49 protein-coding genes and 1 riboswitch (2 of these 50 only partly in view) are annotated in these 57,671 nt (G+C 36.9%); of the genes, 23 read left to right on the top strand and 26 right to left on the bottom strand.

The window, feature by feature from the left end:
* From thrA to ACZ1GR_RS13865, 7 genes are all read right to left on the bottom strand, one after another.
* A protein-coding gene (gene thrA / locus ACZ1GR_RS13895) for a bifunctional aspartate kinase/homoserine dehydrogenase I (RefSeq protein WP_472609523.1) crosses the window boundary here: on the bottom strand, positions 1-2,940 show its 5' portion. The gene continues 447 nt to the left of window position 1, outside the view; only the first 2,940 of its 3,387 coding nucleotides appear in the window; it begins with the start codon at positions 2,938-2,940; its stop codon lies off the left edge, out of view.
* A gap of 89 nt (positions 2,941-3,029) precedes the next feature.
* Complete coding sequence (locus ACZ1GR_RS13890; RefSeq protein WP_472609522.1) at positions 3,030-4,322, bottom strand: O-acetylhomoserine aminocarboxypropyltransferase/cysteine synthase family protein; 1,293 nt, start codon at positions 4,320-4,322, stop codon at positions 3,030-3,032.
* Positions 4,323-4,522: 200 nt separating this feature from the next.
* A riboswitch (SAM riboswitch) is annotated at positions 4,523-4,657 on the bottom strand.
* 368 nt (positions 4,658-5,025) lie between these two features.
* Complete coding sequence (locus ACZ1GR_RS13885) at positions 5,026-5,655, bottom strand: DUF2306 domain-containing protein (protein WP_472609521.1); 630 nt, start codon at positions 5,653-5,655, stop codon at positions 5,026-5,028.
* A gap of 169 nt (positions 5,656-5,824) precedes the next feature.
* Complete coding sequence (locus ACZ1GR_RS13880; RefSeq protein ID WP_472609520.1) at positions 5,825-6,982, bottom strand: serine hydrolase domain-containing protein; 1,158 nt, start codon at positions 6,980-6,982, stop codon at positions 5,825-5,827.
* 352 nt (positions 6,983-7,334) lie between these two features.
* The gene (locus tag ACZ1GR_RS13875; RefSeq protein WP_472609519.1) at positions 7,335-7,949 is read right to left on the bottom strand and encodes a DUF6882 domain-containing protein; all 615 of its coding nucleotides are present in this window, start codon (positions 7,947-7,949) and stop codon (positions 7,335-7,337) included.
* A gap of 196 nt (positions 7,950-8,145) precedes the next feature.
* Complete coding sequence (locus tag ACZ1GR_RS13870; RefSeq protein WP_472609518.1) at positions 8,146-8,385, bottom strand: hypothetical protein; 240 nt, start codon at positions 8,383-8,385, stop codon at positions 8,146-8,148.
* A 55-nt stretch (positions 8,386-8,440) separates the two neighbouring features.
* Positions 8,441-10,375 (bottom strand): CocE/NonD family hydrolase, encoded by a 1,935-nt coding sequence (locus ACZ1GR_RS13865; protein WP_472609517.1) that lies wholly within the window; start codon positions 10,373-10,375, stop codon positions 8,441-8,443.
* A 248-nt stretch (positions 10,376-10,623) separates the two neighbouring features.
* Here ACZ1GR_RS13865 and ACZ1GR_RS13860 point away from each other — a divergent pair, with 248 nt between their 5' ends.
* Positions 10,624-11,001 carry an endonuclease domain-containing protein gene (locus ACZ1GR_RS13860; RefSeq protein WP_472609516.1) on the top strand — a complete coding sequence of 126 codons (378 nt, stop codon included), beginning with the start codon at positions 10,624-10,626 and terminating at the stop codon, positions 10,999-11,001.
* A 61-nt stretch (positions 11,002-11,062) separates the two neighbouring features.
* On the opposite strand, the gene metK is transcribed toward ACZ1GR_RS13860, so the two are convergent.
* The 4 genes from metK to ACZ1GR_RS13840 form a co-directional block, all read right to left on the bottom strand.
* Positions 11,063-12,316 (bottom strand): methionine adenosyltransferase, encoded by a 1,254-nt coding sequence (metK, locus tag ACZ1GR_RS13855; RefSeq protein ID WP_472609515.1) that lies wholly within the window; start codon positions 12,314-12,316, stop codon positions 11,063-11,065.
* A 219-nt stretch (positions 12,317-12,535) separates the two neighbouring features.
* Positions 12,536-15,220 carry a carboxypeptidase-like regulatory domain-containing protein gene (locus tag ACZ1GR_RS13850; protein WP_472609514.1) on the bottom strand — a complete coding sequence of 895 codons (2,685 nt, stop codon included), beginning with the start codon at positions 15,218-15,220 and terminating at the stop codon, positions 12,536-12,538.
* Between the two features lie 44 nt (positions 15,221-15,264).
* Positions 15,265-16,101: a GLPGLI family protein gene (locus ACZ1GR_RS13845; protein WP_472609513.1), complete on the bottom strand. Its 837-nt coding sequence runs from the start codon at positions 16,099-16,101 to the stop codon at positions 15,265-15,267.
* Positions 16,102-16,136: 35 nt separating this feature from the next.
* Positions 16,137-16,502 (bottom strand): hypothetical protein, encoded by a 366-nt coding sequence (locus tag ACZ1GR_RS13840; protein ID WP_472609512.1) that lies wholly within the window; start codon positions 16,500-16,502, stop codon positions 16,137-16,139.
* A 122-nt stretch (positions 16,503-16,624) separates the two neighbouring features.
* Between ACZ1GR_RS13840 and ACZ1GR_RS13835 the strand changes: the two genes are divergently transcribed.
* From ACZ1GR_RS13835 to ACZ1GR_RS13815, 5 genes are all read left to right on the top strand, one after another.
* Complete coding sequence (locus ACZ1GR_RS13835) at positions 16,625-18,145, top strand: sensor histidine kinase (protein ID WP_472609511.1); 1,521 nt, start codon at positions 16,625-16,627, stop codon at positions 18,143-18,145.
* On the top strand, positions 18,142-18,822 hold the full coding sequence (locus ACZ1GR_RS13830) for a response regulator transcription factor (RefSeq protein WP_377767325.1): 681 nt from the start codon (positions 18,142-18,144) through the stop codon (positions 18,820-18,822). The genes ACZ1GR_RS13835 and ACZ1GR_RS13830 overlap by 4 nt, the downstream gene beginning before the upstream one ends.
* Before the next feature lie 99 nt (positions 18,823-18,921).
* Positions 18,922-19,536: a deoxynucleoside kinase gene (locus ACZ1GR_RS13825; RefSeq protein ID WP_377767326.1), complete on the top strand. Its 615-nt coding sequence runs from the start codon at positions 18,922-18,924 to the stop codon at positions 19,534-19,536.
* Positions 19,537-19,730: 194 nt separating this feature from the next.
* A complete protein-coding gene (locus ACZ1GR_RS13820; protein WP_472609510.1) occupies positions 19,731-20,165 on the top strand; it encodes a hypothetical protein in 435 nt (144 codons plus the stop codon).
* A gap of 135 nt (positions 20,166-20,300) precedes the next feature.
* On the top strand, positions 20,301-21,002 hold the full coding sequence (locus tag ACZ1GR_RS13815) for an energy transducer TonB (RefSeq protein ID WP_472609509.1): 702 nt from the start codon (positions 20,301-20,303) through the stop codon (positions 21,000-21,002).
* Between the two features lie 248 nt (positions 21,003-21,250).
* Here the strand turns inward: ACZ1GR_RS13815 and ACZ1GR_RS13810 are convergent, their stop codons facing one another.
* The 4 genes from ACZ1GR_RS13810 to ACZ1GR_RS13795 all read right to left on the bottom strand — a co-directional run bounded on the left by ACZ1GR_RS13810 (position 21,251) and on the right by ACZ1GR_RS13795 (position 28,030).
* Entirely contained in the window at positions 21,251-23,653 is a 2,403-nt protein-coding gene (locus ACZ1GR_RS13810) for a sodium-translocating pyrophosphatase (protein ID WP_472609508.1), read from the bottom strand.
* Between the two features lie 125 nt (positions 23,654-23,778).
* Entirely contained in the window at positions 23,779-24,312 is a 534-nt protein-coding gene (locus ACZ1GR_RS13805) for an inorganic diphosphatase (RefSeq protein WP_377767331.1), read from the bottom strand.
* Between the two features lie 87 nt (positions 24,313-24,399).
* On the bottom strand, positions 24,400-26,895 hold the full coding sequence (locus ACZ1GR_RS13800) for a DUF5686 family protein (protein ID WP_472609507.1): 2,496 nt from the start codon (positions 26,893-26,895) through the stop codon (positions 24,400-24,402).
* A gap of 157 nt (positions 26,896-27,052) precedes the next feature.
* On the bottom strand, positions 27,053-28,030 hold the full coding sequence (locus ACZ1GR_RS13795) for a pyruvate dehydrogenase complex E1 component subunit beta (protein WP_377767334.1): 978 nt from the start codon (positions 28,028-28,030) through the stop codon (positions 27,053-27,055).
* A gap of 169 nt (positions 28,031-28,199) precedes the next feature.
* Here ACZ1GR_RS13795 and ACZ1GR_RS13790 point away from each other — a divergent pair, with 169 nt between their 5' ends.
* From ACZ1GR_RS13790 to ACZ1GR_RS13765, 6 genes are all read left to right on the top strand, one after another.
* Positions 28,200-28,946: an electron transfer flavoprotein subunit beta/FixA family protein gene (locus tag ACZ1GR_RS13790; protein WP_377767336.1), complete on the top strand. Its 747-nt coding sequence runs from the start codon at positions 28,200-28,202 to the stop codon at positions 28,944-28,946.
* Between the two features lie 43 nt (positions 28,947-28,989).
* The gene (locus ACZ1GR_RS13785; RefSeq protein ID WP_472609506.1) at positions 28,990-29,958 is read left to right on the top strand and encodes an electron transfer flavoprotein subunit alpha/FixB family protein; all 969 of its coding nucleotides are present in this window, start codon (positions 28,990-28,992) and stop codon (positions 29,956-29,958) included.
* Between the two features lie 91 nt (positions 29,959-30,049).
* On the top strand, positions 30,050-30,676 hold the full coding sequence (locus ACZ1GR_RS13780) for a bifunctional nuclease family protein (RefSeq protein ID WP_472609505.1): 627 nt from the start codon (positions 30,050-30,052) through the stop codon (positions 30,674-30,676).
* A gap of 14 nt (positions 30,677-30,690) precedes the next feature.
* On the top strand, positions 30,691-32,145 hold the full coding sequence (locus ACZ1GR_RS13775) for a NupC/NupG family nucleoside CNT transporter (RefSeq protein WP_472609504.1): 1,455 nt from the start codon (positions 30,691-30,693) through the stop codon (positions 32,143-32,145).
* A 151-nt stretch (positions 32,146-32,296) separates the two neighbouring features.
* Positions 32,297-33,121, top strand: a complete 825-nt coding sequence (locus tag ACZ1GR_RS13770; protein ID WP_472609503.1) for a thymidylate synthase — start codon at positions 32,297-32,299, stop codon at positions 33,119-33,121.
* 186 nt (positions 33,122-33,307) lie between these two features.
* Complete coding sequence (locus ACZ1GR_RS13765; RefSeq protein WP_472609502.1) at positions 33,308-34,300, top strand: HNH endonuclease; 993 nt, start codon at positions 33,308-33,310, stop codon at positions 34,298-34,300.
* Positions 34,301-34,401: 101 nt separating this feature from the next.
* Here the strand turns inward: ACZ1GR_RS13765 and ACZ1GR_RS13760 are convergent, their stop codons facing one another.
* Positions 34,402-36,813: a hypothetical protein gene (locus ACZ1GR_RS13760; RefSeq protein ID WP_472609501.1), complete on the bottom strand. Its 2,412-nt coding sequence runs from the start codon at positions 36,811-36,813 to the stop codon at positions 34,402-34,404.
* 225 nt (positions 36,814-37,038) lie between these two features.
* Here ACZ1GR_RS13760 and ACZ1GR_RS13755 point away from each other — a divergent pair, with 225 nt between their 5' ends.
* From ACZ1GR_RS13755 to ACZ1GR_RS13735, 5 genes are all read left to right on the top strand, one after another.
* On the top strand, positions 37,039-37,743 hold the full coding sequence (locus ACZ1GR_RS13755; protein WP_377767345.1) for a response regulator transcription factor: 705 nt from the start codon (positions 37,039-37,041) through the stop codon (positions 37,741-37,743).
* Complete coding sequence (locus ACZ1GR_RS13750; RefSeq protein WP_472609500.1) at positions 37,740-39,233, top strand: sensor histidine kinase; 1,494 nt, start codon at positions 37,740-37,742, stop codon at positions 39,231-39,233. Before ACZ1GR_RS13755 ends, ACZ1GR_RS13750 begins: the two co-directional genes overlap by 4 nt.
* 62 nt (positions 39,234-39,295) lie before the next feature.
* Positions 39,296-40,456 (top strand): ergothioneine biosynthesis protein EgtB, encoded by a 1,161-nt coding sequence (gene egtB, locus ACZ1GR_RS13745; protein ID WP_472611821.1) that lies wholly within the window; start codon positions 39,296-39,298, stop codon positions 40,454-40,456.
* 16 nt (positions 40,457-40,472) lie between these two features.
* Positions 40,473-41,447 carry an L-histidine N(alpha)-methyltransferase gene (gene egtD, locus ACZ1GR_RS13740; RefSeq protein WP_472609499.1) on the top strand — a complete coding sequence of 325 codons (975 nt, stop codon included), beginning with the start codon at positions 40,473-40,475 and terminating at the stop codon, positions 41,445-41,447.
* Complete coding sequence (locus tag ACZ1GR_RS13735; protein ID WP_472609498.1) at positions 41,444-41,725, top strand: DUF427 domain-containing protein; 282 nt, start codon at positions 41,444-41,446, stop codon at positions 41,723-41,725. Before egtD ends, ACZ1GR_RS13735 begins: the two co-directional genes overlap by 4 nt.
* A gap of 66 nt (positions 41,726-41,791) precedes the next feature.
* Here the strand turns inward: ACZ1GR_RS13735 and ACZ1GR_RS13730 are convergent, their stop codons facing one another.
* Positions 41,792-42,088 (bottom strand): isoamylase early set domain-containing protein, encoded by a 297-nt coding sequence (locus ACZ1GR_RS13730; RefSeq protein WP_377767351.1) that lies wholly within the window; start codon positions 42,086-42,088, stop codon positions 41,792-41,794.
* Positions 42,089-42,250: 162 nt separating this feature from the next.
* Positions 42,251-43,330 (bottom strand): aminotransferase class V-fold PLP-dependent enzyme, encoded by a 1,080-nt coding sequence (locus ACZ1GR_RS13725; RefSeq protein WP_472609497.1) that lies wholly within the window; start codon positions 43,328-43,330, stop codon positions 42,251-42,253.
* 54 nt (positions 43,331-43,384) lie between these two features.
* On the opposite strand from ACZ1GR_RS13725, the gene ACZ1GR_RS13720 reads away from it, so the two are divergent.
* Both ACZ1GR_RS13720 and ACZ1GR_RS13715 read left to right on the top strand, forming a co-directional pair.
* Positions 43,385-43,774 carry a 2TM domain-containing protein gene (locus tag ACZ1GR_RS13720; protein ID WP_472609496.1) on the top strand — a complete coding sequence of 130 codons (390 nt, stop codon included), beginning with the start codon at positions 43,385-43,387 and terminating at the stop codon, positions 43,772-43,774.
* Positions 43,771-44,265, top strand: a complete 495-nt coding sequence (locus ACZ1GR_RS13715) for a dihydrofolate reductase (RefSeq protein ID WP_472609495.1) — start codon at positions 43,771-43,773, stop codon at positions 44,263-44,265. The genes ACZ1GR_RS13720 and ACZ1GR_RS13715 overlap by 4 nt, the downstream gene beginning before the upstream one ends.
* On the opposite strand, the gene murI is transcribed toward ACZ1GR_RS13715, so the two are convergent.
* The 8 genes from murI to ACZ1GR_RS13675 all read right to left on the bottom strand — a co-directional run bounded on the left by murI (position 44,262) and on the right by ACZ1GR_RS13675 (position 52,336).
* Positions 44,262-45,047 (bottom strand): glutamate racemase, encoded by a 786-nt coding sequence (murI, locus tag ACZ1GR_RS13710; RefSeq protein WP_472611820.1) that lies wholly within the window; start codon positions 45,045-45,047, stop codon positions 44,262-44,264. The two genes, ACZ1GR_RS13715 and murI, sit on opposite strands and share 4 nt — an antisense overlap.
* Before the next feature lie 67 nt (positions 45,048-45,114).
* A complete protein-coding gene (locus ACZ1GR_RS13705; protein ID WP_377767356.1) occupies positions 45,115-45,624 on the bottom strand; it encodes an OmpH/Skp family outer membrane protein in 510 nt (169 codons plus the stop codon).
* A gap of 46 nt (positions 45,625-45,670) precedes the next feature.
* Positions 45,671-46,504 carry an OmpH/Skp family outer membrane protein gene (locus ACZ1GR_RS13700; protein ID WP_472609494.1) on the bottom strand — a complete coding sequence of 278 codons (834 nt, stop codon included), beginning with the start codon at positions 46,502-46,504 and terminating at the stop codon, positions 45,671-45,673.
* Between the two features lie 101 nt (positions 46,505-46,605).
* Positions 46,606-49,251 carry an outer membrane protein assembly factor BamA gene (gene bamA / locus ACZ1GR_RS13695; RefSeq protein WP_377767358.1) on the bottom strand — a complete coding sequence of 882 codons (2,646 nt, stop codon included), beginning with the start codon at positions 49,249-49,251 and terminating at the stop codon, positions 46,606-46,608.
* The gene (locus ACZ1GR_RS13690) at positions 49,223-49,975 is read right to left on the bottom strand and encodes an isoprenyl transferase (protein WP_377767359.1); all 753 of its coding nucleotides are present in this window, start codon (positions 49,973-49,975) and stop codon (positions 49,223-49,225) included. Before ACZ1GR_RS13690 ends, bamA begins: the two co-directional genes overlap by 29 nt.
* On the bottom strand, positions 49,968-50,651 hold the full coding sequence (gene porG, locus ACZ1GR_RS13685) for a type IX secretion system protein PorG (protein ID WP_472609493.1): 684 nt from the start codon (positions 50,649-50,651) through the stop codon (positions 49,968-49,970). The genes ACZ1GR_RS13690 and porG overlap by 8 nt, the downstream gene beginning before the upstream one ends.
* A 111-nt stretch (positions 50,652-50,762) precedes the next feature.
* Positions 50,763-51,644, bottom strand: coding sequence for an NAD kinase (locus ACZ1GR_RS13680; protein ID WP_472609492.1), 882 nt, complete (start codon positions 51,642-51,644; stop codon positions 50,763-50,765).
* A 35-nt stretch (positions 51,645-51,679) separates the two neighbouring features.
* On the bottom strand, positions 51,680-52,336 hold the full coding sequence (locus tag ACZ1GR_RS13675) for a CBS domain-containing protein (protein WP_472609491.1): 657 nt from the start codon (positions 52,334-52,336) through the stop codon (positions 51,680-51,682).
* Between the two features lie 88 nt (positions 52,337-52,424).
* On the opposite strand from ACZ1GR_RS13675, the gene ACZ1GR_RS13670 reads away from it, so the two are divergent.
* The 4 genes from ACZ1GR_RS13670 to ACZ1GR_RS13655 all read left to right on the top strand — a co-directional run.
* Positions 52,425-53,138, top strand: a complete 714-nt coding sequence (locus ACZ1GR_RS13670; RefSeq protein WP_472609490.1) for a pyridoxine 5'-phosphate synthase — start codon at positions 52,425-52,427, stop codon at positions 53,136-53,138.
* A complete protein-coding gene (locus ACZ1GR_RS13665) occupies positions 53,138-53,908 on the top strand; it encodes an alpha/beta fold hydrolase (RefSeq protein WP_472609489.1) in 771 nt (256 codons plus the stop codon). Before ACZ1GR_RS13670 ends, ACZ1GR_RS13665 begins: the two co-directional genes overlap by 1 nt.
* A 130-nt stretch (positions 53,909-54,038) precedes the next feature.
* Entirely contained in the window at positions 54,039-55,583 is a 1,545-nt protein-coding gene (locus tag ACZ1GR_RS13660; RefSeq protein WP_472609488.1) for an SGNH/GDSL hydrolase family protein, read from the top strand.
* 103 nt (positions 55,584-55,686) lie between these two features.
* On the top strand, positions 55,687-57,671 hold the 5' portion of the coding sequence (locus ACZ1GR_RS13655; protein ID WP_472609487.1) for a PSD1 and planctomycete cytochrome C domain-containing protein. Its footprint extends 391 nt past the window's final position; only the first 1,985 of its 2,376 coding nucleotides appear in the window; its start codon is at positions 55,687-55,689; its stop codon lies beyond the right edge, outside the window.

The following is a 57,671-nucleotide window of genomic DNA, read 5'->3' as shown; positions in this document are numbered from 1 at the left end:
TTCTCTAGGGTCAGGTTCTGTAAACCCTTTTGACATTGCTTCTTTCATTACCTCAGAAAAAGGAACTTCGGCCTCAGAAAACGTGTTGAATATGTAGCTTAAAGAACCCGAGAAAACACCTTTTATCCGAGTGATATTTTCCCCGGATAAATGCAATAGTTTTATGGTATCAATTAGAGGCAACCCCGCACCTACGTTGGTTTCATACAAATATTGTTTTTGATACTTAGCAAGGTTTTTTCGCACCAACCGATAATAATCAAAATCGAGGGTGTTCGCGATTTTATTTGATGATACCAGATTAAAACCAGCGGCAATCAATTCAAAGTAATTGTTGACAAAATCAGTACTCGCTGTATTATCAATAGCTATTAAATTTTCTAAATGGTTTTCATTGGCAAAATTCACAATATCGCCCAAATTATAAGATGAGCCCTTTGTCGCTAAATCTTGTTTCCAATCTTTTTGAATACCATTGGCATTCAACAACAACTTTTTGGAATTGGCAACGGCAAAAACTCTCAAATCAAGCCCTTTTCGGTGTTTAATTTTATCTTGTGAGTCTAACAATTGCTCAATAAAGGTACCGCCTACGGTGCCATGCCCAAATACCACCAAATTGATACGTTTGCTAACCCCAAAGATTTGACCGTGCATGACATTCAGTGCTTTTTGTAAAACACCGCTTTCTACCACCAGACTTATATTTTTACCCGAAATTGTATTATTGAACAATAGCGGAACAATACCATTCTTGATCAATGCATTATAAGGCTCATGAAACGTGCTTAAATCTTGCCCTACAATTGATATGACCGAAATGTCTTTTTTAATGGTAATGGTATTTACATCTTTTGCCGAATAGTCAGACGTGAATTCAAGATCTAGGGCTCTTTTCGCCTCCTCTGCCCTATCCGCAGCCACTACCAAACCAATACCGCGTTCTGAAGATCCTTGGGAAATAATACCCACGTTAATCTGATGTCTTTCAAGGGTGGAGAAGATTCTGGCATCTACACCAACTTTGCCCAACAGCCCCCTACCTTCTAGGTTTATTAAGGAAACGTTTTCGATAACAGAAAGTGATTTAATACCATCTTTCTTTGTTTTTGAACTGATAAGGGTCCCTTTTGAATTTTGATTGAAGGTGTTTAAAATTCGGAATGGAATATTTTTCTCAATTAGTGGAATAATTGTTTTTGCGTGTAAAACCGTTGCCCCAAAATTCGCCAATTCGTTGGCCTCTGCATAAGACAGGTACTCAATTACCCTTGCTTCTTTTACATAGTCGGGGTTTGCCGTAAAAATTCCATCTACATGCGTATAGTTTAACACCTCTTCGGCATCTAAATAATTTGCAAAAAGCGCAGCTGTATAATTACTGCCGTTTCTACCTAAGGTCGTAGTTTCACCGTTTTCATTGGCTGCGATAAATCCGGTAATAATAGGTATACAATCTATCGGTAGTTCTGAAAATCTTTGCACTACATTTGTTTTTGAAACGGCTTCATCAATCTGTGCATTACCAAAATTACTATCGGTGCGAAGTAAGTTTCTAGAATCTATCAATACCGCAGGCAAGCCCCTTTCTTGTAGCAAAGCCACCACCAATTTGCATGAAATCAATTCTCCAACGGATAGTACCTCATCTTTGGTTTTTGAGCTATAGTCCCCAATCAAAGAAACACCCTCTAATCGTTTTGATAAATGTGCTATTTCATGGCCATAGTCGATTGTTGAACTAAAAGACTTTTGATACTGTTCAAAATTTGATAATAATTCACTGTTCATCTCGCCTTTTACGGCATCTTGCAACAAACCTTCTAGGGTATTGGTTGCATTTTCACGAGCAGACAATACCACCCCAATAGGCCCACCTTTGGTGTGTGTATCTTCTATAATTTGAAGCACACGTTCCAACCCTTTTCCATTGCTTAAAGATTTACCACCAAACTTTAAAATCTTAAGCCCTCTCTGGGTCTTTTCTTTTTGAAAAACACCTTTCAAGAGTTTTTCTAGTTGTTGAAACTCCATTAAAAAAGCATCATGCCCATGAACGGACTCTACCTCGCCATAAGTGACATTGCTTTTGGTCTGCGCAAGCTGTTTGAACGTCTCTTTATTTTCTTCCGCGGTAAAAAACAAATCAGAATTTACCCCGATAATATGAATATTGGTCGCACTATTCTGTAACTCCTCAAAAGCCTTATTCCCATCTCTGGTAATATCAATCGTACGCAATAACTGATTCATTAATTTATAGGCAGACAACTGAAAGCGCTCTTGTAACTTTTTACCATGATGCAACAACCAACTTTCTACGTTAAAGACTTGTAATTCTTCATTGGTTCCCCTTTGAAATCGTTCCTTAAAAGATTCTGGCGTACGGTAACAAAGCATAGCATGCATACGCGCGTCATGAACAGGCTGCCGACTATTGATTAGAATCTGTTCTTGAATCTGGCAATTGGCAATAAGCCAATCGGTAGATTTCCAATCCGATGCAACGGGAATTAAATGCTCGGTAATTTCCGGGTTTATAGCCGCCATTTCCCAGGCAATTCCTCCACCTAAAGACCCACCTATTAATGCAAATAGCTTTGAAATTTCTAACTGCTTTAAACCCAGCAGAAAGATTTTAGCGATATCACCGGCCACAAAATCTTTGTAATTTTCAATGACGAATCCATCATAACCGTTACCCGGAATATTAAAGGAAAGAATGGTGTATGCGTTTGTATCTATACATTTTTCTTCTCCAATAATATCCAACCACCATCCTTTTTCACCGGCAACATTAGAATTACCTGTTAAGGCGTGGTTCACTAATACAATTGGCGCAGTATGTAAAGGTTGACCAAACAGCTCATACGATAGCTGAATGTCTTGTTGATGACCGCTTAAGGTGGTGAAATCTTTAATTTCTAGTTGGTGAAGCATTACTTTAAAATTACATTCCTGTTATATCGAGGGGAGTCGAGATGTCTAATAAATCGTTCTCGACTCCGCTCGAACTTACAGGTAAAACATTAAGCCAAAACTGGTTTTCCTACTGCTGCGAACGCTTGTTCTAAATCTTCTTTTAAATCATTGATATCCTCTAGACCAACCGAAAGTCGAATCAAATCTTGACCAACACCGGCGCTTTCTTGTTGCTCTTCGGTCAATTGTTGATGGGTGGTACTTGCTGGGTGAATAATTAAAGATTTGGTATCTCCAATATTTGCCAATAAAGAGAATACCTTAGTGGCATCCGTTAGCTTTTTCGCCGCTTCAAATCCACCTTTTACACCAAAGGTGACCAATCCGCTTTGCCCTTTTGGTAAATATTCTTGGGCTAAATCGTAGTATTTATTTCCTTTTAGTCCAGGGTAATTCACCCAGGCCACTTCTTCCCTATTCTGCAACCATTCAGCTAATTCCAGTGCGTTTGCACTATGCTGCTTGATTCGTACGGGCAAGGTTTCCAAACCTTGAATTATCTGAAAAGCATTGAAAGGACTTAAAGCCCCACCAAAATCGCGTAAGCCTTCTAAAATCAATTTAAAGGTAAATGCAGCAGCCCCTAAAGCTTCGCTATACACCAATCCGTGATAGCCGGCAGATGGCTCGGTGAATTCTGGAAATTTACCATTGGTCCAATCAAAAGTTCCAGCATCAATGATTGCTCCACCAAGTGAAGTACCTTGTCCGCCAATGTATTTTGTCAATGAATGTATTACAAGGTTTGCGCCATGTTCAATTGGGTTTAACAAGCCCGGAGTTGCCACGGTATTATCAACAATAAATGGCACTTTTGCAGCCTTTGCTTCTTTCGAAATTCCTTTTAAATCCAATACATCCAGTTTTGGATTTCCTAAAGACTCCACAAAGATGGCCCTGGTATTTTCTTGAACCGCAGCTCCAAAATTAGTAGGGTCAGAAGCATCAACAAAAGTGGTGGTAATACCCAATCTCGGAAGGGTCACATTTAACAGGTTAAAAGTACCACCATACAAGCTGCTCGAAGCTACGATATGATCCCCGGCCTTTAATAAGGTTAAAAGTCCAGTAGAAATTGCTGCAGTACCAGAAGCAAATACCACTGCTCCTACCCCACCTTCAACGGCAGCAAGTCTATCTTGTAGTATTTGATTGGTCGGGTTGTTCAAACGGGTGTAAATGAACCCAAGCTCGCCTAAAGAAAAAAGATTTGCGGCATGGTCCGTGTCATTAAAGACATAAGACGACGTTTGGTAAATAGGCACTGCCCTTGTCCCACCAGTTTGTGTAGTGTCGTGCCCAGCATGTAGGGCATTTGTTGCTAATTTTTGATTACTCATGATTTTGTTTTTATGTATTCCGTTTCTGTCTTAAGGAATACTGGTTTTTAAATAGATTTCTGCCTTCGCAGAAAAAATAAAAAGCCAAACCCCCGCTATCCGACGATAGTTAGGTAAAATCAAAAAGTTATAAGAAATAGAAAAGATAGCCGTTTAAGGCTATTTGTTTTTCGTTATCTATTCTTTAAACCAAGTCGATAGATTCAACAAGTCCTGAAACGAGTTCAGGATAAAGATAGAATTTAGCACCTTCTTAGATGCTGATTGGCATCAGCACGAGCTAAGGGTTGCTAAGGCTTCATAGGGTCTAATCCCTCCACCTTTCTTGATAACTATTCAATACGTGTTTGAACTTTAAGAATAACACAAGGTATATTCTAAGACAAATATAAGGTCAGAAAAATTTAAAAACCTAATGGAATTTAAAAATTTAACAAAAGTCTAGTGGTTTGGTGGATTTTATTTGAGAGTTCGCACACTTACTTTTTTCGGTTCGAAATAACGGTCTTGTATATGGTTGGTTTTGTGTTTCGTCAAATACAAACCGAATAGAAAACCCACATACCGAAAGCTTGCGGGAATCAGAAGAAGGCGAGTACTAGCAGTAAACCATATACGGTTTAAGTTTGAACCTGATTAAATTGATGAATAATTAGAAAGAACAAAAGACTTGTTTTTTATCTCAGTTCTTTGTTAGTGGCTGTTATTTTTTATTCCATTGCAGAATTATCTCTGTGAAAAAAAGGGGAATCACCCAAGAAATCCAAACCATTGTAGGTGCTCTTTCGAAAAAGTCACCTAATTCTGTAATGTAAGGATGATAAACTAACCATCTAAAAAGTATGAATGCGAATGTAACAATGTAGCTTCTAATCATCCATTCTTTATGAATTTGAATCCTCCTTTTTACTATCGCTCGGTAAGCCATAAACGTTGTTCCAATCCACGCAATTGCTAAACCTTGTAAACTCACTGCCCAAGTCCAATTCATATCTAATGCAGCTGTCCAAGCTAAATAAGTTGAACATAGTGAGCTTATTAAAATGGCTATCAAATATATGCGCCCTACATATTTATGAAGTTTTAAATATTTTGTTCTTAAGTATTTCCAAAATTGAAATGGTCCAATAACTAATGCTAAAACACCACCTGCTATATGTCCAATTAGAGGCCATTTTACGGGCCAATATCTTCCAAAGACATCTTCTGTAAATCTGAAATAATTCAGTTCACCATAAATGAATTTTAATGCAAAAAGAAGAAGGAATGCAAGAGCAACTATCCAACCTATGGATTTGTAATTCGATTTATTGGATTTTCTAGTTGATTCCATTTAATTCAGGTGTTCTAATTATTTTCTTCAGTTATGTAATTGCCACTAACGGTTTTGTGTATGGCTCGTTGCGTGGACTAGCACTTAACTTAGCAAGTACACACCAAGCTGAAAAATCCGTGAGGATTTTCAGAAGTAGGCGAGAACAAGCAATTACTTATAGCCTTTGTTACAGGTCGTTATTTGTATTATTTAATATCTTGTAAATTCCAGTTGAAACATTGCGAGGGTTATCAGAAACATTGTTACTAAAAACAAATATTCGTATGTTTTTTATCGGATTCACAATAAAATGACTTCTAAATCCTACAATGTAACCTGAATGGCAAATTGTACCTTCATTCAAACTTATACCATAACCATACATTTGAGATAAATCATCAGGTCCTAATTCATCATCTTTACTAAAAGGTGTTAGCATCTTTTTTAGAGAAGCATCTTTTAGGATTTTATTTTTAGGTTTAACATAAATATCAGTCCATTTGTAGAAATCGTTTAATGTTGTTACCAAATTTCCGTCAGCTTGTGTAACAGGAAGGCTGACAACATCATCCAAAATGTGTTTTCCCAACTCATCACTCCATCTATATCCGACAGCCTCATTGCTTGAGATTGAATAATCGGTTGTATGAATAAATGAAGAATACATTCCTTGCGGTAGAAGTACATTTTCTTTTAGGTAAATAGAAAAAGGCTTTCCAGTTGTATTTTCAACAATTTGTCCAAGTAAGGTAAAACCAATATTAGCGTATGCGAATTTAGAACCTGAAGGAAATTTTAGTTCTTTGGTCATTGCTTCCTTAATCATTCCGTCAACAGTATTGCCCAAGCAAAACCCTTTTTCCACTTGGTAGTAATCTCTTGTAACAGCATAGTCTTCAATACCACTTGTGTGAGTTAAAAGATGATGAATAGTTACATTTTTCCATTTGTCAGAGCGATAATGTTCAGGTAGATATATATTTATAGACTCTTGCAGGTTTAATTCATTTTTTTCCTTCAGTTGCATTATTGCGGCTGCGGTAAACTGTTTGGTAATTGATGCTACGTGAAATTTAGTGTCAATTGTATTTCTAATCGAATCTTGAGCGAGTCCATATCCTTTTGTGTGAATTACTTTGTCATTCTTTGCAACAAGTACAACGCCTTTGAAGTGCTCTTCATTAATCATTTTATTTATAAACGACTCAATAACTGGATTAGTCGTCTCCGTTAGAAGATTACTTTTTTCCGCAACAGTTTTAATTTCCGCTTCATTTTTTATCTCTTTGCAGGAAAATAGAATGAGCAAAATAAAAATAATGTTGATTGCTTTGCTGTTTATCATTGGCTGGTTTTAATGACCTGTAACGGTCTCGGCTAAGCGTGGTGCGGTGATAAGGAAACTTTTCGTTTCCGTCTGCGCGCTAAGCAAAAACTTTTGGTTTTGTTTTTTCTTTTTTAGTTCTAAAGCAAAATCCCAAAGATTTTGCGACTTCATAAATATACATAGACCTTTCGGCTAAGCCCAAAAGTCCGCATTACGTTTAGGTTTTGTTGTGCTTAGTGTTTTTTGAGTCCAGATTGGATTCCTTTATCTCAAAGTAACACCTTTCACAGACTAATTTAATTTTAGCAAATTCCATTGTTTCGTTATTCCAACCGTCCGTTTTAATGCGCTTTTTTTCGCATTTTGAACATCAAGCTTGTAAGTCGTCATCTTCGTCCAATTCCATTCCACGATAGGTCTCAAAAGCTTCTTCAAATCCTGTTTTGGTTTCCGTGTTCAAGTGCTGACAAATAAATGCTTTCCGTATTTTTCCGTGAGCACTACATTCAATTAGTTCGCTCTCAATTTTTTCAACTTCTTCTTTCGTTATCTGTTCGGTTAATAGGAAGTATTTTTCTAAATGCTCAGTTATAACTCGATAAGTTCCAATTCCTCCAATTATGTCGAAAGCAATTGCCGTCGATTCCCAACCTGTGTATTTATCTCCGTTAAAGTGCGCATTGGTCAGATTTTCGTAATTCTTTTTCTCTCCGTACTCTTTAACCTTTAGTGTCCGAAATTTTCTAGTCTCAACAGAATCTTCGTTAGCCCAAGCCCACATCCAAGTATTTGTATTCAGCGAATATGTTCCAACAGGGATATATCGGAAGTATATTTCTTTATCGTCACTATACAATCTTAATGCTTCACTTGATTGATTATAAAACCAACTAGCATAATTTTCCGTATCAAATTTCGCTCGAAATGCTAGCTGCCGTTCTTGTAGTTTATCAACCGCTTTTTGCGCATACTTTTCGTATTTCAATGGTCTAAATATCAATTCGAATTGGTTTTTTCAACATTAAGCACAACTCGTTAATATATACGTAAAATACAGACTTATACATCCAAATTGGGTATATATCTCTGTATTTTACAAACTTCTTTTTATTGCGACACCGTAAACTCCAAACTAAAATTTATCAAACAGTATGGGCCTTTGTTTTAGAATATAGCGCTACTTATGCCCTACTATCCAATTCTGCCTTTATCTTCTTGTATTTTTTGTCCAGCAATATCACAATAATACTTAACGGGCCTACAAGTATTGGAAACCATGTTCTATCTAAACCTTCATTTTGTGTTATCATTTGATAAATAAAAATTAAAAACACCACAATAATAGCAAAAGTCGCTATCTGCATAATTCTCTTCGTCGTATTAAGTTTGACCGTAAGTGTTTCTTTTTTCTGACCCTTCATATCCATTGTATGTTCATGTTTTAAAGTTTTTCAATCAAATAAATCCATATACCTTTTATTGCAACACCGTAAACTCCAAACTAGAATCTGTAAATACCGTATGGGTTTGGGTCTTAAAGTCGTCTTCATCGGCCTTAAAGATATTATCCACATAGGTTTGTGGGTTTAAATCTATTAAAGGAAACCAAGTACTCTGCACTTGTATTTGCAGTCTATGCCCTTTCTTAATGGTATGAAAAACATCTTGCAGTTTAATATTAACGTCTGTCTTTTTATTAGGTGCAAAGGGTTCTGGGTTGGAAAAACTGTTTCTAAACCTGCCCCGCAAAACCTCGCTACGCACCATTAAATGATAGTTGCTCATTTTTAGATGGTCTTGCATTTCCTCATTGGTTTCTGCATCTGCCGGGTGAACGTCTATCACCTTTACAATCCAATCTGCGGCATCACCAGTAGTGGCAACTTTTAGGTTTGCCATAATATCACCCGCTAGGGTAAAGTCTTCTTCCATAACCTCGGTTTCAAACACCAAAACATCGGAGCGGCGAGCCGCGAAGCGCTGGTCGTCCGTCATATATTTACGTGGTGTAAATACAGATTTTACATCTTCAGAATAGGGAACGGGCTTTTTAACGTCACTCACAAACTGGAGACCAACATCGCTCTTTTTGTCAGTAGTTAACGCTTGGTTTTCAGATAAGAACATTCGCTGTTTTGTTGCGCCTTTTGGTGGCCAAGCATCGTATTCCTTCCACTCTTTTCTACCAGAGTCATACACATAAGCTTCAGGTAAGCCGGTATTACCATCAGCTTCTCCTTTTAAAAAGTGGTTAAAAAACTTCGTCTCAATCTTATCTTGAAAAAAGTTGGAAATAGAATCGCCAAAATAGTAATTACCTACCAAGTTACGTTCGCTCCTTCTGGCCCAACGCCCGTGGTCCCAAGGCCCAAAAACTAGGGTATTGTAACCTTCTGTATGCTTTTCTATGTTCTTATAGGTTTCCAGTGGTCCATATAAATCCTCTGCATCAAACCAACCACCAACAATCATCGTTGCAACGTGCGATTTCGATTTATCCAAATTCTGAATTAAGCCTCTACTCTGCCACAGTTCATCATAATTTGGGTGTTCTTTTAGTTCATTCCAGAAATAATCATCGGTCATATTATCTGGAGCCAAGGAGGCTTGGTCTTTAATATCGTATTCAAAGAATGAGTTCAAATTCTTTAGAGGACCAGCATCTAAAAAAAACTGATATTGATCTTCTGTTTTTAAATCTGGTAAGGTGTACCATGCTGTATCTATCGGTTGGTCTCCATTTGGTCTCGGGGTACCAAATAAAGATGTGGCTCTAAAATAACTTAATAAATACGCACCGTTATGGTGAAAATCATCAAAAAAGAAATCTCCAATACAGGCTTGTGGTGAAGAAGCCTTTAATGCTGGATGCGCATCTATAGTTGCGTATGTGGCATAATACCCTGGGTACGAAATTCCCCAAACACCGACATTGCCATTGTTATTCTCAACATTATTTACCAGCCAATCAATCGTGTCATAGGTATCGGTACTCTCATCAACTTGCTTATTAGATGTTTTATTAGGGATATAAGCTCGCATATTTTCGTAGTGCCCTTCACTCAACCAACGTCCGCGCACATCTTGGTAGACAATAATATTGCCTTCCTTCATTAGATTGATATTAGGCCCGATCTGCTTTCTAAATTCATTCTCTCCATAAGGTCTAGAACTATATGGCGTGCGCTGCATTAAAATGGGGTACTCTTTTGACGTGTCTTTTGGGGAATAGATTGTAGTATGCAGGGTGATACCATCTCGCATTTTTATATCAACCTCTTTTTTGGTGTAATTGTCCTGTACGTAGGTGTCAACTACCTCATCAGTTTCAGTTTTTTTAGTTGTTTTTCCGCAGGAGATAAGTAGTACTGCAAATACAAAAAGAAAAGTAAATTTTGATACGAACTTCATAGTGATTGGATTGATTTTCTAAAACTACTAAATAATCAAACCAACCAAACGCGAAAATTTTAAAATATTAAGGCCTACCTTATTTATGGGGTGTGAATTCATGCGAAGTAATTAGAGCGGAGATTTTTACTAGCCCGATATGGAAAATAAACTAAAAAATCTCCTCTTTCTTCCTGATTACAATCAGGAATTCATTCCCCTCTTAAAAACAAGAGGGGAGCTTTTACTATCTTTAAATAGTTATAACCATGAAACAAATACATAACAAAAAAGAACTTTTAACTAAACGAAAAGAGCTTCGCAAAAACTTAACTTCAGCAGAAGCTTTTCTTTGGAAATATCTTAAAGCCAAACAATTGGAAGGTCGCAGGTTTCAAAAACAACATAGTATAAACTCTTATATCGTAGATTTCTATTGTGCTGCCGAAAAATTAGTTATTGAGCTTGATGGTGAAGTTCATCAAAGTTCTAATGCCCAAGAATATGATGAAAAACGCACTAAAGAATTGGAGGCTTTAGGATTTACTGTAATACGATTCGAAAATAAAAGGGTTTTTGATAATCTGCCTTCTGTACTTAAAGAGATTAAGGATAATTTTAAGAGGGGAGCTTGTTCCAATAACTGAATTAAGCTCCTCCCTTTAGCAAAGGGAGGTGTCAACGAGCATAGCTAAGTTGACGGAGGGATTAAAGCTCAAAAGCTGCTTTAACCTCATCAACCCTGTCTAATTTCTCCCAAGTAAAGAGTTCAACTTCTTTCTCTACTTTGCCATTATACGGAGATTCAAAAACCTTGGTGACCGTAGTTGGCGTTTTACCCATATGGCCATAGGCAGCCGTCTCTAAATAAATTGGGTTGCGAAGTTTTAGTCTTTCTTCAATAGCGAAAGGTCGCATATCGAACAAACCAGCTACTTTTTCAGCAATTTCACCATCGGTCAGATTCACTTTGGCGGTACCATAAGAGTCTACAAAAATTGACGTAGGTTCTACCACACCAATCGCATAACTTACTTGAACCAAAATTTCATCTGCCACGCCCGCAGCTACCAAGTTTTTAGCCGCATGTCTTGCCGCATAGGCAGCACTTCGGTCTACTTTACTTGGGTCTTTACCACTAAAAGCACCACCACCGTGAGCGCCTTTTCCGCCATAGGTGTCCACAATTATTTTTCTACCCGTTAAACCGGTATCTCCATGTGGTCCACCAATCACAAACTTACCTGTTGGATTAATGTGGTATTGAATTTTATCATTAAAGAGTTCCTGAACATGTGAAGGGAACAATTCGACCACCTTTGGAATCAAAATAGAAATAATATCAGCCTTTATTTTTGCCAACATCTTCTCATCAGCATCAAAATCGTCATGTTGGGTAGAGACCACAATGGTATCTATGCGCTGTGGCACATTATCATCAGAATATTCTATGGTTACCTGTGCTTTGGCATCTGGTCGTAAATATGGAATTTGATTTCCCTCTCTTCGTAAATCGGCTAAAACTTGAAGAATCTTATGTGAAATATCCAGTGCCAAAGGCATATAATTTTCGGTCTCTTTGGTGGCATACCCGAACATCATACCTTGGTCACCGGCACCTTGCTCTTCTTTAGTAGCTCTATCAACACCCTGGTTAATATCTTGTGATTGCTCATGAATCAATGAAATTACCCCACAAGAATCTCCACTAAACTGGTATTCACCTTTGGTGTACCCAATTTTGTTGATGACATCTCTAGCAATGGTCTGTACATCTAAATAGGTATCGCTTTTCACTTCGCCTGCCAATACCACTTGACCTGTGGTAACTAGCGTTTCACAAGCTACTTTGCTATCGGCATCAAAAGCCAAAAAATTATCTAAAAGTGCATCACTAATTTGGTCGGAAACTTTATCTGGGTGCCCTTCACTAACAGATTCAGAAGTAAATAAATATGCCATTCTCTATTTTTAAACGTGCTGAAGATTTGACGGAAAGGCTGAAAGAAGTTTACACCACTTTTTAGCATTTTTTACCGAGGTTGCAATCAGTCAAATCCTTCCTCATAATTGAAAGGCAAAAATAGGAAAATAGTTTTGTTGTAAAAATGTGTTCTCGATACTTTTTCTTCGAAAAGACTCGACCTGACAGTTTTTATTATAAATTAACTACCATTGGTATTATAATTCATATTTAATGCTAGCCAAAAAATACCTTGGTTGCACGGTATACTCCAAAGTGCTGATCAAGTTATTTGAAAATGAATCTTGTCTAATCGTAGTAGTGTTCAACAAGTTCATTCCAGAAATTTTGAACTCCCATTTACTATCTTCCTTTTGATAATACAATGCGGCATTAAAAAAGTCATAGGTACTGCTCACTCCGCCATCCCTATTTTTATAATCATTGTATTCGTAGTCAGCAGTAATTGCAAAGCCTTTTAAGAAAAAAGCTTCAATATTAGCATAAGGACTATTGGTTATAAAAGTGTTCTCAATAGCTATGCTAGAATAGTTATTTAATTGCTTTTTAAAACCCACTTCAGCATTTGGTGCTTCCTTAAATCGCGTTTCAAAAGCTAGTTTATAGGTTTGGTTAAAAGATTCATTAAAATCCGTCGCTCCATTGATAACCGTATTAAACTTATTATAAGACAATCTACTTTCAAATTTTGTTTTCCATAACGGAAAGCGTTTTTCAAAAGTTCCAAAAAGTGAGAAGGTTTCATTTGGCGTATTTAAATTTATTGGCGATGACACCCTATCCAATCCAATAAAATTTACAGAATTGCCAATACCCTCATATCTTTTCTGATAGGAAAGTCCGCCATAAATGGTCGTAAAAGTAAACATGCTAAAATTGCTATAGTTTAGGCTAGCATTATGATACCACTCGTTTTTTAGATTTCTATTCCCGGTAAAAAGACTGTTATAACCTCTTAGTTCTCTTGCCGCAACCAGATTTTGAATATCTGGAAATTGCGCCTCCAGGGCATATCTAAATTGCAAAGACTGTGTACTGTTGAACTCATATCTAGAATTTAAGCTTGGCAGTAGCAAAACTTTGTCCAAATCGGTTACTTGGTTTTGCTGACTATTATCTATTGCGTAATTATGAAGGGTCAACCCTGGACTAACCGTGAGCTTACCAAATTTTACTCGGTATCCCAATCCAAAATAAATATCTTGAAAGTTAAATTCGGTATCGTTTACATATTCATTATCGGAACCTACCGTTTGTCTATTGCCATCAATCAGTTCCGATAATCCTGAGGTTAAGCTTTGCTTGTTCAAACTTATACCAGACTTAAAACTGATATGATTGGTTTCATTTAAAACTCGGTAATAGTTAAATTCCACATCAAAAGTATTGGTGAATATTTCCTTATCCTGAAATAAATCAAAAGGACTCTCGCCATTTAAAGGAACGCTGCCAGGAAAAGGAACTTGTTCGGCCAATAAACCATAATTTGGGCGTTGTCTTTTGTATAAATGGTTAGATTCAAGTGAATAAATATTCTTATCGTTATTAGCGTAAAATGTATTTAAAACCTGCTGCACAGAAAACGGCTCTCTTGTTCTTGTAGAACGAATCGCGTTACTAAAGGTTGAAAAGATAGAATTCAATTGGTTTTCATCGGTAATATCAGAATTCTTCACAAAAGCTTCGTAGTTCACATGTAGTTTAGCGTCTGGTGTGTAGGTGGTTGAAAGTTTAAAAAGTCCTGATGTATTCTTTTGCTCAATATCTGAAGTTAACAGTTCATTATTATCGCCATCTTCTCGTATATAAGTGCGTTGTGAGATTGAAGAGAGCTCGGTATCTATACCTGTTACAATTCCGAAGCCGGAAAAACTGATTTTCTTATTAGGGTTATAGTTAAAATTAAGCGCCGCAAGCTTTGCATCTATATTTCTTGCCCTATTATTTTGTAAAAGCGATAAACCTACCTCATCATTGGAAAGATTAAGCGATGAGCCTGATCTTTTTGCCAGACTCGAAATCCCTCCACTAAACCTAAAATAGTCTTGTAGCGTAAATGCTTGTTGCCCAATATTATTAAGGTCTCCAATAAAATTTACATTAAACTTAGGTGAGTAGTAGAAGATATTGGGATGCGCCAAATACCTGTCTTGAGGTCCAAGGCCGCCAGAAATATCACCAAACCAAAGATTCTTTTTACCATCTTTTAATTTGATGTTTAAGGCTAAAGCATCACTGTCGTTAACACTGCTTAGAGGACCAATCTCATTAAAATCTCTTAAAACCTGTACCTTATCAACAGCATTGGCCGGAATATTTTTGGTCGCCATTTTTGTATCGCCATCAAAAAACTCTTTACCCTCTACCAAAACTTTGCTCACATCTTTACCTTGAACTTTAATTTGTCCTTCATCATTAATTTCAAAGCCAGGCAACTCTTCTAAAACATCTTCTAATTTTTTCTCTTTACCCGTTGTAAATGAATCCGTATTGTACGTAATGGTATCTCCTGAAATCGTTACTGGAAAATCTTCAACCACCGTAACGCCGTCCAATTGATTTGGTGAAACGGAGAGCACAATATCTTTTTCTAAATCGTTTAGGGCCTTAAATTGTTCTTCCCAGGTTTCAAAACCTAAATAGCTTGCCCTTAATAAGTACAAACTATCCTTATCCAGATTGAGTTTATACCTGCCCTGGTCATCAGTGATACCATAAGAAGCAATGGCACCGTTACTTTCTTTTATGGCTATAACATTTGCTAACTCTAAAGGATTGTTGATACTATCGGAAACTTTACCTTCTAAAGTTATCTTTTGTGCATTTACATTATGGCATAGAAAGCCTAGCCCCATACAAAGAGATATAATGATTCTGTTCATTTTTTGATTGATTGCTTTTTGTAAGAACTAGGTTTACTTTTTGCTTATCCTCCTATTCTAATTTCAAAAGAAGAATGTTGTCCTTTTTTCTTTCCACCACCATACATTTTATTCATCTTTTCGGCATGTTCTTTCATAATGGCTTCATACTCTTCTCCATCTACTTTTTTACCTTTTGATGGTATCTCAATAGTTACAGGCTTTTCAGGGTTTAGCACTACTTGAGTACATATCATAATTCTTCTTCCATTACTTACCTCTAAAATAAGACCGGGCAACCCCCAATACCTTTCTGGACCATGGTTAACAGGTATTTCTGGTGCGTACCAAACTGTTGTGGTCTGCATACGCTTTTCCTTTTTTTCTTCGCTTTCTCCATTTACATCAGAAAAAACCGTTTCTGTAACCTCTCTTTTAGAAATTGCTTTGTAACAAGTGTATTTCCCTATTTGTTTTGTTTCTGAAGTCATTTCCCATTCTACGGGTTCTAACTCATCTGCCACTAAAAATAATTTACCAAAGGCATCTGCGCTTTCTAGAGACTTCTTTGTCTTTGTATTTTTGTACAAAAGCCCATCACTGCCTCCACCATTACCAACAATTTGAATTTGTACATTCATACCGCTTGCAGCTGCCGGCTTATCCAACTTTTCAAGCTCTCTCCAGTTAGATTCGGTTTTATTAAATGTAAGTTCAAAATCTTTTTGCATAGCAAATCTTAGTTGCTCTTGAATCATGTCCATTTGGTTGGCACTTGTTTCCGTACTATCCATTTTTAGCTCCATTTTCATATCGGTCTTGTATATGGCGGAACCTGTAAAATCTTGTGCAAATGATTTTATAGAAAGCAAAATCATAAATGCGTAAAAAGTATTCTTCATTATTAGTTATTTGGATTATTTACAAATGAAAATTTCTATTCAGTCATTCGTTCAATGACCTTGACCATTCTATCGGTTTTTTCTGCTAATTGCTCAATTACCGCTTTCTTATTTTCAGATATTCCGGTAACCAATACCTCCATATTATTAATTACAAGGTTGTTTTTGTTTTTCAATTTTAAATCTTTAACCTTCACCGATACCTCAATGGAGTCTTGTGGGGCATTTTCTTCAAATACAGCTATCATATCATTCCAGTTAATAGATTTTAATTCTTTCAATGTGTTGACTTCGAACCCAAGACTATTGATAGTAGCATATACTTCTTTTTCTTCTTGACCAAAAGACTGAAAAGAAAGTAATAGCACTAATACGGTACTAAGCATGGCGAATTTTTTCATGGTTTTCTATTTTGTGATTATGTCAACAAATTTGAAAGTATTGTATCGAAAACAAGGTTAACCAGTGTTAACGAGTGTTAACCGATTACCCTACGCCTATTTATTGTGCTTACTTTTGAAATGTGAAACAGCAACACTATAAAGCATTACTATACTTTATTACGATTACCATCGTAATAACAATTGGTATACAGGTCTATTGGAACGTTCAAAACTATAACACCAATAAACAACGATTGCTGAATGAGGTGCAAATAAGTTTAGATAATGCTGTAGAGGCTTATTATGCTGATTTTGTTAAAACTGATATATTCACCTATACAGACTCATCATTCACTGATTACGAATCGGTTGGAAAAAAAATGGGGGATTTTATCACTAAACTTGATTTAAAACAGATCCATTCTGAAACTGACACCAACAACGCTAAAACTAAAATCAGTACCATTAAATTCATTGAGAATTCAGACTCTTTGCATAATCACGATTTTAACATCTTTGATGGTAAGATGAGTGATACAACAATTATACTATCATCTGTAAATATCAATGAAGTTCGTAATATTTCTGCCATTAAGGCGAAAACAATTAGTGATAGTATTAGCAATCTATCTGGCCTATTTAATAAGCTAACAATCTCTATTAATCAAGATTCTATCAGCTTTCAAAGCATGGACTCGCTTTTAAAGAAGGAGTTGGAACGAAAAAGAATAGACGTAGGTTTTGGATTAAATCATTACAAAAGCGATACTATTTATGATAGCTACAAAATAGAACAACAGAAAGGCCTACACCTTTCCACATTCTCTAAATCTACCTATTTACCGACCAATCAAAAATTACAACTGCAATACACTAACCCGACCAAAAGCATTCTAAAAAGAAGTTTTACGGGCATTATACTGTCATTATTGTTATCAGCCTGCATAATTGCCTGCTTGTTTTACTTACTGCACATTATTAATAAGCAAAAAGAACTGGCAGAAATAAAGAATGACCTCATCAGCAATATTACCCATGAGTTTAAAACCCCGATTGCAACTGTTTCGACAGCGATAGAGGGCATTAAAAATTTTAATCAAGCAAACGATAAAGCGAAGACCGAGAAATACCTCAATATTTCTGGGCAACAGCTTAAAAAATTGCATTTGATGGTAGAAAAATTACTGGAGACTGCGACTTTAGACAGTGATAAACTTATTGTTAATACTGAAGATATCGATTTAGCGATGGTACTAAAGGGTCTCGTTGAAAAATACAAAATGCTTTCTCCTGAAAAGACCATTTCTTTTAAGAGCAATAGCAGCACTTTAAGTGCCAAGGTAGATCCGTTTCATTTTGAAAATGCGCTCGCCAATCTAATTGATAATGCCATAAAATATGGTGGAGACATTATTGAGGTCAATCTTAACTCGCTGTTGAATTCCGTAGAGATAACTGTTGCCGACAACGGTGGCAAAATAGATAAGAACCAACGCGAAAAAATATTCGATAAGTTCTATCGCGTTCCTACTGGTAATAGACACGATGTAAAAGGTTTTGGAATAGGTCTCTTTTACGCTAAAAAGATAGTTGAGAAACACAATGGCTCACTTTCACTCGTGCCAGATACTACAAATACAATTTTTAAAATTGTTTTATGAGTCAACCAATCAAAATATTATTGGCAGAAGATGAATTGGCATTAGGGCAAATCGTAAAAGAAAGTCTTGAAACTCGAAATTTTGAAGTTCTTTTTTGTGAAAATGGTGAAACTGCCCTAAAGACTTATCTCAAAGAAAAACCTGAACTCTTGGTACTTGATGTGATGATGCCAAAAAAAGATGGCTTTGAACTTGCGCAAGAGATTAGGGTTAATGACAAACATGTTCCTATTATATTCCTTACTGCGAAATCGCAGACCAAAGATGTCGTTGAGGGTTTTGAACATGGTGGCAACGACTATCTAAAAAAGCCTTTTAGCATGGAAGAACTCATTGTTCGCATTCATGCCTTGTTAAATAGAAATCGTTTAAAAAAGACGAAAGACAAAATACAGATCGGTGACTATATTTTTGATTACACCAAACAAAAGTTAGCATACGATACCGAAGAAGTGCCGCTTACCCATAGAGAGGCAGAACTTCTTTTTCATTTATCAGAGGTACGAAACGAAATACTTGACCGCTCTTTAATTCTAAAAAAAATATGGGGCGATGATGATTTTTTTAACGCCAGAAGTATGGATGTTTTTATCACCAAACTCCGAAAAAAGCTAAAAAAAGACGAAAACATCCAGATTGTAAACGTTAGAGGATACGGCTATAAACTTATTTGCTAGCCCCACCTGTATTTCACCTTAATTTTTTCCTGTAACTGGATATACTTTGTATATTGCAGCCCCTCGTTTTTAAATAATACAGCTAAAACACACCATACAATGCACATTGCCGTTGCCGGAAATATTGGAGCAGGAAAAACCACATTAACAACCTTATTAGCAAAACATTATAAATGGGAAGCACATTTTGAAGATGTGGTAGACAATCCTTATTTAGATGATTTTTATACGCAAATGGAGCGTTGGAGCTTTAACCTTCAAATCTATTTCTTGAACAGTAGGTACAGACAGATCTTAAAAATTAGGGAAGCGGGCAAGAAAGTAATTCAAGATCGTACCATTTATGAAGACGCACATATTTTTGCCCCCAACCTTCATGCAATGGGCCTAATGACCAATAGGGACTATAACAATTACAAGAGTCTTTTTGAGTTAATGGAGAGTTTAGTTCAGCCACCAGATTTACTTATTTATCTGCGTAGTTCTATCCCCAACTTGGTAAATCAGATTCACAAACGCGGGCGCGAGTATGAAAATAGCATCTCTATTGACTATTTAAGTCGTCTTAATGAACGTTATGAAGCTTGGGCGAATACCTATGAAAAAGGCAATCTTTTAATTATTGATGTCGACGACATTAATTTTGTTGATAATCCTGAAGATTTAGGAAACGTTATCAATAAAATTGATGCCGAAATACATGGGCTTTTTTAAATCTAAAGATTTTCGAATACTAAATCAACTATCTTTTTTAGCTAAGACTCCATGAACCAATCAAATAATTCGATGTCTTACTACTTCTTCGTAATTCTTTAAAATACAGCGAAATAATTAACATTTTAACAATTCTATTTTTCAGCGTTTGAAATGCAGTCTACATTTGTCTTCCCAAATCAATTGGCCGTATTATGCAAAAAATAGCAGAAACCCCATTTTATAAAAATGCCTTTCAAGAGCTCAATTATTCTTTTGGAGACTTTTATTTATTCGAAGATTTTGTAGTAGCAGAAATTAAAGAAGGTGTAATATTCAATTGGGAAGACCATGCGAAACAAGTTGTTGAAGAAATCGCAAATCTCTATGAAGACAACGTTAAGAACATTGTCTACATATCGAACAGAGTACATACCTATTCTGTTGTGCCTAGCGATTGGCTGCGATTTTTTAAATACAGTTATACCCTTAAAGGCTACGCCGTTGTTAGCCGTGGAAAACGACCTATTCTCGAAAAACTTTTTATGAAGGCTTCCATGAGAAATTTTGTCAGCCTTGACAAGGCCATAAAATGGGCATATGAACTTCGAGCAGAAAATAATGCCAGGTCTAACAGATTAAGTGCTTGACATTTAAAATGTCATTTTTCAATATATTTTAAGAATAATAAAGTCGTTTCACTCACCCAGAACCTACTCTCCCTCATTATAGATTTTTAATAGCTTAATTACAAGCTACTTTCATTGTATAACTATAAAAAAGATATGATGGAAGCAAAAAAGAAGGAACACCTAAAATTAGAAAAGAATAGCGGACTCTACTTTGCTATTGGAATGACCTTAATTCTAGCACTAGTTTATACTGCACTAGAATGGAAAACTTTTTACTCAGAACCTGACTGGAAGATTACTCAAAATGTCTTAGATGTTATGGAGGATGACGTTCCCATTACCGTACATTATATGAAACCTCCCCCACCTCCGGTTGCTCCAACAGTAATTGAAATAGCTCCAGATGACCCTGAAATTATTGAGAGCGTAATTGAAACTACCGATCCAAATCAAGACACAGAAATATTGGAACCGACTGCTATTAACCTAGAAGAGGTTGAAGAAGATATAACCGTTATAATTGACCTTATCGACGAAGTTCCTATATTTCCTGGTTGTGAAGATGCGACAGATAAAAAAGCTTGTTTTCAAAAAATGATGACCAAGCATGTAAATCGCAATATTAGATATCCTGATTTAGCCATGGAACTAGATATTGAGGGAAGAGTGTCTACCCAGTTTATTATTGGAAAAGATGGTACGATAGAAAACGTGAAAATGAGAGGCCCACATCAAGTATTAGAAAAAGAGGCTGCCAGAATTATAGCAAAGTTACCTAAAATGACACCTGGCAAGCATAAAGGTAAAAATGCTAAAGTTGTTTTTAGTATGCCTATTACTTTTAAAATGCAGTAAAAAATTTGTCACACTGAGCCTGTCGAAGTGTATTACCAATATCCTTCGACTGCGCTCAGCGGCATTAATTATATTTTCGGTTACAAGAAATCAAACCCCTCCTTCATTCGCATAAGCGAATGTCACCTCCCCTCATCTCAGGTGAGGAGCTTTAAATTTTATGAAGAAAAAAACCTGCAAACTTTCATTTGCAGGTCTATGTTGGTTGGTTTGCCCTTCTAGATTATCTGGAAGGGCTCAATCCAAACTTATTCAATAGAAATTGCGCTATTGTACTTTTCAACAGCAGCTTTTACTTCTTCTTTAGTCGCTCCAGTAAACTCCTTTACTTCTTCAATTTTTTCTCCGTTAACTTCAGAAGTTGTAGTGACCACGGCTTTGTAGGCACCATCAGCGGTATTGCTCATTTCAACACGAACTTGCTTCTCCACTTGCTTAGTTTCCTTCATTCCATCGGTTGTAATAGAAACTGTAGTTCCATCAGCTTTGAGCATGCTCACTTCATCAGCTGGTGAAAGACTTACCAAACTTGGAGCAATTACCAATGCCACTACAGACATTAATTTCAATAAGATGTTTAATGAAGGACCTGAAGTATCTTTAAAAGGATCACCAACAGTATCACCTACTACCGCAGCTTTGTGCGCATCAGAGCCTTTTTTACCATCACTCTCAATGGTTTTCTTAGCATTATCCCATGCACCACCGGCATTAGATTGAAAAATAGCCATTAAAACCCCACAAGTTGTTACACCTGCCAAAAGACCACCTAGCATTTCAGCTCCTCCAAGGAAACCGACTGCTACAGGAACAGCAATTGCCAATAAACCTGGCAATACCATTTCTCTAATCGATGCCTTTGTAGAAATAGCAACACATTTGTCATATTCAGCAACACCATCGGCAGCATCGAAAGTTGCTCTTTGCTCAGGTGTAGCTTTAGACATATCAGAATCTACAGCTCTCATTACTTCTAAGGCTGCTTTTAATTGAGGAATATCCCTAAACTGACGTCGAACTTCTTCGATCATGGCCATTGCCGCTCTACCTACAGCATTCATGGAAAGGGCAGAGAATACAAATGGTAACATACCACCTACTAATAAACCTGCCATTACGGTAGGCTTAGAAACATCGATACTGGTTACATTGGCCGTTTGCATAAATGCCGCAAACAATGCCAAAGCAGTTAATGCAGCAGAAGCAATTGCGAAACCTTTACCGATTGCTGCAGTTGTATTACCAACAGCATCTAATTTATCTGTACGTTCACGTACTTCTGGCTCCAATTCTGCCATTTCAGCAATACCACCAGCATTATCAGAAATTGGTCCGTAAGCATCTACAGCTAACTGTATTCCTGTATTTGCCAACATTCCAACAGCAGCAATTGCAATACCGTAAAGACCTGCAAAATGATGTGATACCAAAATTGCAGCAGCAATTAAAAGAATTGGAAACATTGTTGACATCATACCAACACCTAAACCAGCAATAATGTTTGTTGCTGCTCCAGTTTCTGATTGACGTACAATTGAGTTTACAGGTTTTGTACCGGTTCCTGTATAATATTCTGTTACTTTACCAACGGCCAACCCTGCAACCAAACCAGCAAGTACTGCCCAGAAAACACCCATTGAACCATACTCAGCACCATTGAATGTCCAGCTTTCTGGTAACATATTTGTTATAATGAAGTAAGAAGCAACTAGCATTAAACCGGCAGAACCGAATTCTCCAATATTTAAAGCTGTTTGTGGGTTACCCCCATCTTTTACTTTTACAAAGAAGGTACCTATAATAGACATGATGATACCTACTGCAGCTAGTACCAAAGGAAGATATACCGCACCCAAACCATCAAATTCTCCAGCGAATGCAGGTATTTGTGTAAATGCAGCACCCAATACCATTGTACCTATGATAGAACCTACATATGATTCAAAAAGGTCAGCACCCATACCAGCAACATCACCAACATTGTCACCAACATTGTCTGCAATAGTTGCAGGGTTTAATGGGTGATCTTCTGGGATACCAGCTTCTACTTTACCCACAAGGTCAGCACCAACGTCTGCCGCTTTGGTATAAATACCACCACCTACACGTGCAAAAAGAGCAATTGATGAAGCTCCTAAAGAGAATCCAGAAAGTACGTTCAATACTTCACCAAGTTCCCATCCTTGACCACTATAAATTGCAAATAATCCACTTAGACCAAGAACACCCAAGCCTACAACACCAAGACCCATTACTGCGCCACCGGCAAAAGCTACTTCTAAAGCTTTTCCTAATGACTTTCTAGCTGCATTTGTTGTACGTACATTAGCTTTGGTAGCCACTTTCATACCAATAAACCCAGCTAAAGCAGAGCAGATTGCACCTACTATAAAAGATACGGCAACCATTCCGTTTGAGCCTTCTTCGTTGCTTCCTTTAAAGAATAAAAGAATAGCAACCGCTACAACGAATACACTTAATATCTTGTACTCAGCTTTTAAGAAAGACATTGCTCCATCTGCAATATTCTTTGCGATACGAGCCATTTTGGCATCACCAACTTCTTGTTTTGAAACCCAACCGCTTTTAATAAAAACGTAAATCAAGGCCAAAACACCGAATGCTGGTAAAAATTGTACTATTTGTTCCATAGTTATTCAGTTAATTATTTAGTTTTTTTGAATTTTTTAATGCGTGCAAATGTAGTAAAATAGGTATGAATAAAAAAAGCATCCCAAAAATTGTGGGATGCTTAAAATCAATTCGATGGAATTGATTATATCATAAAAGTCCGCTTGAGTTTGTGCTCACTCTCGTCATACCTTTTTACACATTCATGGTAAATCTTTATCGCCTCTTTGGCATCTCCCCAACCCCCTGTATCAACTTTTTTCTCTTCTAAATCCTTATAGACCTTAAAAAAATGCTTTATTTCTTTTTTTCGATGTGGGTTGATGTCACTTAAATCATTCTTTTTGTTCCAAACAGGGTCGTTTACAGGCACACATATTATCTTTTCATCGGGTCCCTTTTCATCTGTCATGTGAAATACGCCTATTGGCTTAACTTCCATAACAACCATAGGATATGTGGGCTCTGTAGTCATTACCAAAACATCCAAGGGATCTTGATCTAAAGCCAAGGTTTCTGGAATAAATCCATAATCTCCAGGATACATCATTGAAGAAAACAAGGTTCTATCAAAACGAATTTTGTTTAACGTAAAATCATATTCGTATTTGTTCCGACTTCCTTTCGGAATTTCAATTAAGACATCAAATGTTACAGTTTCTTCTGCTTCTTTACTCATAGATTTTTAAATTATTGTACGAAAATACCTCTATGGAACGTCATTTAAGTTAAGATAGTATGAAAAATGACTATCGATTAGAAATATTTAAAAATTAAACCCAAAACTTCCGGTAACACCAAAAGCACGGGCATCTGGGTTTTCTAGATAATTACCACGGAAGTTAAAATCTATTCTAAAGATTTTAAAGATATTACCTATCCCCAAGGAATACTCCCAATAAATTTGCTCATCGGGAGCCAGCAGAGGAATATTTGTCGGAGCGCTCAAAGCAATGTTTTCATCTGAAATCTGTCCCCAAGCACCTCTAAGACCAACAATCTCCCTTAGGTTCAACTTTCTAAGAAAAGGAATTCGTGAAAACAACCTTCCATTAAAATTATGTTCTAGGTGCACTGTAGCATAAGTGTCTGTCACAAATTCATAAAAATCAAGATTTGGAAAGGTTTTGTACAATGAAAAAACGGTCTGGTTACCAGGTATAACGCTTAAAAGCCCCAAAGGTACCTCTCCAAAAGTTTTCCCTAACTCAACCGTACTGGTCAAACGACCAAAACCACCTATCTGCCAAGGCTGGGTATATGAAAATTGAACCCTTTCATAATCAAAATCACTTTCTAAAAAGCCACTAATACCCTTTGTATAGTTAAACAGAAGTGTGCTGTGATTATCATTGATATTCAAACGTTCGACCCCATAACCGATGGTACGTTTACCAGGGGTATATACTAAAGTAGTATTGATATCGAATTGTTTTACTTCAGAAGAAATGCCTGTTGGCGAACTAGCATCAACATAATCTAAACTGAAATCTTCGGGAAGTGCAGAACTTAAGGTTCTAAACGAACTGCCTATAAGCACCCTAAAATTTTTGATGGGTTCTATCTCTGCATTAAAAACGGATAGATTAATATTGGTCAAACGATTGTTATTACCTACAGAAACCAAAGACGACGAAGCAATACTTCGGCCCAAAACATCGTTTGTACTGGTTAAACTAAGCCCTAATTGCTCTACATCACGTCGATGTCCACCCGAAATAATGAGCCTATTTTTTCTATCCAACAAAAACTTTCCTGAAACGCCATGTTTAAATTTCTTATCATCAAAACCGTAAGCGGTATAAGCCTCTAAACGCCAAGGGTCATTCTGCCCAAAAAAGGTTCTAGCGCCTCCCCTTACTCGAATTCCTTCTGCGTCATTTATACCAAATGTGCTGTAAATATCACCTATATCAAGGTTCCATTTGTCAATTTCGATATACCCTGAACCCAAAACACTAACAATGTCATAGTAGGTATTGAACTTGGGTACTGTTTTTAAGGTATCCAGCAACTGAAAAATTCCAGCTTCATCTTCATTTAAGCGCTCTAATCTTGCATTTTTCCAGAACGTTGTATCCCTATCAAAAACCCTTGGATCATATGGGTCAGATTCAGATTTGTAAAAGGCCTCTCCTTTTTCTTGGTCAAAAATGTAGTTGTCAAAAACAGTTGTACGCTTGCCATAAACACCTCTTGATTTCTCTTTTTTAGAAAAAGCAAAATCACTTAACATATAGTCGCGCTTCAGTAAAAAAACAGAATCATTGACCACATTAAAGTCTTGTTCTATATAAATTTCTTTTACCCAATTTATATTAGCGCTCTTTGTAACTTCTAGATTTATCTTCTTTACGGCAAACGTAGAATCGTTGACCCAAAAGTCTCCTTTAAAAGTAAGTTCATTTTTTCTTCGAGGGTAGTAGATGATATTATAGCACCACTTATTGTCTATAAAAGTGCTATCGGATAATACATAATTATACGTATCGACACCTGTTTTCGAAAGTGGACTTGTAAAACTCTTGTCAAAAAACTTTAGGTAATTATCATAAATGTTGTAGTCAGAATATAAGTCTTCAACGAAGGCTGTTATAGCTTGATTGCCTCCAAAACCAGAGTTTTTGTTACCCAATACACCTTCCTTTCTTAGTGCCAGCCTATTGTCTCCATATACTTTGGAGAAAACTTCGTTTAGAAACATGGGCAAATAGGTCTTGCCGGTTATTCGTGAGGTATCTAAATCTGCAAAAATGAACTCTAAACCTTTAAAAAGCCGACTTTTTATCAATGCACTATCAATAGTATTTAGGTCAAACTCAACCTTTTCATACTTATCATATTGATATGTCTTGAACTTATTTACACCGTTCTCCCGTTTCTTCGCCCAAATCTTTTTTAGAATATCAATTGCCGGATTATTTTTCTTGGATTGTTTACCCGTATAGATGACCACCTCGTCTAACTGTTCAGTCGATTCTTTCAAAATAATTTCTAGCTCATAATTAACCTTAGAAGCAAGTTGCAATTCTTGAGTTTCATATCCTATAAAGGAAACCAGTATCGTATCATAGGTTTCCTCAGATTCGAAATAGAACCGTCCATTATCATTGGTAATTGTTCCTTCTGAAGACCCTTTGAAAATGATATTGGCGAAGGCCACCGGACTGTCAAACTCATCTAACACAATACCGCTAACCTTAGTTTGGGCATTCAAAAAAGAAAAGAAGGAAATTAAAAGTAGAAATAGAATTTTTCTCATGCCTTGATAGGGTGTTACAAGAATGGCCAGATACTACCTAGCCTATTATTGTTCGCTCAATTTGATTTTAAAGTAACTTCTTATCAAAAACTATTCCTTAAAAAAGCCTCGTCAACATAAGTCGACGAGGCTAATATACCTTACAAATATTGCTATTTTATTTATATAACACTTTCTTAACAGCTTTGATAACATCTTCACTGTTAGGTAACCATTCTGCCAAAAGTACTGGAGAATAAGGGGCGGGTGTATCCGCTGTGTTAATTTTTACAATTGGTGCATCGAGATAATCAAAGGCCTTATCTTGAACATGATAGATGATTTCGGTAGATACATTTCCGAAAGGCCATGCTTCTTCTAAAATTACCATTCTATTTGTCTTTTTTACCGAATTAATGATTGCATTAATGTCCATAGGACGCACAGTACGCAAGTCTATAATTTCGCAACTTACACCATCTTTCTCTAATTCGTCAGCCGCTTTGTATGCTTCTTTGATAATTTTCCCGAATGAAACAATGGTCACATCGGTGCCTTCTCTCTTGATATCGGCAACCCCTATAGGAATCGTATAATCTCCTTCGGGTACTTCACCTTTATCCCCATACATCTGTTCAGACTCCATAAAAATTACTGGATCATCATCTCTTATAGCAGCTTTTAAAAGTCCTTTGGCATCAGCCGGGTTTGACGGAACTACCACTTTTAGACCAGGGCAGTTCGCATACCAGCTTTCAAAAGCTTGTGAGTGCGTTGCCGCCAATTGGCCAGCAGAAGCAGTTGGACCCCTAAAAACAATAGGGCAGGCAAATTGCCCCCCTGACATTTGTCTAATCTTTGCCGCATTATTGATTATTTGATCTATACCGACCAGTGCAAAGTTAAAGGTCATAAACTCAATAATCGGTCTATTGCCCAACATTGCCGAACCAACCCCGATACCAGCAAACCCGAGTTCAGAAATTGGGGTATCAATAACACGTTCTGCACCAAACTCATCTAACATTCCTTTAGATGCCTTGTAAGCACCATTGTATTCAGCAACTTCTTCACCCATTAAATAAATACTGTCATCACTTCGCATCTCTTCTGACATGGCTTCGCAAATCGCTTCTCTAAATTGTAGTGTCTTCATATGTTCGTTAAAGGAGTCTTATATATTGTAAAAATGCAAGCAAAAATAGCAAATTATATAGGAATAGTTGCGCTCTAAATTTTAAAAAAAAGAACATTATTTGCTATGCATGCATAGTAAATTTAAGTTTTAATGGTTATCTTTACGCAGTAAAATTTTAGATAAACCTATGAAGATTTTAGTTTGCATTAGCAATGTGCCAGACACTACTTCCAAAATTAATTTTACGGAAGGTGACACTAAATTTGATACCAACGGAGTACAGTTTGTAATTAACCCGAATGATGAATTCGGACTTACCCGTGCCATGTGGTTTAAAGAAAAACAGGGCGCTACCGTACACGTAGCAAATGTAGGCGGTGCACAGACAGAACCAACTATAAGAAAAGCATTGGCAATTGGTGCTGATGAAGCCATTCGCATAAATGCCGAACCAAAAGATGGTTTTTTTGTTGCCAGACAACTTGCCGAAGTAGTAAAAAACGGAGGATACGATTTGGTAATTGCAGGAAGGGAATCCATTGATTATAATGGCGGTATGGTACCTGGTATCTTGGCCACTTTATTGGACATGAATTTTGTCAATACCTGTATCGAATTGGAAGTCGATGGCAATGAAGCAACCGCAACTCGTGAAATAGATGGCGGAAAAGAAAAGATAAAGACTTCGTTACCGCTTGTAATCGGAGGGCAAAAGGGATTGGTGGAAGAGAGTGATTTGCGTATTCCGAACATGAGAGGAATTATGATGGCACGAAAAAAAGCCCTTAATGTCGTAGAGCCAATTGATGCCCCGAGCCCAACTACGGATAAAAAGTTTGAAAAACCAGCTGCAAAAGGACCTGTGAAGTTGGTTGACGCAGGAAACGTAAGTGAATTGGTGAGTCTATTACATAACGAAGCTAAAGTGATTTAAGCATTCTGAACTTGATTCGGAATCTAAAAACAAAATTTATAAAATGTCAGTACTCGTATATACAGAAACAGATAAAGGAAAATTCAAAAAGAACGCCTTAGAAGTAGCTTCTTACGCCCATGCTGTTGCCGCACAATTAGGAACAACAGTTACCGCAGTAGCTATCAATGCAGATGACAGTGCCTCTTTGGGTGCATATGGGGTTAGTAAAATCTTGAATGTTTCCGATAGCAAATTGGACACTTTCACTGCCAAAGCTTATGCCAATTGTATTACCCAGGCCGCAGAAGCAGAAAGTGCACAAGTAATTATAGTAAGCTCAAGTGCAGATAGCCGTTTTTTAAGTGGAATTTTAGCTGCAAAATTAAATGCAGGCTATGTTCCTAATGTCGTTGCCGCGCCAGAAAGCACAAGTCCTTTTGTTGTAAAAAGAACCGCATTTAGCAATAAAGGCTTTGCGCATACAGAAATCGATGCTGAAACCAAGATAATCGGTCTCTCCAACAATGCTTTTGGCATCGCAGAAAATACTACAACCGCCTCGGTAGAAGATTTTTCGGCGGCAATCAACGATAACGACTTCGGAGCTAAATCTATAGAAATTGATCGAGTTGTCGGAAAGGCAACAATTGCAGATGCGGATATTGTGGTTTCTGCCGGTCGTGGTTTAAAAGGTCCTGAAAATTGGGGAATGGTAGAAGAACTGGCCGATGTTTTAGGTGCAGCTACGGCTTGCTCAAAACCGGTATCCGATTTAGGCTGGAGACCTCATGGAGAGCATGTTGGTCAAACTGGAAAGCCAGTCGCCAGTAACTTATATATTGCTATCGGAATTTCGGGGGCAATTCAGCATTTAGCGGGTGTAAGTTCTTCAAAAACTAAGGTGGTTATCAATAATGACCCTGAAGCACCTTTCTTCAAAGCCGCCGATTATGGTATTGTTGGTGATGCTTTTGAGGTAGTACCGGAACTCATTGAAAAATTAAAAGAATTTAAAGCACAAAACGCTTAATTTTTGTTAATTTGCCCCATTCAAGGGGCTGTTCAAATAGATAGTCGCTCTATGTATTTGAACAGCCTTTTTTGGTTTCTACAAGATATCTATGAGTTTAGTTAGATTAAAGATAAAGGGAATATCATATAGCCAAACGCAAAATGGTGCCTACGCCCTTATTTTAAATGAAGTTGAAGGCGATAGAAAACTTCCTATTGTTATTGGTGCTTTTGAAGCCCAGTCCATTGCAATTGCCTTAGAGAAAGAAATAAAACCGCCAAGACCTTTAACACACGATCTTTTTAAAAATTTTTCTGATCGATTTGACATTGTGGTCAAACAGGTTATCATTCATAAGTTGGTAGACGGTGTCTTTTACTCTAGCGTTATTTGTGAGCGAGAAAATGTTGAAGAAATTATAGATGCAAGAACTAGCGATGCCATTGCATTAGCTTTGCGTTTTAATGCTCCTATTTTTACTTACAAGACAATCTTGGACAAAGCAGGTATTTTCTTGAAATTTTCTTCAAAAGAAAAAGAAGAAAATAGTGACGACAGCATTGTTGTCGATGAAATTCTTCAAGAAGGTGAAACGGTCGAAATTGAGTCTGATGCAGGCGGAGGTTATCGGGAACTAACGGTCGATGAACTCCATAAAGAATTAGATAAGGCGGTGGCCAATGAAGATTACGAAAAAGCCGCAAAACTTCGTGACGAAATATCCAAACGTAACTAACCAACTCTCTTTTTATGAAATCTATCGGAATTTGGATACTCATTTTATGTTGTTTTACCACATTCCAAATTTCAGGACAAGAATTGGCGGTTATAGACAGTCTGCAAACAGCGATTCAAACAAATTCCCTCGAAAATAATACCATTCCCGAAGTAGTTCCCAATCAAGGCTTTTCATTTAATAGTTTATGGAGAGGGGTTTTAGGCATGCTTGTTTTAGTACTGATTGCTTTTTTATTCAGCGCGAACAGACGCGCTATCAATTGGAAAACTGTAGGTATTGGCCTTGGGCTTCAACTAATAATCGCAGTTGGCGTCTTAAAGGTTCGCTTTGTTCAAATCATATTCGAGTGGATTGGCGAACGTTTTATAGACATCTTGGAGTTTACAAGGGCGGGAAGCAAATTTTTATTTGAAGGATTGGTCGTTGATATGGATACCTTCGGATACATCTTCGCCTTTCAGGTATTACCAACAATCATTTTCTTTTCCGCATTAACCTCAGTATTATTTTATCTTGGAATTATTCAAAAAGTGGTAAAAGCACTAGCTTGGCTGCTGACAAAATCACTTGGAATTTCAGGAGCGGAAAGTTTATCTATTGCAGGCAATATTTTTTTAGGACAGACCGAAGCACCACTTTTGATAAAGGCGTACCTAGAGAAAATGAACAAATCTGAGATTCTCTTGGTAATGATTGGCGGAATGGCAACTGTAGCTGGGGCTGTTTTGGCAGCTTATATTGGCTTTTTGGGGGGTGACGACCCTGAATTACAACTAATTTTTGCCAAGCATTTGCTTGCAGCATCCGTAATGGCTGCACCAGGAGCTATCGTCATTTCCAAAATATTATATCCGCAAACGGAAAAAATCAATACAGATGTAAAAGTCTCTCAAGATAAAATAGGTTCTAATATTTTAGACGCTATTGCAAATGGTACTACCGAAGGCTTAAAACTAGCAGTAAATGTCGGGGCAATGCTTTTAGTCTTTGTTGCTTTTATTGCCATGATCAATGGCATTTTAGATGGTGTGGGCAATTGGACTTCTTTAAACGATTGGATTGCTGCAAACTCCGCTTACGAGAAGTTTTCTTTGGAAGCTATTTTAGGAACCATATTTGCCCCGTTAATGTGGCTCATTGGGGTTTCAAATGAAGATACTATGCTTATGGGGCAGTTACTAGGCATAAAACTAGCCGCAAGTGAATTCATTGGGTATATACAACTTGCCGAATTAAAAAATATGAGTAATGCAACTCATTTCACTTACAACAAATCTGTAATCATGGCCACCTATATGCTTTGCGGATTTGCAAATTTTGCTTCTATAGGAATACAGATTGGCGGTATTGGTTCTTTAGCTCCCGGACAACGAAAAACGCTTTCAGAATTTGGTATGAAAGCCGTACTTGGCGGATCTTTAGCCTCACTACTTTCTGCAACTATTGCCGGAATGATATTGGGGTAACGCCCCTAACCCCCAAATGGGGAACTTTGTTCCCTAAAGTTGATAAATGGTTTATAACCAAACTTATTTTTAAGGTTTAAATAGCATCAATACTATTATTTTAGCATCAAAATAAGAATTTCTCCCCTTTGGGGAGACGGAAGAGGGTCTTATGAAACAATACCATGACTTACTAAAATATGTTTTAGAACACGGAAATCAAAAAGGAGACCGCACAGGTACAGGAACGAAAAGTGTTTTTGGTTACCAAATGCGTTTTGACCTATCGGAAGGTTTCCCCATGGTTACCACTAAAAAGCTTCACTTAAAATCCATAGTTCATGAGTTATTATGGTTTTTAAAAGGTGATACCAATATTGAATATCTTAAAGAAAATGGAGTTCGTATCTGGAATGAATGGGCAGATGAAAATGGAGATTTGGGGCCGGTTTATGGCCACCAATGGCGTAACTGGAACAGTGAAGAAATAGATCAAATTAAGGAAGTTATTCACAGCTTAAAACATAACCCAAATAGTAGAAGAATGTTGGTCTCTGCTTGGAACCCCAGTGTATTACCGGACACTTCTGTTTCTTTCTCGGAAAATGTGGCCAATGGTAAAGCGGCTTTACCTCCTTGCCACGCATTCTTTCAGTTTTATGTTGCCGATGGCAAGTTAAGTTGTCAACTATACCAACGTAGTGCCGACATTTTTTTAGGTGTTCCATTCAACATTGCTTCTTATGCCTTATTTACGATGATGATGGCACAGGTATGCGGTTATGAGGCTGGGGATTTTATCCACACCTTTGGTGATGCCCATATATACAATAACCATATGGAGCAGGTAGAACTACAACTGTCTCGCGAGCCTAGACCCTTACCTAAAATGGTTCTAAATCCTGAAGTAAAAAGCATTTTTGATTTTACTTTTGAGGACTTTACCCTTGTAGATTATAACCCGCATCCGCATATCAAAGGGGTGGTAGCGGTATAATATCAATATTAAATTCCTTACTACTATTCATTGCATCGTTTATTTGAACTTTAAAAAAGGTAATGTAGTCGTTGTATTTTTCACGATGTCTATTAGATACCACTACAATAAAAATATTTATTTGTAAGATTTTTTACTGATATTTATCAGAAGTAACATATTTTAAAAACTACTTTAACCTATAGTATGAAACTTAAAATATTAATTTGGGGATTAGTCTTTTTTAGTCTTAGTAGTTATTCCCAAGAGACTTATAAAGTTGGAAATACCGAATACTATTATGATTTAGTTTATGTATCAACGGGGAGACCAATGGTTAAACGCAGTGCGGCAAATAAAAATGAGTTTTTAAAATCTAAAGGATATTCAGAACTCCCTTATGGTTATGAGATTGATCATATAATACCATTATCTGAAGGTGGAACAGATGACCCTAGTAATATGCAATTACTAACAATAAACCAACATAAAAGAAAAACTGCCAGAGAAAGAAAAAATCGAAGTAAGTCAACAACTGGCATATTTAAAAATGGTTATTATTCAAATTCTACATATGCAAACAAATTCACTTCGAGTAATAATTCTTATCGAAAAGACGAAAAAGGAAGATTGATTTACAAAGGGAACGGAGGTGGTGAGTATTATTATAATAGAAGCGGACGAAAAAAATATATCAAGACAAAGAATACTCCAAACCAAAATCTGTTTTATATACTAAACACGCCTTACCCAACTATTAAAACCAAAAACCGTATAAAGTATTCTAATGCATTTGGTGAGGAATATTTCATAATGCCCACAAGAAAGAATTCATTAACGAAAAGAAATGAGACTAAATCTAAGTATTTTATATCTAGTCCTAAATCAAATAGAATAATTCATACTGGACCACGTGGGGGAAAATATTATATTAATTCAAATGGAAATAAAATCTATGTAAAAAATAAGTCCACATACGGAGTACCAAAAAATTCAACATCTAGAACAATTCATACTGGATCGCGAGGTGGAAAATATTATATCAATTCGAATGGAAATAAAACTTATTTAAAAAGCAAGTCCACATACAGAGCATCAAGAAACAGTGCTACAAGTAGAATACTTCATACCGGTTCTCGTGGTGGAACATATTACATAAACTCAAATGGGAATAAGACCTACGTTAAAAAGAAAAACTAAGGAATGATTATGAAATAAAGCCAAGTAAATTAAAAAAAGCCCAAACTTTCGCTTGGGCTTCCAATCAAAAACAAAACACTTTAATTCTCTTTTTCAGTGAATTAATGTACTTTTCTAGTCACCATGATAAAATTTGACAAATCAAAACTACCCTCTAAATCGGCAGCATTTTTACCAGCTTCCAAACCTGATATTTCACCCTCATAAGTTAAGTGCCATATATAGCAAATACCTACGCCCGCAGCATCAAAATCTACACCTTCAACTGCCTCTAATGTTGGTGGTAAACCTAAAATGTTCTTCGCATCGTCAGTGATTACATAAGTTTGATTACTTCCTGTAAGATCAGTATCATCTAAATAGATACCACTAACCATATCAGGAGTTCCGTCAACTATAAATTCAAAAGGGCCACCTTTTAAAACACCTGCATCTAAAGCAGCTCGATTAACGACCACGAAATTGGATAAATCAAACTGACCAGATAAACCATCTAAGTTGTTGCCTGCTTCCAATCCTTCTAAACCAGTGGAGTATGTTAGATGATAAATGTAGCATGATCCAACTCCGGCACCATCAAAATCGACTCCTTTAACCGCATCTAAGGTTGGAGGAATACCTAAAATGTTCTTAGAATCATCGGTAATCACATAGGTTTGCTTATCTCCGTTCAATTCAGAATCATCCAAATAAATATTCGTCACCATATCCGGGGTTCCGTCTACCACAAAATCATATGGTCCTCCATTCAGTTTTCCTGCATTTAATGGATTACGGTTAACCACTACAAAATTAGAAAGGTCAAACTCACCAGAAAGTCCATCTAAATTATTGCCTGCTTCCAAACCTGCTAAGTCAACAGAGTAAGTCAAATGGTAGATATAACAAGATCCTACTCCTGCACCATCAAAATCTACTCCTTTAACAGCATCCAGTGTTGGGGGAATGCCTAAAATGTTTTTAGCATCATCCGTGATAACGTAAGTCTGTTTATCACCATTTAATTCGGAAGTATCTAAAGAAATGTTTTGCACCATATCTGGCACCCCATCAACTACGAAATTATATGGCCCGCCATTTAATTTACCTGCATTTAGAGCATTGCGATTAACAACTACAAAATTAGAAAGTCCAAAATTACCTGTTAAGCCTTCCAGATTATTTCCAGCCGCTAGGCCTTCAAGACCAGTAGAATAGGTCAAGTGATAAATATAGCAAGAACCAGTGCCCGCGCCGTCAAAGTCGACACCCGCTACTGCTTCTAATGTAGGAGGAATACCCAAAATATTCTTGGCATCATCGGTAATTACATACGTCTGTTTATCACCGTTTAATCCAGTATCATCGAGTGTTATACCGCTTACCATATCTGGGATACCATCAACAACAAAATCATATGGCCCACCATTTAACGTACCAGCATTTAGGGTATTTCTGTTGACCACCACAAAATTTGATAATCCAAAATTTCCTGTTAAACCATCTAAATTATTACCCGCTTCCAAACCTTCGAGTTCTGCTGAATAGGTTAGATGGTAGATATAACATGAACCGACACCAGCGCCATCAAAATCAACACCTTTAACTGCTTCAAGTGTAGGAGGAATGCCCAATATATTTTTGGCATCATCAGTAATCACATAGGTTTGCTTATCTCCGTTTAATTCAGAATCATCCAATGAAATCTCACTTACCATATCTGGAATTCCGTCTACGACGAATTCATATGGTCCACCTAATAAAACCCCAGCATTAAGCGCATTTCTGTTGACCACCACAAAATTGGAAAGATTAAAATTACCGTCTAGATTCTCTAAGTTCTCTCCTCCTTCAAGTCCGTTCAATTGACCTGAATAGGTTAGATGGTAGATATAACAAGATCCAACTCCGGCACCATCGAAATCAACACCTTCAACAGCCTCTAAGGTTGGGGGCAAACCAAGAATATTCTTTGCATTATCAGTAATGACATAGGTCTGAGTTTCTCCGTTCAATTCAGTATCATCCAAAGTGATACCACTTACCATATCTGGCACACCATCTACGGCAAACTCAAACGGGCCTCCAACTAATACCCCAGCATTCAATGATGAACGTTCAACTACAATGAAGTTGGAAAGATCAAAATCACCCGCTAAATCATCTAAATTCTCACCTACTTCACGTCCGGTCAATCCTTCCTCATAAGTAATATGATAGATATAGCACGAGCCTGCACCGGCGGTATCAAAATCTACACCTTCAACAGCATCTAATGTTGGTGGCAAACCAAGAATATTCTTCTCATCATCAGTAATAACATAACCCTGAATACTACCGGTTAAGTTGGTATCGTCCAAAATAATTCCACTTACCATGTCTGGCTCGCCATCAACGGTAAAAGAAAAAGGTCCGCCTGATAATTCTCCAGCGTTTAGCGTAACCGCTCCATTATCATCATCGTTTTCATCTGCACATCCTAAGAGCAAAATGCCCAGAGAAAATATGCTTGCAATTGTTTTTAAGTTGTTCATCTTTCTAGTGTTTTTAAATTTTAGTCAAAGAAAGTTTGAACATGTTGCAGAAATATCACGTAAAATTCAATTTTTATTACATGCTGATTTTTAGATATTTACAATTATTTTAAAGTATGAAGTGCAAGAAAAACATAGTTTTATCGACTCTATACAAAGTCAATCATAATTTTTAGTTCCAAACCGTGAACTTTTCGTGAAGTTTTACCCTTTATTTCGTTGCGCATGAAAAATGTATTGATTATTGAAGATGATTTAGAAATCATTCACTTGTTAGAAATACACTTGAAAGATTTGGGCTGCTCGATAACCTCGGCAACACAGGGGGACGACGGGCTTCGTAAAGCTATTGAGCAAGTTCCTGACCTTATTATTTTGGATGTAATGCTTCCGGAAATGGATGGTATCGAAGTATGCCAAAAGATCAGGGCCAATAATGTGCAGTCTCCCATAATAATGCTCACCGCTCGTTCTGAAGAAATTGACAAGGTGTTGGGACTAGAGGTCGGTGCCGACGATTATTTAACTAAACCTTTTAGTGTAAGGGAATTTATTGCTCGTGTTAAAGCCATTTTTAGAAGGGAAAAAATGTCGGTCAAAGAAGAAGTGAACACCACAAGTGAAAAAATTATGCATTTTCAAAATTTGTCGGTTGATGTTGAAATGCGAAAGGTAGTTCTTAACGGTATTAAAGTAGAACTCTCGCCCAAAGAATTTGAATTGTTGGTTTTACTATCCTCGAACCCAGGAAAAAGTTATGACCGTACCAAATTGTTAAATCTAATTTGGGGTTACGATTTTAAAGGGTACGAGCATACAGTCAACTCTCACATCAACCGGCTACGCTCTAAAATAGAACCCGATATGAGCAATCCTAAATTTATTTTAACCACATGGGGAGTGGGTTATAAATTCAATGAAGAATTATGAGCAACAGCATACTTTCAAATAGATTGGTTAAAAAATTAACGCTCTCATTCTTAGCTATCCTATTATTGGCAGGATTGGGCTATACCATCGCCACTATTTACCTATCCAATCAATATTTTTACGAAACCACTCAAAGACTGCATGCTAATCTTGCCCAAGATTTAATTGACGAAAAATTTGTTGATGCAAGTCCAATTGATAGTGCAGGAGCTATAAACAAAGCCTTGTTTGGTGATATCATGCATGATATGATGGCCGTAAACCGAGCTATTGAGGTATATCTATTGGATATGGATGGCCATGTACAATACTCTGTGGTTTTAGACCATAATGCTCCCGAAACCAATCAAAAAAGAATTTCGCTAGAACCGATTAAAGCGTTCATTAATTCTAAGGGTCAAAATTATATTCTTGGTGATGACCCTAAAAATCTTGACAATAAGAAAGTGTTTTCAGCTGCTAAATTTAACAAGGGTGAAAAAGAGGGGTACATTTATATTGTTCTGGCCGGGGAAGAATACTTAACTACCAGAGCATCTTTATTTAATAGCTATGTACTCAAATTAGGATTAGGCTCCTTAGCAGTAACACTCTTTTTTGCGGCAATACTTGGTGTTTTATCCGTATGGTATCTTACCAAAAATTTACGCGAACTGGTGTTTGCCGCCAAACGCTTTCAACAAGGTGACCTTGAGTATCGTATTAAAGATGCTGAAAAAAGTGACTTAGCCGGCGTTACCACTACCTATAATGAAATGGCAGAAACCATTCTGGGAGACATTGATAAAATTAAATCTGTAGAGAAATTGCGAAGGGAGCTCATTGCAAATATCTCCCATGATTTAAGAACACCTCTTTCCATTATTCAAGGGTATATCGAAACGCTTCAAATGAAGGATGAGGACTTATCAAAAAAAGAGCGTCTAGACTATCTAAAAACCATTAATGCCAGTGGCGAAAGACTCTCAAAACTTATTGCCCAGTTATTTGAATATTCAAAATTAGAAGCAAACCAAATTGAGCCTCAAAAGGAGCCCTTTTTAATCAGTGAGTTGGCGAATGACATCCATAGAAATTACGCTCTTTTGGCAGAACAAAAAAATATCAATCTAAAACTAGAGATGGGTAAAGGAATACCGTTGGTGTTTGCCGACATTTCTTTGGTTGAGAGAGCCATTCAAAATTTAATGGATAATGCGCTAAAATTCACACCTAAAAATGGAGAGGTTATTGTGCAAATAACGCCAAAAAATAATGACGTTGAAATCACCATAAAAGATTCTGGCCCTGGCATAAAACAAGAAAACCAAGCATTGATTTTTGAACGCTATAGGCAAACCAAAACTGGCCAACGAAAAGAAGGTGCGGGGCTTGGATTGGCCATTGTAAAAAAGATTGTAGAATTACACAATGCAAGCATAAATGTACTAAGTAAACCCAATGAGGGCACATCATTTAGTTTTAGTCTACCTATTTACCAAATGGCCTAAAAAATAGTAATTGCGCTCGTTTGAACGTAGACATTTCTTTATCTTTAGGTAAAATTGCCTGCATGATTGCCATTGATAATCTCCTTGAGTTCTTTCTTGAAACTCGAAAGCATTCCGAAATCATATGTGAACCTCTTGAAACTGAAGACTATGTGGTTCAGCCCATTATCGATGTTAGTCCACCGAAATGGCATTTAGGGCATACTACCTGGTTTTTTGAAGAATTTATCTTAAAGCCTCACGTAGATAATTATCAAATTTTTGATGCGGATTTCTCTTTTGTTTTCAATAGCTATTATGAGACCGTAGGTAAGCGCGTAGTTCGCTCAGATCGCGGAAACATGAGCCGACCATCCGTCAAAAAAGTATTTGAATATCGAAACTACGTTACCCAAGCCATCAAAAAAATGTTTGAGTCGGAGCAGACAAAAAACTTGAACGACTTACTTGAGATTGGCATTCATCATGAAAAGCAACATCAAGAATTATTGCTGACCGATATTAAATATATTCTGGGCAATAACCCGCTACTACCAGCGTATTCAAACGAATTTGTAGAACACCCTGTTGAAAATCATCCACAAGATTGGATTTCTGTAGAAGAAGGCATCTATGAGATAGGCCATAATTCCAATAATTTCTGTTATGACAATGAACTGGGCAGGCATAAAATATACTTGAACAGTTACCAGATTTCAAACAAACTGGTCACGAATGAAGAGTTTATTCAATTCATCGAGGCCAAAGGATATCAAAAATTTGATTTATGGCATGCAGAAGGTTGGGATTGGGTAAACCAAAACAAGATTACAGCTCCACTTTATTGGTATAAAATAGAAGGTGAATGGTATCATTACACTTACGCTGGCCTTAAAAAAATTGCTAGTAATACACCAATTACCCATATATCGTATTTTGAAGCTTTTGCCTTTGCCCAATGGAAAGGTTTACGACTACCAACTGAATTTGAATGGGAAGCTGCACAAAATTATTTTCCATGGGGGAAAAGATGGGAATGGACAGAGAGTGCTTATCTCCCATATCCCAATTACAAAAAAGCAGATGGCGCTTTGGGCGAATACAACGGTAAATTTATGGTAAGTCAAAAAGTATTGCGTGGAAATTCCGTGGCCACACCTAATAAGCATAGTAGACCAACCTACAGGAATTTTTTTCACCCAAACCTAAGATGGCAGTTTACCGGATTAAGGTTAGCCAAATAATCACGACAAAAAATAAATGCAAGATAAATCCACTGTATTAACCTCAGCTTTTGAGCAAGAAGTCTATGATGGCCTAACAGCCCAACCAAAGTATTTATCCTCAAAATATTTTTATGATGAAATTGGTGATAAGCTATTTCAAGATATCATGGCGATGCCAGAATATTATCTTACTGATAGTGAGTTTAGTATTCTAGACCGTCATAAAGAAAAAATAGCTTCCATTTTTAATTTTGACAAAGAGCCCTTTAGTTTATTTGAGTTGGGCGCAGGAGATGGTAAAAAAACTAAAATTCTGTTAAGGCATTTTTCTGAAAAAGATATTGATTTTGATTACAGGCCTATCGATATCAGTCAGAATGCCCTAGACCAACTTGAGGCTTCCGTAACAAAAGAATTGCCAAATGTAGAAATAAACACCCTACAAGGTACTTATTTTGAAACGCTCGCCAATATTGGCGAAAGTCATGCCAAACGAAAGGTAATTCTGTTTTTAGGATCCAACATCGGTAATTTGTTGCATCCTCAGGCCATTTCTTTTTTGCAGAGTATGCAAGAAGTGCTCAATGATGATGATTTAATTTTTATGGGCTTTGACCAAAAGAAAAACCCGCAAACCATTTTAGATGCCTATAATGATAAAACTGGTATTACAGAGGCGTTCAATAAAAATGTACTGACCCGAATCAATACTGAAATGAACGGAAATTTTGATTTGGATAAATTTCTGCATTGGGAGGTTTACGACCCTGAAACGGGTACGGCAAAAAGCTATTTGGTATCTAAAGAAAACCAAACGGTGTATATCAAATCACTTGATTTAGAAGTCAATTTTAAAGCTTGGGAAACAATTCATACCGAAATCTCACAAAAATATGATGACGAGGTAGTAACGTGGCTAGCGAACGAGGCAGGCCTTCAGATTGAAAATCAATTTAGTGATGAACATGAATTTTATAAAAATTACATCTTTAAAAAGAAAATACAATGAAAGCAATCTGGAACAATACCGTAATTGCGGAAAGTGATAATACTTTGGTTATCGAAAACAACCATTACTTTCCTGCTGAGAGTATCAAAAAAGAATATTTTAAAACAAGTGACACGCATACCAACTGCCCTTGGAAAGGCATGGCCTCATATTATTCCATTGAGGTCGATGGCAAAGTGAATACCGATGCCGCTTGGTACTACCCCGAAACAAGTGAATTGGCCAAACAAATTAAAGGCAGGGTCGCTTTTTGGAAAGGTGTAAGTGTAGAAAAATAAGCACCTCGTGATAAAATAAAAAACCCATGCCAAGGCATGGGTTTTGTTCTTTCTAAGTTAAAGATATTATACTTCTAAAACTGCATTTTCAGTACCAGCGTAGTCGTTCCATTGGTAGCGGTCCGCCTCATTATCATTAATGTAGTTACTATCTACTAGATAACGGAATTCATAAGTATTTTCTTTTGGTAGCTCAATTGTACCTTTAAAGGTTCCGTTCTTTAATTTTCTAAGTGTGCTGCCTTTTGGGTTCCAATTATTGAAATCACCAACAACAGCTACTTTTTTTGCGTTGTCCGCAGGTACCGTAAAAGTAACTTTACAAACCGGTTTGCTTTTTAAATATTGCTTTTTTATAGCCATGATACTATTGTTTTTTCATTTAATTATAGTGCAAAGCAATACATAAAACAACTAAAAGTCAACAGGTTAGATGCGATTTATCAATTTGATAAAATTAGCTTCATGCGTTGTTCACTTTGATAAATTTAACCCTTTATTTTATTCAAAAAAGTAATTCAAATATTACGATTTTAGGATTTTTACAATTTCATCTACTTCATCAAGAGTATTGTAAAAGTGAAAGCTAATTCGAATTCCGTCTCCGCGCTGTACGCAAACCACATTGTGTTCTAAAAGTTTATTGAACACTCTTTGATTCGCTTTTATATTGAAAATAGTACTATGCGTATTTCTTTTCACCACTATATCATCCAATAAACCAAACTCGTTAAACTCATTTCGGGCTTTATCGCTTAATTTATTGTTCTGCTCCCCTATTTTTTTGAGCCCAATCTTACTTAGAAATTCTAATGAAAATTGAAGGCTTCCAAAACTTAAGGAATCTAAGTGGCCAGGTTCTAAATGCTTGCAAAATGTTCTTTTATGATTATTTTCCAAGGCGTTTCTACCAGAACCAAATCCCTTAGCCACTAGCTTAAAACGCTCTTTCACCTCTTCCTTGATCAAAAGCAAGCCATTTCCGTACCCCGACAGCAACCATTTATAGGCACTTGCGCCAATAATATCAATTCCTGATTCTAAAAAATCAAAACTTCTTGTTCCCAAAAATTGGGTTCCATCTGAAATAATCAATAAATCTTTAAACTGGGTCTTTAACTTTTTCAAGAAAGTCAAATCGACCATAATTCCATTTAACCATTGTACAACGCTTAGAGCCAAAACGGTAATTCCATTGATCTTTATGGCATCATAAATACGTTCCTCTAAATTTTCAGAAACCGCAAGATATTCAATAGCAAACCCTCTACTCTCAAAAGGCCAATTTAGAGATGGATAATCACCTTCTATAAGAAGCACTTTCTCTTTCTTATCCAAGCCTTCAACCAAAAAGTTCAAACCAATAGTGAAGTTTGGTACTAGTGCCACATTCTCTGGGTTACAGTTGAAAAATTCCCCTACAACTCTTCTGGTTTCCGAATGCATTCTATTAGAGTTTTGCTTCATATTGCTACCTCCAATCAAGTAATCTAAATCGTGACCCTGCCTCCATTCTAACAAATCGTCGTACAATAGGCCCGAGGCTGCTGTATTTGCATAAATAGAATGGTTTAATACCGGAAACTGTTTTCTGATTTGTTCCATCTTAAATCTTTAAAATCTTAAATCGGTTATCTTTGTCATTAAAGATAGGCAAAGATGTTTTCAAAGAATACCCAAAAATCAGATGTTGCTATTGAACAGCATGAACTGCTAGAAAATGCCCAAAAACGCATAAAACAAAAGAAACGGCTGTTTTCGCATTTCGTTGTCTTTCTAATCGGTAGTGTCTTTATTGTTTTGATTAATAAGATTTTTAAACAATGGGAAGCCTATGATTGGTATATCTGGGCAATTTCTTTTTGGGGTTTTCTTTTTGTCATGCACGCATTCAACGTATTTGTTACCCATAAATTTATGGGGGTCGCCTGGGAGAGAAAACAACGAGAAAAACTAGTAGCCAAGCAAAAGGCCAAAATTGCCGAAATACAAAAAGGAATAGAATCGGATTTCCCATTATCCAATTTCAATAAAAAAAAAGAAGATTGAACAAACTTATTATTATTGCCGCTGCTGCTGAAAACAATGCATTGGGTATAAATAACGACTTACCTTGGCATTTGCCAGATGATTTTAAGAGATTCAAAGCCCTAACCACGGGGCACAAAATTATTATGGGTAGAAAAACTTTAGAAAGTTTTCCTAAAGCCCTGCCTAATAGAGAACATATCGTAATTACAAGATCAAAAGATTACAAGCCAAAGTTTGAATGTACAGTGGTGAATTCAATAGCATCGGCAATTGCGCTCACCTCAGAAGATGACCAGGCCTTTATTATAGGTGGAGGCGAAATCTATAAACAATCACTGGAATATGCCACCCATATAGAGCTAACAAGAGTTCACGCCGAGGTTGAAGCCGATACTTTTTTCCCGGAAATTAATCTTGATGAATGGGTTTTAGTGAAAGAGGAATATCATGCCCAAGATGAACGGCATAAATATGATTTTACCTACCTAAGCTATGAAAAAAGAAGTTAAAAATCTAGGTAGCTCACTTCTACACCACTATTATTTATAAGTTCTTTCAATACTGCTGGATTCGTATTGGAATAAAAAATGTTCTTAGGTGCCAATGTTGAATCATTATTGAGCAAACCATTTTTTTTTAAGACAGATTTGGTTTGTTGGGCCACTGCCAGCCCAGAATCAACTATCTTGACATTGTTTGGCAAAATTTCTTTTAAGGCCGGAATCAGGTATGGATAGTGCGTACAGCCTAACACCAAACAATCTATCCCCTCTTTCAGCATTGGTCTTAGAAACTGTTCTAATAAGTGTCTCACCTCATTTGATTTTGCAAGTCCTGACTCAATTAACTTTACTAATCCCGTTCCCTCTTGTTCAAAGACTTTTATACCTGACGCATATAACTTAGAGGTACTGTTGAACAAAGCACTTGACAAGGTACCTTTAGTGGCAAGAACGCCAACCTTTTTGGTTTGGGTCTGAAGCGCAGCTGGTTTTATAGCAGGTTCTATACCTATAAATGGTACAGTGTAGGTTTTTCTAAGTTGAGTAATCGCATTGGTGGTTGCCGTATTACAGGCCACTACAATTAGTTTACACTTCTTACTCAATAAAAGTTCTGTGTTCTTTATGCAGAGTTGAAGAATTTCCTCTTCTGATTTTTCGCCGTAAGGCGCATTATTACTGTCCGCTAAATAAATCGTGCTTTCATTAGGCATAAGGGCGTGTAGCTCTTTCCAAATAGAAGTACCGCCTACGCCAGAATCAAAAATACCTATTGGGTTTTGCATTATACTCAAAAATAAAAAAACCACCTTGATTCAATCATCAAGATGGTTTTATTTTATTTGGTTCTAAAACTTAGAATCCTAATTCTTGCTTTACTTCTGGCAACAAGTCTTTTCCTTTAGAAACGATAAGGCTCAAACCTGGGCTAGCATCAATTACATAATCATAACCTAAAGCCGCTGCAACTTTGTCAATCGCATTCTTTGCTTTATCAGAAATAGGAGCAAATAACTCTTGCTGCTTCTTTTGCATTTCTTGCATTGCTTGTTGCTCTGCTTGCTTTATGTTCTTATCATAACCTTGAAGCTCTATCGCACGCTTTTCATTTTCTTCAGCAGATTTTGAAGCAGCCTCGTTTTGATACTGCGTATACTTATTCTGCATTTCTTTCATCGAACCTTCTAAATCAGCTCTATATGTCTCTTGTAATTTCTTTAGTTCAGCCTGTGCAGCAATCATTTCAGGCATTTCGGACAATAGTTGTTGCACATTAATATGGGCAACTTTACTTTGTGCGTTTACAAACCCTGTAGCTGCAACAAAAAATACTAGTGCTACAACAATCTTCTTAACATTTTTCATAATTCTGAGTAACTTTAATTTCAAGTGTTAATTTTAATATTAGTGTTTAATCTTTAGATTCGCTCTTTGAATCTTCTTCTTTATTATCGTTTTCTTCCTTTGCTTTACGCTTGGCTTCCCTTTCTTCCAATAATTTTTTTCTTCGCTCTTCGTATGCCTTCTTGCGTTGTTCTCTAAGTTTTAATTGCTCTGCCTTTTTTGCCTCAAAAGCCTTTGCCCTTGATTCTTTGGTACTTTCAGCTTTTTCTTGTCTCGCTTTTAAAGCATCACTAATCTCTTCATTCTCCTCTGCTTCCTGCGCTTCAAACTCTTTTAATCTGCTATTAAGCTTCTGTTTTTTCTTTGATCCGCTTATTTTTCGTGTTCTTCCTATCTCCCTTAAAACTAAATCACTAACGTCGTGTCTTTTTTGGGAATACAACATTACGACATCCGCTGATTTATCAAAAATAAAATCATACTTTTTGTTAGCCCCAATTTTTTGAACCTCATTAAAAACTTGATCCTGTATTGGCTGAATCAATAATTGCTTCTGCAAGACTAGATCGCCTTGCGGCCCGAAACGGTCTTGCTGATAATCCAAAAGTTCGGTCTCTAAAATCTGAATCTCTTCTTCACGTTCGGCGATCAACTCGTCGGTTAATAGCACTTTTTCTGCCATTAAATCTTTCTTCATCTGCTCAACCGTACTTTGTTTGAGCTCAATTTCTTGCTTCCACTTTTGTGCTTTTGCATTTAATTGGGCCGTAGCATCACGATATTCTTCAACGTTTTCCAAAATGTATTCCATATCTACATATCCTATGCGAACCCCTCTTTGAGAAAATCCGTAAAAAGAACATAAAGTGATAGTTATGAAAAAAAGAACTTTTAACTTCATTTTTACTTCCGCTATTTACATAGAAAATATCGTGCCAAAATAACTAAATAATTTAAAATGAGATAATTAACTCTTTGTAATTTGACTTATTTTCTTTTAGGTTAAAACTGTTGACCTATAATGAAGTGTGTTTGCCAACCACTTGGACCAATTGACCCAGGTCTTGCATCGGAATCAAATCCGTAGCCAAAGTCAATGCCCAAGAGACCAAATGCCGGCATAAAAATACGCAGCCCCACTCCAGCAGATCTCTTTAACTCAAACGGATTAAACTCATTAAAATTGTCAAAAGAATTACCCGCTTCTAAAAATGAAAGCGCGTATATAGATGCAGAAGGTTTTAAGGTTAAGGGGTAGCGTAACTCTAATGAGAATTTATTGTAAATGGTACCACCGTCTTGCTCTTGTCTACCAGTAATCGGGTTATTGCTAAAAGAAGTAAGTGAACTGTTTTCGTAACCTCTTAATTGTACTACATCTCGACCATCTAAGGTAAAGTTTCCTAGCCCATCACCACCAACAAAGAACCGCTCAAATGGCACATCACCAATGTCATTGTTATAGTTTCCTAAGAATCCAAACTCGGCATTGGTTCTAAGCACCAACTTACCCGCTAAGCGCGTATACCAATCGCCCTTAAACTTGATCTTATAATATTCTAACCACTTGAAACGCTCTTCTTCTATTTCTTGCAGCTCGTTGGTCTCAGCTGTAGTTAACGGGGTTCCATCATTTGCAGATGCGGTAATTTCATCACTACGTACTTTTAGACTTTTAAAATCTTTTCCGCTTATCAAAGAATAAGGAGGTGTAAACTTAGCAGTAATCTCAAAATTAGAACCTGTAAGAGGGAATATTCTACTTGGTCCCTGAGAACTTCTTGAAAGTCCAAAAGTATAGGCCAATGAGTTCGATGTTCCGTTACCAAAATTGAACAAACCAATATTGTAATTTTTAAAATCATACAACTGGTATCCCAAAGAATGTGAAATCGTAAAGAAATCATCTGGCCATTGTACTCTTTTAGCTAAACCTGCGGTAACACCTGTGATAGAAAACCCACGGTCTTTATCAACATCTATTTGTCCTTGATTAGTAAATTGAGAAGAAAACTGTTGGGTTCTTGAAAAAGACAGGTTAAAACGTACTGGCTTTCTACCGCCCAACCAAGGTTCTGCAAAGTTTAAGCTATATACCCTAAACGTTCTACTCGCCTGAAGTCGAAGTGCAAAAGTCTGACCATCACCCATAGGAACCGGTTTATACGACTCTCCATTAAAGATATTCTGTAGCGAAAAATTACTGAATGAAAGTCCTAAAGTTCCAATAAAGCCACCCCCACCATAACCACCTTGTAATTCTATTTGGCTAGAGCCAGATTCCACCAAACTATATTTAATATCAACGGTACCTGCATTTGGATCTGGGTTCTCAACATCGGGTACAATCTGTTCTGCATCAAAAAAGCCTAACTGACCTAATTCGCGAACACTTCTTACAATATTATCTTTGCTGTATTTTTGGCCTGGCCTTGTACGTAGTTCCCTAAAGATTACATGGTCGTTGGTCTTGTCATTACCAACAACTGTCACGTGGTTAAGAAAAGTCTCTTTACCTTCTATAATTCTGATTTCAAAATCGATGGTGTCGTTTACCGCCGAAATTTCAACCGGATTGATCTGTGAGAATAAATATCCGTTATTTTGATATTGATTTGTGATATCGACCGCGTCTGGTTTAGAATTATCAGCAATACGTTCTTTTAATAAAACCCCGTTATAAGTATCACCTTTTTTGATACCTAAAACTTGACTTAGCTGGCGATCTGTGTAAACCGAATTACCTACAAAATCAATATTTCCGAAGTAATATTTATTACCTTCTTCGACTTTAATCTTTAGGGCGATATTATTCTCATCAACCTTAATAAAGGTATCCGATAACACTCGCGCGTCTCTATATCCTTTTTCCGCATAGGCATCTACAACGTTTTTAAGTCCTTCCTTAAATTCGTCTTCCATATATTTCGACCTTTGCCAAAATGCACCTAACTTCTTTTTTCTGATTTTTGCCTTTCCGAGAGCTTTTCGTAGTCGCTTGTCTTTTACCTTCTCATTTCCTTCAAAAACAATACTTTTAATCTTAACCTTATCCCCCTTTTTCACGTTGACTACCATACTCTCCGTATTGGTACCAGTAGTGTCTTTGGCCGTGGCAATGTTCACTTTTGCGTTCAGAAAACCTTGCTTTTTATACTTATTTTCTAAATAACCTTTGGTGTTAGCGATAAGACTTTCTGTTATTTTCTTGCCTTTCTTAAGATCTGTATCATCGATAATCTCGTCTACTTTTCGTTTTTTAACACCATAGACGGTAACTTTTGATAAAGTAGGCCTTTCTAAAATATTAAGTTCTAGAAATATTTTATCGCCTTCTACCCTAGTTTGGTACATAGAGACATCACTAAAAAGCTCTAAACCCCATAATTTTTTAATAACTGCGCTAATCTCTTCTCCGGGAATCGTAATTGGCTGTCCAATTCTAAGGCCTGTGTAGGTCTTGACCGTTTGCTCATTATAACTCTGAAGACCTGTAACTTCTAATCCACCAAGAATATACTTTTTACCATCTTCATAAGAAGTTTGGGCAAAAGTTACTGTGGTGGTTAAAAAAAGGAGGAGTAATAATTTGTTATACGAAGTGCTTTTGATTATTCTTTCAATTGAGTTGTTCGCTAGTCTTTCCAAATCTTCTTTCTCTATTTTGGTAGTTCATTATTGCATCTACCAAATGATGTTCACTAAAATCGGGCCAAAATACGTCAATAAAATATAATTCGGCATATGCAATTTGCCAAAGTAAAAAATTACTTATTCTATGCTCCCCACTTGTACGAATAAGCAGGTCTACATCTGGCAAATCATGCGTGTAAAGATGAGTATTAATAATCGTTTCATCAATATTTTCAGGAGAAATTATATTATTTTTAACTTTGATACTTATAGCTTTTATCGCTGTTTTCAGCTCTTCGCGAGACCCATAACTTAAGGCTAAGGTCAAGGTCATACCAGTATTGTTTTTTGTTTTTGAAATAACTTCTTTCAGCTCATCATGGGCTTTTTTAGGCAACGAATCGATGTTTCCTATCGCATTTAATCGAATATTATTCTTGTTTAGGGTTTTTAATTCTTTCCGTAAAGAAGACACCAAAAGCTTCATCAAAGTCTGAACCTCGACCTTAGGTCTATTCCAATTCTCGGTAGAAAATGCATAAAGTGTTAGAAAATCAATTTTAATCTTGGCACAGTTTTCAACGGTCTGCCGTACGGCTTCAACACCATTTTGGTGGCCGAACACCCGCAACTTGCCTCGTTGCTTGGCCCAACGACCGTTGCCATCCATAATAACGGCAATGTGTTTGGGTAGTTTTTCTTGATTTAAATCGGCTAAAGAATTCGTTTTATTACTCAAAACAATCTTGACATGGTTTGCGCCCAAAGGTATAAGTAAATGTGATACCAGAAAAGACATACCAGTCATCGCTTAAAATATTTCCGAATCGAAGCTGCTCAAAATTTGAACCTTCTGGGTTACTGGCGTCTAAATTATCCGTGAAAGTGTACCGTGCCCCTACTTCAGCGCCAATGATAAAAAACTGACTTATTCTATATTTGGCGCCAACAGTCATTGGTATTGCAAAACTTCCATCCTTTTGATTTAAATTTTGAACTTGAAGCGCATCTATATAATTAAAGTCATATCTAAAATAGGTGAAACCGGTATAGAGGTAAGGCGTAAAAGCTGGACCTAACTTATGTAGGTTATATTCAACAAAGTTAAATTCAAGTCCTGCTGAGAACTCGGTCACAGCATTATCTACTACATATGCTCTTTGCACTCTCGACGCTAAATTAGATTTTGTATCGTCCGCAGTGAAAGAACCTCTTATAATACTAGCGCGCCATGCGTATCTTTTGCTTTTGTTCCATTTGAAAAGCGCCCCATAAGAAATACCTGAAGGCAAAATGTAGTTAGTCCTTCCTACATCACCAATCACATTGGCCCCACCGGCAAAAATACCTATCTCATAGGTTTGTGCACTCACGGTTCCAACAGCAAACAAAAAGACCAAAAAAAACACTCTCATAGAAAAACAAAAGTTATTGTCATAACGAGTAGTAACAAGGAGACTTGCATCACCGCCATATAATGTTCTCTTTTAAAACTGTTTTTGTGCTTTTTTATTGTAGCTGAAAGGTCAATTGCGCTTGTCTTCGCCCCAAAGTAATTTATTACGCAATGTTTTAAGAAAACTTTCAGATTTATATTCTATCATTTTAATTGTAAAGTCCGATTTTTTGACAACAATTTCCTTTTCGTTGGGGATGGTGGCTATACGTGAATCTAGCGAAACCAAATGGTTTTCTTCGCGGCCATACACTTTTAACCTAATCTCCGTATCATCTGGTATCACGAAAGGCCTTGCATTTAAATTGTGTGGAGCTATTGGGGTTAAAACCAAAGATTTTGTGGACGGGGCTATAACCGGGCCACCACAGCTCAAAGAATATCCTGTTGATCCAGTTGGTGTAGAAACAATAAGACCATCTGCCCAATATGATGTTAAGTACTCACCATTTAAATACGTTTCAACAGTAATCATCGACGTCGTATCTTTTCTGCTGATAGTTATTTCATTTAAGGCAAAATTGAGTTCTCCAAATTCTTCAACATCGTGGTCTAGACAGATTTCTACCAATCCCCTTTCTTCAATGGTGAAACTACCGGTAACAAATTCTGTCACCACCTTTCTAACGTCTTCTTTCTTAAAAGTAGAAAGAAAACCCAAACGCCCTGTGTTTACACCAACAATAGGGATATCTAAATCTCGAACATAAGTTACCGCCCTGAGCATAGTGCCATCACCACCAAAACTTACGAACATATCGAAAGAACTGTCCAAGCCTTGCTCTTGTGTAAAGGTCTTTGTTTTTTTAAGGGTAAAGTTTTGTGAAATAAACTCGGCAAAATCAGATTCTATGGCTATTTTGGCATTTACCTTTTCAAGTTCATCCAACAATTCGCCAACACATGTAATATCATTCCCAATAAAAGACTGACCGTAAATAGCAACTTTCATTTGTTTTTTTTGGAAATTAAGGGGTTAACATTTTGCTAAACATTAAGGTATTTATCCAAATAAGCGGAACGCTTTTTCAAATCTTCTAAAAATTGATCATCGCTATTGCCAAAAAGGATATTGTAGTTATATCTTCTAAAAGTTTGCGAAACTTCATTTAAACTCGAAGAACTAATTTTTAGGGTCACTTGAACAACATCATTTTTATTATCGGTGATAAAAGCACCTAGAACCTTGGCATTATTCGTTTCAACTATTTGCCCAATTTCACTCATGGAATAATCCTTTAGGCCTTTTTCAACAACTAGTATGCCTCCCGGCTCGGTGAAGAATGGGGTATCAATAAACACGCCTACTACATCTGTTAAATCATAGTAACCTAGAATATGTTTATCCTTATCGAGAACGGGCATGATATTCGCCTCATTTCTTGCAAAAATTTCAAGAACATCTAACCAAGAGGTTTCATTAGTAACCGAAAAGTGTTCAAAGTTATGGAGATACTCTTCAATTTTTTTTTCAGCTTCAAAACACGCCAAATCATTTTCAGGTAATACGCCGATAAAAATATTGTTTTCGGTAATAGCTACATGAGAGCATGTAGTTTGGTCAAAAAAGGCAATAACCTCTTTCATAAGCTCCGATACTTCGAATACCGGTAAATTATCCAACAATTGACTCTGTAGCTCCATACCTTTAAATCTTATGCAAAATACTAATTTTAAACTGCAAAAGGTGTGCCCAATTCGTATTTTTGTACCTATAAAAACTATAGCCTTTATGACAAAACTTAGTGTCAATATCAACAAATTGGCCACACTTAGAAATTCACGCGGAGGAAACGCCCCTGATCTGTTAAAATCTGCCAAAGACATAGAATCTTTTGGTGGTCAAGGTATTACAATACACCCAAGACCAGACGAAAGGCATATTCGCTATCAAGATGCTTATGATTTAAAGAATATAGTTTCTACCGAATTCAATATTGAAGGTAACCCGATACCTAAGTTTATAGAAATGGTTTTGGCCATTAAACCCACACAGGTAACCCTTGTACCCGACGCGGAAGACGCTATTACTTCAAATGCAGGGTGGGATACTATAAAAAACAAAGATTTTCTTATTGATGTAGTGGATACCTTTAAAGCAAACGGTATTCGCACTTCAATTTTTGTAGATCCTGTTGAAAAAATGGTAGAAGGCGCCAAGGAAGTAGGAACCGATAGGATAGAATTATATACCGAAAGTTATGCAAAGTCTTTCTCGGAAGGAAACAAGGAAAGCATAGTGCCCTTTGCGAATGCGGCCAAAGTAGCAAACGATTTAGGAATCGGAATTAATGCTGGCCACGATTTAAGTTTGGATAACATCACATTTTTTAAGGAGCACATTCCTAATTTGCTTGAGGTATCCATAGGTCATGCCCTTATTTGCGAATCTCTTTATTTAGGATTGGAGAACGTCATCAATATGTACTTACACCGATTGCAATAATGGAACTACTACATGCTAAAATTATTGGAGAAGGAAAGCCCTTACTGATTTTGCACGGGTTTTTAGGTATGTCCGATAACTGGAAAACCTTAGGGAATAAGTACGCAGAAAATGGTTTTCAAGTACACTTGATAGACCAACGTAATCATGGCAAGAGTTTTCACTCTAAAGATTTTGATTATGAATTCATGGCCAAAGACTTGGGGTTTTATATAAACCACCACAGCATTGCCAAAGCCAATCTTATCGGTCATTCCATGGGTGGCAAAACAGTGATGCAATTTGCTTGCTCTAACCCTAATTTAGTGGAGAAATTAGTAGTTGCAGATATAGCCCCAAAATATTACCCGGCACACCATAACGAAATTATAAACGGACTGAATTCCTTAGATTTCTATACCATTTCCTCAAGAAGTGAAGCTGATGAAGAATTAGCCAATCACCTATCAGATTGGGGTATTCGTCAATTCTTGTTAAAAAATCTTTATTGGGTCGAGAAAGGGAAACTAGGCTTTAGGTTCAACCTGTCCGTTTTACAGCACAAGATGGAAGAAATAGGAGAGAATATTAGCAGCACGGACTCCTTCGGAGGGGAAACATTGTTTCTTAGAGGAGATAAATCAGAATACATTCTTCAAAATGACTTTGATATTATTCGAAGACATTTCCCAAAAGCAGAAATCGATACCATCTCCAATGCAGGTCACTGGCTGCATGCCGAAAACCCTACTGCATTCTTTTCTAGGTCGCTACAATTCCTAAATCGTTAAAAATTGACCTAATTTATTATGCATGCATAATTTTTTTTAGCTTTTAATTGTATGTATAACAATTTTCGCATAGTTTTGGAAATAAGCGATTAACGCAAACTTAACTTAAACTAACTTTAAATTTATTGATATGAAGAAGTTCCTCGCACTACTTTCTATGTTTGGACTTATTTTCGTCTCTTGTTCTGATGATGATACGGTTGCAGATACTACACCAACACCTCCGGCGCCCATAACTTTCACCAGTGGTTCTGCTGATTTTTCGAACTATGTGTCTCTAGGTAACTCATTGACTGCAGGTTTTTCTGATGCGGCATTATTTCAATCAGGCCAAACTGCGTCTTTTCCAAATATGCTGGCCTCTAACTTTGAATTGGTAGGCGGTGGCAGCTTCAACATCCCTTTTATGGCAGATGATTTGGGTGGTGCAACTATCAATGGACAATCTGATTTAAATATGGATGGAAGACCAGATATAGGGAATAGATTAATTTTATCTTTTGCATCAGGTTCTCCTGCTCCAGTACCTGTGAGTGGTCAAGGCTCTACCGAAATTTTGAATGTTTTATCTGGACCTTTTAATAATATGGGAGTGCCAGGAGCGAAAAGTTACCATTTATTAGCACCAGGATATGGTAATGCAGGAAATCTTGCTTTAGGTGCCGCAAATCCTTATTTCGTGCGTTTCGCTTCAAGTCCGAATAGCACAATATTAGCAGATGCGGCTGCTCAAAACGCTAGTTTCTTTAGTTTGTGGATTGGTAATAATGATGTTTTAGGCTACGCTACCAGTGGAGGTGCCGGTGTCGACCAGACCGGTAATCTAGATCCAAGCACATACGGCGGTTCTGATGTTTCAGATCCAAATGTAGTTGCAGGTTCTATCAACGCAATTTTACAGGCGATGACAGCAAATAATGCAAAAGGGGTGATTGCCAATATTCCAGATGTGACGACGATTCCGTTTTTAACAACAGTACCTCATAATCCTGTTCCTTTGGATGCCGCTACTGCAGATTTACTAAATGGAGCTTATGCGGCCTATAATCAGGCACTTCTAGCCTTTAGTACAAATCAAAATCCGTTAGGGGCACCACAAATTACACCTGAGGAAGCTGCAAAAAGAACAATTTCTTTTCAAGCCGGTCAAGGAAATGCAGTTGTAATATTAGACGAAGATTTAACAGATCTTAGTGTATTTAGCTCAGCACTGGTCAACATGAGACAAGCAACAGCTGATGATTTATTGGTTTTGACTTCTAGTACTTTTATTGGCTCTTTGGCAAATCCGGCAGATCCTACTTCTATAAACGGAGTGGCAGTGCCCTTGGCAGATAACTGGGTTTTAACCCCAGAAGAACAACAAATAGCGAATGCGGCAGTAACAGCTTACAATCAAGTAATCGCTGGCTTAGCAACACAATATGATTTAGCTTTGGTTGATGCGAACTCTTTATTGGTAGAGTTAGGAGCAAATGGATTTACCCAGGCTGATGGCAGCGTTGTAACCGCAACCTTTGGTACAGGTGGTGGATTCTCTTTAGATGGGGTGCATCCTTCCCCTCGTGGGTACGCTATTTTAGCCAATGCTTTTGTTGAAGCTATCAATACCAAGTATGGATCCAATTTACCAGGGGTTAATCCACTAGATTTTACCGGATTGTATATTAAATAAAATTTATCGACATTGATACAAGTCTAGTTGTCATTAGTCGAATATTATTAAAAAGCTTAGCTTTTATTCTCTAATTTTAGAGGTATTAGTTAAGCTTTTTTTTATGCGAATGTTTAATTTCAATCAAAATGACGGATTACTACTAAACTGCTCGAATCAGGCTTTTATTTTATTGGCTTTTTTAGTGGTTTTATCTTCCTGTCGGCAAAAGCCCAATTCAACTGAAAAACTAATTTCTAAAAATGAATTGGAAACCATTCCTGAAAAGGTTTACTTTACTTTTGATGTAAAACCTATTATTTCTGACCGCTGTTTCAAATGCCACGGTCCGGATAAAAATGCAATAGAAGGAGGTTTATCTTTAAATACTGCAGAAGATGCCTACAAAGCGCTAGGTAAATTAAAAGACCATCATGCGATAGTACCAAAGAAGCCCGAAGAAAGCACTTTAGTAAATCGTATTTATTCGGATGACCCAAACCTTTTAATGCCTCCTCCAGAATCGAACCTTGCCCTTAGCGAAACTGAAAAGGCCATTCTAAAAAAATGGATTGAACAGGGGGCCGAATACAAAGAACACTGGGCTTTTATCCCTCCTAAACCGCGAGAGATACCTGTAGTAAATAAAAAAGACTGGTCAATCAATGAAATTGATGATTTTATACTTGCCAAACTAGAATTCAATAGCTTGGTACCATCCGAAAAAGCAAGCAAAGAAAAATTGATCCGAAGAGTGTCTTTTGATTTTACCGGACTTCCCCCAAGTACTGAACAAATAAATGCTTTTGTCAATGACAAGGCATCGAACTCTTACGAAAAACTGGTTGACTCACTTTTAAACACAACAGATTACGCCGAACATATGACAGCCGAATGGATGGATATTAGCAGGTATGCAGACACTCATGGTTATCAAGATGATTTTGAACGCACCATGTGGCCTTGGAGAGATTGGGTAATTCATGCATTTGAAAAGAATATGCCTTATGATGCGTTTGTAACCTATCAATTGGCAGGCGATCTTTTACCTGAAAGAAATTTGGAACAAATACTTGCTACCGGTTTTAATCGCAATCATAAGATCACTTTTGAAGGAGGCACTATTCCAGAAGAGTATCATGTAGAATATGTAGAAGATAGAGTCACCACTTTTGGTACTGCTTTCTTAGGTTTGACTTTTGAGTGTGCAAGATGTCACGACCATAAGTATGATCCAATAAGTCAAAAAGAACATTTTGAGTTATTTAGTTTTTTCAATAATAATAAAGAGAAAAACAAAATACCCTTACCCGGGGAAACCCCAGAACCATACATTACAATTACTGAAAAAGAGGTTAATGGCGTTCTCAATTTTGTAAACCTTCAACACTCCAAAAAGAAAGAAGTTCCCGTTATGGTGATGAATGAAATGGACGAATTAAAGCCCGCTTTCATTTTAAACCGGGGTGTTTATGATCAACCTACGCAAGAAGTATATCCAAACACTCCAAAATCGGTATTAGAATTTCCTGAAAACCTGCCTAAGAATAGATTGGGACTTTCTAAATGGTTATTTGATGCTAATAATCCGCTTACTGCCAGAGTAACGGTAAATCGATTATGGCAAAGAATGTTTGGCACTGGATTGGTAAGTTCATCCTATGATTTCGGAAATCAAGGTGCATTACCATCACATCCTGAGCTATTAGACTTTTTAGCCCTTAAATTACAAGAGGATAAATGGGATATTAAAAAAATGCTAAGATATATCGCACTTTCTTCAACCTACCAACAAAGTTCGGTAACCACACCAGAATTATTAGAAAAAGATCCTGAAAATAGACTCTTGGCGAGAGCTCCGAGACTTCGATTATCTGCCGAGATGATTCGTGACCAAGCACTTGCCATCAGCGGGTTATTGAACAAAGAGGTTGGCGGACCGAGTGTAAAACCCTATCAGCCAGAAGGAATTTGGGAAGAAACTACCGGTGGCGGTGGTGGTAGTACTGCCCAATATGTACAAAGCACTGCAAAAGACCTTTACAGAAAAAGCCTGTATACCTTTTGGAAGCGTACCGTTCCTCCTCCAAACATGATGACTTTTGATGC

Source organism: Croceitalea sp. W27 (assembly GCF_055693185.1).
Note: the sequence above shows the minus strand (reverse complement) of the source record. Positions and strands in the feature narration are given on the sequence as shown.

Coding starts and splice junctions, on each gene's coding strand:
- ACZ1GR_RS13845 (WP_472609513.1), bottom strand. CDS start 16,101: ATGAAGAATACTTTTTACGCATTTATGATTTTGCTTTCTATAAAATCA.
- ACZ1GR_RS13810 (WP_472609508.1), bottom strand. CDS start 23,653: ATGGAACAAATAGTACAATTTTTACCAGCATTCGGTGTTTTGGCCTTG.
- egtD (WP_472609499.1), top strand. CDS start 40,473: ATGCAAGATAAATCCACTGTATTAACCTCAGCTTTTGAGCAAGAAGTC.
- ACZ1GR_RS13730 (WP_377767351.1), bottom strand. CDS start 42,088: ATGGCTATAAAAAAGCAATATTTAAAAAGCAAACCGGTTTGTAAAGTT.
- ACZ1GR_RS13865 (WP_472609517.1), bottom strand. CDS start 10,375: ATGAAGTTCGTATCAAAATTTACTTTTCTTTTTGTATTTGCAGTACTA.
- ACZ1GR_RS13680 (WP_472609492.1), bottom strand. CDS start 51,644: ATGAAAGTTGCTATTTACGGTCAGTCTTTTATTGGGAATGATATTACA.
- ACZ1GR_RS13840 (WP_472609512.1), bottom strand. CDS start 16,502: ATGAAAAAATTCGCCATGCTTAGTACCGTATTAGTGCTATTACTTTCT.
- ACZ1GR_RS13860 (WP_472609516.1), top strand. CDS start 10,624: ATGAAACAAATACATAACAAAAAAGAACTTTTAACTAAACGAAAAGAG.
- ACZ1GR_RS13825 (WP_377767326.1), top strand. CDS start 18,922: ATGCACATTGCCGTTGCCGGAAATATTGGAGCAGGAAAAACCACATTA.
- ACZ1GR_RS13750 (WP_472609500.1), top strand. CDS start 37,740: ATGAGCAACAGCATACTTTCAAATAGATTGGTTAAAAAATTAACGCTC.
- ACZ1GR_RS13780 (WP_472609505.1), top strand. CDS start 30,050: ATGAGTTTAGTTAGATTAAAGATAAAGGGAATATCATATAGCCAAACG.
- ACZ1GR_RS13800 (WP_472609507.1), bottom strand. CDS start 26,895: ATGAGAAAAATTCTATTTCTACTTTTAATTTCCTTCTTTTCTTTTTTG.
- ACZ1GR_RS13735 (WP_472609498.1), top strand. CDS start 41,444: ATGAAAGCAATCTGGAACAATACCGTAATTGCGGAAAGTGATAATACT.
- metK (WP_472609515.1), bottom strand. CDS start 12,316: ATGGCATATTTATTTACTTCTGAATCTGTTAGTGAAGGGCACCCAGAT.
- ACZ1GR_RS13785 (WP_472609506.1), top strand. CDS start 28,990: ATGTCAGTACTCGTATATACAGAAACAGATAAAGGAAAATTCAAAAAG.
- ACZ1GR_RS13760 (WP_472609501.1), bottom strand. CDS start 36,813: ATGAACAACTTAAAAACAATTGCAAGCATATTTTCTCTGGGCATTTTG.
- ACZ1GR_RS13880 (WP_472609520.1), bottom strand. CDS start 6,982: ATGATAAACAGCAAAGCAATCAACATTATTTTTATTTTGCTCATTCTA.
- ACZ1GR_RS13725 (WP_472609497.1), bottom strand. CDS start 43,330: ATGGAACAAATCAGAAAACAGTTTCCGGTATTAAACCATTCTATTTAT.
- ACZ1GR_RS13660 (WP_472609488.1), top strand. CDS start 54,039: ATGAAGAAGTTCCTCGCACTACTTTCTATGTTTGGACTTATTTTCGTC.
- ACZ1GR_RS13665 (WP_472609489.1), top strand. CDS start 53,138: ATGGAACTACTACATGCTAAAATTATTGGAGAAGGAAAGCCCTTACTG.
- ACZ1GR_RS13890 (WP_472609522.1), bottom strand. CDS start 4,322: ATGAGTAATCAAAAATTAGCAACAAATGCCCTACATGCTGGGCACGAC.
- ACZ1GR_RS13670 (WP_472609490.1), top strand. CDS start 52,425: ATGACAAAACTTAGTGTCAATATCAACAAATTGGCCACACTTAGAAAT.
- egtB (WP_472611821.1), top strand. CDS start 39,296: ATGATTGCCATTGATAATCTCCTTGAGTTCTTTCTTGAAACTCGAAAG.
- ACZ1GR_RS13775 (WP_472609504.1), top strand. CDS start 30,691: ATGAAATCTATCGGAATTTGGATACTCATTTTATGTTGTTTTACCACA.
- ACZ1GR_RS13770 (WP_472609503.1), top strand. CDS start 32,297: ATGAAACAATACCATGACTTACTAAAATATGTTTTAGAACACGGAAAT.
- ACZ1GR_RS13765 (WP_472609502.1), top strand. CDS start 33,308: ATGAAACTTAAAATATTAATTTGGGGATTAGTCTTTTTTAGTCTTAGT.
- ACZ1GR_RS13795 (WP_377767334.1), bottom strand. CDS start 28,030: ATGAAGACACTACAATTTAGAGAAGCGATTTGCGAAGCCATGTCAGAA.
- ACZ1GR_RS13815 (WP_472609509.1), top strand. CDS start 20,301: ATGATGGAAGCAAAAAAGAAGGAACACCTAAAATTAGAAAAGAATAGC.
- porG (WP_472609493.1), bottom strand. CDS start 50,651: ATGAGAGTGTTTTTTTTGGTCTTTTTGTTTGCTGTTGGAACCGTGAGT.
- ACZ1GR_RS13820 (WP_472609510.1), top strand. CDS start 19,731: ATGCAAAAAATAGCAGAAACCCCATTTTATAAAAATGCCTTTCAAGAG.
- ACZ1GR_RS13850 (WP_472609514.1), bottom strand. CDS start 15,220: ATGAACAGAATCATTATATCTCTTTGTATGGGGCTAGGCTTTCTATGC.
- ACZ1GR_RS13830 (WP_377767325.1), top strand. CDS start 18,142: ATGAGTCAACCAATCAAAATATTATTGGCAGAAGATGAATTGGCATTA.
- ACZ1GR_RS13885 (WP_472609521.1), bottom strand. CDS start 5,655: ATGGAATCAACTAGAAAATCCAATAAATCGAATTACAAATCCATAGGT.
- ACZ1GR_RS13790 (WP_377767336.1), top strand. CDS start 28,200: ATGAAGATTTTAGTTTGCATTAGCAATGTGCCAGACACTACTTCCAAA.
- ACZ1GR_RS13720 (WP_472609496.1), top strand. CDS start 43,385: ATGTTTTCAAAGAATACCCAAAAATCAGATGTTGCTATTGAACAGCAT.
- ACZ1GR_RS13870 (WP_472609518.1), bottom strand. CDS start 8,385: ATGAAGGGTCAGAAAAAAGAAACACTTACGGTCAAACTTAATACGACG.
- ACZ1GR_RS13705 (WP_377767356.1), bottom strand. CDS start 45,624: ATGAAAAATGTTAAGAAGATTGTTGTAGCACTAGTATTTTTTGTTGCA.
- ACZ1GR_RS13700 (WP_472609494.1), bottom strand. CDS start 46,504: ATGAAGTTAAAAGTTCTTTTTTTCATAACTATCACTTTATGTTCTTTT.
- ACZ1GR_RS13755 (WP_377767345.1), top strand. CDS start 37,039: ATGAAAAATGTATTGATTATTGAAGATGATTTAGAAATCATTCACTTG.
- ACZ1GR_RS13675 (WP_472609491.1), bottom strand. CDS start 52,336: ATGGAGCTACAGAGTCAATTGTTGGATAATTTACCGGTATTCGAAGTA.
- ACZ1GR_RS13805 (WP_377767331.1), bottom strand. CDS start 24,312: ATGAGTAAAGAAGCAGAAGAAACTGTAACATTTGATGTCTTAATTGAA.